The sequence below is a fragment of the Ensifer sp. VA4 genome (assembly GCF_055710065.1).
The window spans coordinates 223434-279859 of record NZ_JBVQPO010000010.1; the positions used below are offsets into that span (position 1 = coordinate 223434).

Genomic DNA, 56426 nt, shown 5'->3' on the forward strand with positions numbered 1-56426 from the left:
GGCCCCGGAACCGAGACGCTGGCGCTCGGTCCTGATTTCTCGGTGGGGTGTCTCACCTTCCACTCCGGCGTGACGGCGCGCGTCACCTGCGGCCTGGCGGCGCCACGCGACCGGTCGTTGACGATCATCGGCGACAAGGGAACGATCGTCGTTCGCGACCTCTGGGACAATCGTTCGCCCGTTCATGTGGAGGCGTTCGGCGCCAGGCGCTCGCTTGTGCATCGCGGGCTCGACTGGCTGGAATGGAAAATGGGGCGCAAATTGCCTGTCCGGCTCTATCCCGGAACGAAGGTGCGCTACGCCAAGGCGTCGTCCGGGCCCGCCCTTCCGGCCTTTCCGTCGCAGATCGATTTCGTGCGGGGGATCGCAGTCCAGGCCGACGCGATCAAGTGCGGCGAAACACCGTTTTTCTCCGGCGCGACGGCGCGGCATCTGACCGAGGTCGTGCTCGCGCTCAACAGCGGCTGGAGGGACTATCGTCCGCTCGATCTCTAGGGCGCCGTGCGTTCCGGTGAACGCACAAAGGACGCTCCGAAACTTTTCCGAAGGGCGGTCGCCGGCGTGTCGGGCAGAAGGTTCAGGCCAGGGGTGCCTTGGCGCGGATCGTCTCGATGATTTCCAGAGCTTTGATGCTGTGCGAAAGCGGCATCAGCGGATGCTCACGCCGACCCTGCAGAATGGCCGCGCTGGCGGCCTCGATCTCGAATTGCAGGCCGTTGCCGGGAAATGCATGGTCGAAGCGTTCGAGACCGGGTAGCGGGATCCGCCGAGCGACCTTGAAAAGGGTTTGCCCTGTCGATGCCAGCAGCCTGCGCGCCGGGGCGGTGGTGCCGACGAACAGGCGGTTTGCCTTCAGGAACGGCGCGTCAATGGCAAGTGTGCCGCGGTCGCCTTTGATGACGAAGCGATTGTCGCCGCTTCGATCAAATCCGCAGCGGAGTTCGGCATCGAAAGCGGTGTAATCCAGACGAACGTCTGCCGAGACATCAACGCCGGTCGGCGCGCTTCTCCAGGTACCGACAATCGACTTCGGGTGGCCGAAGAGGTTCAGGCAGAGCGCGATCGGATAGATGCCGAGATCGAGCAGCGAACCACCGCCCAGCGTCGGATCGAAGAAGCGGCTGCCGGCATCGAACGGCTTTTCATAGGCGAGTTCCGCCCGGACGCGCCTGATGGTGCCAAGCCTCTCTTCGCGAAGGAGCATGCGAAGCTCGGCGATCGCCGGCAGGAAGCAGGTCCACAGCGCTTCCATCGCGAAGGCGCCGCTGGCAGCGGCAGCTTCCGCGAGGACGCGCGCATCAGCGACGCATGTGGTCAGCGGCTTCTCGACCAGCACGGCCTTGCCGGCAGCAAGGGCCAAGGCGGCATGCTCGCGGTGCACCGCATTGGGTGAGGCGATGTAGATGGCATCGATGTCCGGTGCTTCCGCCAGGGCCTGGATATCGTGATAGCTGCGGATGCCGCCATAATGCGTGGCGAAAGCATGCGCCCTCTCGGCACTGCGGGAGCAAACGGCGGCAAGCGTGGCATTACCCGCGAACCGCAAATCCGCTGCGAAGCTGTTCGCGATTGTGCCGGTACCGGCAATGCCCCAACGGACCCTGTCACGCATACCCTAATGTCCGCTTTTCAGGCTGATCTGTCGGGCGCATGGTGCCGTGGAAGTCTCAAGGCCCGGTAAACGGCGGAGGTGAGGCAAGCCGCCCGTCACGGGCTCGTTGCGATTCCTTGGAAAAGAATAAGCCCCGCGCGATTTCTCGTGTGGGGCTGTTCGAACGGGTCCGCAGAGCGAACCGAATATCAGGCCGACTTGCGGACCATAGTCTTTTCTGCGGTGGCGTTGGGTTCGTCGCCGTAGATTTCGTTGAGCGTGCCTAGAATCCGCATCACTGCGTCGGATGAGCTCGAATAATAGATGGTCTGCGCATCGCGGCGGGTGCTGACGAGATTCTGGGCACGGAGCTTCGAGAGATGCTGGGAGAGAGCCGACTGGCTCAGCCCAACCTTGTTGGCCAATGCGCCGACCGCCATCTCTTCCTTGACGAGGGAATCGAGAATGAGAAGGCGCTTAGGGTTTGCCATGGCCGAGAGGAAACCGGCTGCTACCTCGGCTTCATCGTGTTTTTCAGGCGAAAGTGGCTGCATTGCGTGCTCCATGCGAAAATTACATCACACGTAGTTATGGTTGACGAAGCACGATAATTAGTCGTGACGCATAAAAGGGCAACCACCCACTGCAAGAAATGGGGGTAGGTCTTTTGCGATTAACCGTAAAGTTCACGCAAAATTGCCCGTAAATTGGAACTGTCTTCGATTGGCACGGAAAATTCAAGGCGCTTCAGCCGATCGCCATCGGCGAGATCGATGCCGGCAGCGTCGATCCCAACGATCTTCCAGTTGCCTTGCGGAGCGTTGCAGAGTTTGACGGCATAGTGCTGCACGGCGTCCGAATGATCCGCATTCATATGCTCGATCGCGCTTGCTTCCTTGGCGGCGAGCGAGGCTATGGCGGGCGTGTCGATCAGCAGATCTTCCGCCGTCAGGACATAGGCGCGACCGAAACCGCCGTTGAGGCTGGCGCGCAATGGTTTCAGCCGGAAGAAGCCGAAGTCGGGAAAATCCACGTAGAGCTTCGACTTCGGGTGACGGCGAACGAATCGCTCACGGATGCGGGCGTGGGTTTCGCTGTCGCGGCCGACCTGTTCGGCGGCGCACTGCACGGTGAGACGCGGATGTGCCAGTGGATCGCCTTTGCCGGGCTCGCCCGTCAGCAACGAGGCGCGGTTGTCGGCAAGCAGTGCCTGGGTGTGGGTCGAGAGCCTGGAGATCAGGATCACCGGCACGCCGTCGACATCCGTGCCGACGAGAACGCGGCTGACGAAGGGAAAGCCGCCGCTTTCCGGTTCGATCGCGGCGAGCGAACCGCTGCGGGCGCCCCGCAGAAGGGTGCGGGCGAGGGTGCGGGCCTCGTCATCGGTGTCGCGCAGTACGTTCGGCTTGTCGCTCATGTCTTCAACCTCCCTGTCATGCTATCACGGCGTCGCGCGTCGTATCAGACGCGCAGACGTCGCAGCGGCACTTTGAAGGACTGCATGTTGCTTCGGTCGGTTACGACTTAGGGAAGCATGCAGGAACAAAAAGCCCGGAGCAGAACCCCGGGCCTTTATTGGCTTGCTGAGCGGTTTCGTCAACTTTTGCTGCGGTGGCGCGTCAATCCGTGGACGATATCCTGGGCATCGATGGTGCCGACCACCGAACCGTTGTCGACGACGCCGATGCTGCCCGGCTGGCGGGACATGGCGTCGAGAATATCGACGAGTGGGGTCGTCGGCTTGGCGGTGGCGGTAACGCCGGCAACCGTTGCGCCGCGCTGTACGCCGGTCTGCATCACGTCCTTGGCGGTCAGCATGGTGATCGGGTTCATGTGCTGAACGAAATCCGCGACATACTGGTTGGCCGGATTCTTGACGATATCCTGCGGCGTGCCGCACTGGATGATGCGCCCGCCTTCCATGATGGCAATGCGGTTGCCGATGCGGAAGGCCTCGTCGAGATCGTGGCTGACGAAGATGATCGTCTTCTTCAGCCGCCGCTGGAACTCGAGCAGTTCGTCCTGCAGTCGGGTGCGGATCAAGGGGTCGAGTGCCGAGAACGGCTCGTCCATCAGAAGGATCGGCGCGCCGGTCGCAAAGGCGCGGGCAAGCCCGACGCGCTGTTGCATGCCGCCCGAAAGCTCGTTGACCTTGCGCCCCGCCCATTTCGTCAGGTTGACGAGTTCGAGCTGTTCACCGACACGCGCCTTGCGCTCGGCGTCCGGCATGCCGGCAAGCTCGAGGCCGAAGCCCACATTGTCGGCAACGGTGCGCCAGGGCAGCAATGCAAACTGCTGGAACACCATCGAGACCGTGTGCATGCGGAAGTCGCGCAACGATTTCGCATTGGTCCGGTAGGGATTGAGCGGTCCGTTCGAGGTCTTCACCTCGACGTCGCCGCGCACCACAGGGGCGAGGCCGTTGACGGCGCGCAGAAGCGTCGACTTGCCGGACCCCGAAAGTCCCATCAGCACGAGGATTTCGCCCTCGGTGATTTCGAGTGATGCGCCGGCGACACCCAGCACCAGCCCGGTTTCGGCGCCGATCTCGTCGCGGGTCTTGCCCTGATCGACCATCTGCAGCGCTGTCTGCGGGTTGTTGCCGAAGATGATATCGACATTCTTGAAAACGACGGCGTTGGTCATGCGCCTTCTCCTTCGTCGGACGAGCGGAAAAGGCGGTCGAGAATGATCGCCAGGATGACGATGCAGAGGCCGGCTTCAAAGCCCTTGGCGACGTTGACGGAGTTCAGCGCGCGGAGAACCGGAACGCCGAGACCGTTGGCGCCGACGAGTGCGGCGATAACCACCATCGACAGCGACAGCATGATCGTCTGGGTAAGGCCGGCCATGATCTGTGGCATGGCGAAAGGCAGCTCCACCTTGCGCAGCACCTGGCCGGGCGTCGCGCCGAAGGCCTGGGCTGCCTCGACGAGCGACGGCGGTGTCGAGATGATGCCGAGGCGCGTCAGGCGGATCGGCGCGGGGATCGCGAAGATCACGGTGGCGATGAGGCCCGGGACCATGCCGAGGCCGAAGAGAATCAGCGCCGGGATCAGGTAGACGAAGGTCGGGATCGTCTGCATCAGGTCGAGGATCGGCCGCATGACGGCATAGACCCAGGCCCGGCGGGCGGCGGCGATGCCGAGCGGCACGCCGACGGCCATGCTGACGAAGCTGGCTGCGAGCACCAGCGCCAGGGTTTCCGTCGTTTCCTTCCAATAGCCCTGGTTGATGATCAGCAGCAGGCCGAGGCCGGTGAACAGCGTGACGCCGAGCGAGCGGCGGAACCACCAGGCAGCCGCCGTGATGACGGCGACGATGATCAGCGGGTGCGGGGTCTGCAGCACCCAGAGCAGCACGGCAACGACGCCGGAGAGGAAGCGGGCGAGTTGGTCGAAGAAGAGTTCGAAATTGGTCGTCAGCCAGTCGACGAACGCCTTGGCCCAGCCGCCGATGGGGATGCGGTTATCGGTCAGATATTCCACGAAGGTAGATCCGTTTCGTCAGGTCAAAATGTGCGCATGACGCGGTGAAAAAAGGCGGGGTCTTTCCCCGCCTTGATGCCGATCAGAGGCCGAGCGCGGCCTTGACCGCGGCGAGCCCATCGCCGCCGTCCTTGGCGGTCACACCGGCAAGCCACGGATCGATCGCGGTCGGATTGGCCTTCAGCCATTCTTCCGCAGCCTTGTCCGGCTCCTGCCCGTCGTTCAGGATCTTGCCCATGATCTCGTTTTCCATCTGGAGCGAGAACTTCAGGTTGGTGAGCAGCTTGCCGACGTTCGGGCATTCGGTCGTGTAGCCGGCACGCACGTTGGTGAAGACTTCCGCGCCGCCGTAGTTGGCCCCGAAGATGTCGTCGCCGCCCGAGAGGTAGGTCAGCTTGAAGTTGGCGTTCATCGGATGCGGTTCCCATCCGAGGAAGACGATCGGCGAGCCGTCCTTTTCGGCACGGGCGACCTGGGCGAGCATGCCCTGTTCGGAGGATTCGACCACCTCGAAGCCCTTCAGGCCGAAGGTATCCTTGTCGACCATGTCGATGATCAGGCGGTTGCCGTCATTGCCGGGCTCGATGCCGTAGATCTTGCCATCAAGCGCGTCCTTCTTGCTGGCGATATCCTTGAAGTCCTTGATGCCGAGCTCGGCACCCTTGGCGTTGGTCGCCAGCGTGTACTTGGCGCCGACCAGGTTCGGGCCGAAGGATTCGACCGACTTGTCGTCAAGATAGGGGCGTATGTCGTTTTCCTGGGTCGGCATCCAGTTGCCGAGGAAGACGTCGATGTCCTTGTTCTTGAGCGAGGTGTAGGTGACCGGAACCGAGAGAACCTTGATGTCGGTCTCATAGCCGAGGCCCTTGAGAACCGTCGACACCGTCGCGGTGGTTGCAGTGATGTCCGTCCATCCGACATCGGAGAAACGGACGGTTGCACAGCTTTCCGGCTCGGCAGCTGCAGCCTGCCCAGCGGTAAGCGCGACGACCGAAACGGCGCACGCCAGCATCAGTTTGAGAGAGAGTCCTTTTTTCATTGTCGTTCCCCTGCCTCTATTATTGTTTTAGCCAAACACCATTGGATAGCGAATTCAAGCGCCTTGATGTCGAAGGAAGTGTATTGCGTCAATATGCTGACGGGGTGCACGATGCGACGCTGAATGTCGCAATGTCCACGAAATGATCGAGTCCGGCGAAAAACTGTGGGTGCCGCAAAGACGCTCTGGCCTTCCCGGACAAGCCTCGTCATTACCCGGGAGACGGAAACCGGACACGGTGAAGATGGCCAAACTCTATTTCAGCTATGCGACGATGAACGCCGGCAAGAGCACAATGCTTTTGCAGGCTTCCTACAATTACCAGGAGCGCGGCATGCGCGTGGTTATGCTGATCGCCGCGCATGACGACCGGGCAGGGGTGGGCCGCATCTCGTCGCGCATCGGCCTTGCCTCCGACGCCATTCCGTTCCATGGCGACGATGACCTCTATACGCTGATAGAAACGCTCCATTCCGATGGCGCCGGCGAGATCGCCTGCGTGTTCGTCGACGAGGCGCAATTCCTCAACGAGGGGCAGGTCTGGCAGCTCGCGCGCGTCGCTGACCGGATCGGCATTCCCGTCATGGCCTACGGCCTGCGCACGGATTTTCAGGGCAAGCTGTTTCCGGGCTCGATGGCGCTGCTGGCGATCGCCGACGAGCTGCGTGAAGTGCGCACCATCTGCCATTGCGGCCGGAAGGCGACCATGGTCGTGCGCCTCGATGGCCAAGGCAAGGTCGTCCGCGAGGGCGCCCAGGTCGACGTCGGCGGCAACGAAAAATATGTCTCCTATTGCCGGCGTCACTGGGACGACCTGATGCGTTGCGAATGAGTGCGGCGGCCTACGACGCCGCGTCCTATAAGACGCAGACTCCGTCGCACGTTGAATCGCCGCATTCACGGTGCCATTGTGGCCCGGTCTTCTCTCCGTGAGGTCTTCCATGTCACGCCTAGCTGCCGGCCTTCTCCTCTGTCTCTGTCTTGGAGCGCCGGCCGCCGAGGCCGGTGGCGATGCGACCGCGGGGGCGGCGGTGTTCCGCAAATGCGCGACCTGTCACACGGCGAGCGAGCCGGTCAATCGGGTGGGGCCGACCCTCATGGGGGTCGTCGGCCGGCCGGCGGCATCGGTTCCCGACTACAGCTATTCTGAGGCGATGAAGACTTTCGGCGCCGAGGGACATGTCTGGGACGAGGCGACGCTCGGCGAATATCTCCTGAGCCCCAAGGCGATGGTCGGCGGCACCAAGATGAGTTTTCCCGGCCTCAAGAAGCCTCAGGATATTGCCGACGTGATTGCCTATCTCAAGGCGCCGACGGCTGCCAAATAGGCAATGCCTTCGATATCTCAAGCACTTCGCTGCAACGCCTGATCGAAAAAAGCCGGCGAGAAAGGCTTGTTCTCTTTCCGCAAACACCCTTTATATAACTGCAATCGAAGGCTGAATAATTCGGCCGGGCTGGCGCGTTTGGCCGGGGTAGATCGAGGGGCAGGACATGGCGACTCTTCAGAATTTTGATGCGGAGATCGAGAAGACGAAAGGCGTCGTCGAACAGATGCGCGGCAAGCTCGAGCAATCCGGTGTGGTGCTGGAGCAATTCGCCAAGGCCGAGACCAAGCTCGGCGACGTCAACTTCGACATCGAGAACGCCCGCATCCAGGACGTGATCAACCAGCAGAAGGTGATGGAAGCCAACATCGCCGACCTGATCATCGGCCTCGAGGATGCGACCAACGTCTTCGGCTCCGAATTCGAGAGCATGAAGAGCTATTCGGGCTACGAGAAGTTCATCGGTATCTTCTCCAAGCAGAAGATGCAGCGCATGCGCACCGACCGCGTACGCAACATGTCGCTCGCCGGCAACCTGCAGGAGCTGCTCTCGAAGTCCGACATGATCGTCGGCATCCTCAAGGAGCAGAAGTCGATCCTCGACCAGCGCTACAAGACCTCGGAGCAGAGCCTGATCCAGGTGATCGAGCGCCGCAAGGGCACGATGGCGAACCTCGAAGCCGTGCAGAAGCGGATCGAGGAACTGAACCCGCTGCTGCTCGACATCGAGAACCGTATTGCCGCTTCTACGGAGCAGAAGGTTCGCACCGAGCTCGAAGGCGAACGTTCCGCGCTTGCGACCGAATACAACGAGAAGCAGGCTAAGGAGCAGGAACTGCTTGCCGAGAGCCAGACGCTCGAGCGCTACACTTCGATGTTCCAGACCTTCGTCGATTCGCTCAACAACCAGATCGCCGCGCAGAACACGCTGATCAACAAGCTGACGATCGATACCGAGCAGCGCATCGTGCTCTACAAGGCGCTGGAAGACTCCTTGAAGACGGCTGCCCAGCAGGACGTCGCCCACAAGATCAACACGCTCGGCAGCCAGGTCGACACGGCCGCCGAAGAAACGATGGCCGGCATTGGCGCCGCGGCGCAGCGCCATATCGGCGATCTCCTCGAAATGCACGAAAAGAACATGCTTTCGACGCAGGATATCCAGCGCCGCAAGAAGCTCGCCGACGATGCCTTTGCCCGCCGCTTCCAGGCGGTGATGGATAAACACAACACTGCCAACTACGTGAAGCAGTGATCGGCAGGCGCATGATCGGAACCGAGTTTGCCGGCTGGCACGCGCCACGGGGATTTGCATGAAGGTCGCGGCTTCATCCGCTGTCGCACAATATTTCGCGTCGATCCACGCGGCGCTCGCCGGGCTCGAACTTTTTCTCGGCGACCGCAATTCGCCGCTCTACCGCAACACGGTCGTCGGCGAGGTCATCGTTCCCTATCTCGGGCGCTTGAAGGCCTCGATCGACTGCTGGGAGAACCGGATCGGCTTCGTCGACCAGTTCCGGATATCGCGCGCCGAAAGCGGCTTTCCTGTCTTCCAGAATGTGCTGGAACTGGAGAACGACCGCCAGACGGCGGCCAAGCGCCTGGCCGACATTCCCTCGGCCGATGCGCTGCGCGACGAGATGGTCGATTTCATCCTGAGGCAGAAGGCCTTTCCGGAGGCGCTGCAGACGCGCATGGCCGAGCGGCTCTATCTCGAGCAGATCGGCAAGGGCGAAATCTTCTCGCCCTTCATCCTGCCGGAAACCATCCGCGTCGCCGTCAATTCCAAGACGATGCGGCCCTATTACGTGGTGAGCTGGGGGGCCTTTGACGGCGCCAACACCTTGCCGATGATCTATATGGCGACGATCGAAGATTCGTCCGAGAAGATCGTCGAGATGCTGGTGACCGAGGATGGCAAGCTCAACCCGCAGGTCGAGATCCCGCTGCCGGTGGGTGGCCTGCTCAATCCGGACCTCGCCAGCCGCTTCGACGATTTCGCCTCCAAGAACAGCAGCTATTCGCTGACGCCGGTGACGATTGCCACCAATCTCGACAAGGATTTCGACGAGCTGCACCCGAAGCAGCTTCGCCGCATCGTGCTCGGTCCCTTCTATTCGGCGGGGATCACCGAGAACAATGCCCGCATCAACGACATCCTCTCCAAGGTGCGCAAGACCGAGAATGCCTGGCTTTTGACCTGGACGGTGCAGGAGGTCTTCTCGAAGGCGGAACGGCCTGCCAAGCGCGGCTTCTGGTCGACGACGCCGGCGCAGGAGGAATTCCACATCGATACCGCCAATCTGGAAGCGACGCGCATGGGGGTCTCCTCCTACGAGAAACATGCGCTGGTGCCGCATGACGCCTATCAGGCGCTCTATGCCGCCGGCGAGGCTGAACAGGTGTTCGGCGACTACAAGGTCCACGTCATTTCCGGAAACCAGGTCGTGAGCGAGGTTTGACGATGACACTCAATACGGGGCTGACGACGCTGCACGAGGATGACATCGCCAAGCACCAAGCGGTGGCGCAGGGGCTGGTAACCAAGCTGATCATCCTGGAGCGCGAGGATGGATCCGCCGGCACGTCGCTTGCCGGCACCGGCCGGCGCTTCGTGTCGACGGTCTCGACCGGTGGGCAGCGGCGCACGCGCGAGGTCGAGCTGACCAAGACCATCCAGGCGGTGCGCCAGGGCGACCCGATGCTGTCGCCGGCCCAGCACGCCGTGCTTTATCGCACGCGCCGCGGCATCCAGGTGGCGCTGGCCGTCGCCGACGTCTTCGCCCGCCAAACGCACCTTGAACAGCTCCAGGCGAAGAACGCCACCGCACCGCTTGGGGGAGACGAGGCAACCCAGTTCAAGGCGCTGCTCTCAGCTTCTGCTTATGTCGCCGCTTTCACGCTTGCCGCCTATCTCGGCTCGACGCTATCGGGCGAGGGCGAGCCGGTCGACGATGCGGTCGAGCCCGACTTCCTGTTCGATACGCCGCAGGACGCGCTGAAGAGCCTCGTTTCGGCGCTCGATCGCAGCATTGCCGGGGCCCCCGATGATCTGGCGCTGACCGCCCGGGCACGTGCCTTATCGCGCGTGGCGATCGAAGGGCTGATCGCCCGCAAGGCGCGCTTCACCGGCCTGCAAAGCTTCGAGACCGTGCATATCCGGCTCGACCAGGACGATTTCACGCTGAACGGTTTCGACGTGGCACCCGGCCAGAAGCGCAAGCCCCTGGTCATGACCTTCAAGAAGCCGGAGGAGATCATCGGCAACCACATCGCCAAGTATCAGGCGCTGAAGCTTGCCAAGATGTTGATGGCCTACGACTTCGACCGGCAGATGAACCCCTTCGTCGAACTCGGCGGCTTTCTCTTCACCTTCATCGGCGACGGCATGCCGGGTACCGGCAAGACGATCCTGATCCAGATGCTCGCCGGCATGCTCAACGATTATTGCCAGGTCGCCGGCTACGCCTTCCACTACGAGAATTTCGGCGTCGACCAGATCTCCTCCTACCAGGGCAAATCCGGGCAGAACTGCAAGGAGTTCGTCAACAACGTCATGAACCCGCGGGCGATCGGCTTCGGCACGATCGACGATGTCGACCAGGTGGCGGCGAAGCGCTCCGATGATCGGGCCTCCGCCGGCCAGCACGAAGTGACGGCGGTGCTGATGGAAAGCTTTGCCGGCGCCTCGACGGTAGTGCGCGGCAATTGCACCTTCGGCATGTTCTCCAACTATCCTGAAAATGTCGACGATGCGCTGCGCCAGCGCGCCGGCGCCCGCTGGCTGGTCGACGGGCCGCAGACGGAAGACGACTATATAGACATCTTCGCGCTGCTCGTCGGCAAGAACCACAAGATCCCGCTCGGCGAGCACCAGCTGTTCGAGGGCCAGGAGCTCAAGCGCGCGGTGTCGCAATCGTATGCCGAGCATTCGCGGCCGAAGGAGGATGGTCTGGTCGCCGTCTGGGAGCGCTACGAGAAGGAGAGGGGCAAGATCGCTTCGCTCGCCGATGTCGGTGCCTACCTGCACATGATCAAGGGGGCGGAGCCCCGCTTTACCGGCCGGGCGATCAAGAACATCACCGATGCGATCAAGCTGCGCGCCATGGATGTCGAGCTTCCGGATGACTGGTTCAAGGATGCCGGCTCCTTCATGCACAAGGGCTACGACGAGAAGAAGGCGATGATCGAGGCGCTGCGCGGTCCGATCACCATCGAGATGGTGCTGCAGGAGATCAACCGCTACGCCGACAGCGAATTCCGCTACACCGACAAATCCGACGATGCCGCCGTCACCGAGATCATCCGCCGCGAGCGTCAGCGTGAAAAGGCGATCCGCGAGATCGAGGCGATGAAGCGCGAGGGCCGGTGGCAGGGGTGATTGTGTCTGACGGCAATTATGTCTGTGCCATGCCCAGTTCCGGAAGGCGGCTGCGGGGCACGACGCCGTCCCCTCTCCCCGCCTGCGGGGAGAGGGCTAGGGTGAGGGGCAGCCATTGAGAGGGGCGAACGCGAAGGAAACTGAGCGTGCCCGGCTTCTGAGGCGTTCGGACAACGAGGCGGAAGCGGCCATGTGGTCGGAATTAAGGGGCCGGCGCCTCAACGGCTACAAGTTCGTGCGGCAGTTTCCGATAGGCCGCTACTTTGCTGATTTTGCCTGCCGGGATCACCAACTCGTCGTCGAAGTCGATGGCAGTCAGCACGCGAATAGGAGTAGCGATTCAATTCGCGATATGTACATGGTGGCCAATGGATGGAGTGTTGTTCGCTTCTGGAATACGCAAGTCCTTAGGGAACGAGCGGCGGTCCTGGAGACAATTGTTGCCATTCTGGAGAAGCGGTTGACAGATGAAGTGAGGGCACCGGATTTGACGTTCATTCCGGCGGGTGGAAGACATGATTAAGCTACGGCGAGTTGCCCCTCACCCTAGCCCTCTCCCCGCAGGCGGGGAGAGGGGACGTGGCCCACGCGGCGTTTGCGGTGCGCGATGCGGCCTACGCGGCACCTACGCTAAAGGGGATGTCGCATGAAACGCCTGCTTGAAGCGGAATTGATCTATGGGCGGTTGCTCGATATTTCCGAGCCGCATCTGATCGCGCGCTACAACAAGGCGCTCGAAGGCTTCGGCCTGCGGCCGACGGCACTCACGGCCTTCAGCATCGACATGACCGGGTTTTCGCCCGAAATCGCCGAGGAACTGGGCGACCGCGATTATCTCGACCCGAACCGCGTCAACCGCCGCTTCATCATCGTGACGCCGGAACAGGCGGAGCTGCCGGTCGTTCACACCAGCTTTTCCAATACCGCAGCGCTGATGCATGAATTCTTCAACGCCAACAGCCGCGCGATCAACGCGGTGACGATCAAGGATGCGCTCTACGGCGAGATCGAGGATTCGGTTTCGATCGTCGACGACATCGATGATCTGCTGTCGATCAACGAGGTGCGCTTCCGGGTGCTGTCGGCCGAGGACATGCTCGGCAAGGCGGCCGAGTTGCGCGGGCTGGTCGACCGGCTGAAGAAGGTGCCGACAGCCTGGTCCGATGACGAGATGCTTACCCGCATGGTCGAGCTCGCCAAGCTGACCGGCGATATCCGCCAGAACGCGCTGGTGCCGGATCAGCTCGTCTTCCGCCACGAAGCCTACTGGGCCAATCATTTCGGCGGCGTCTACGTCTTCCTCGACGACAAGACGACCACCGTCATCTGCGACCCCTCGGTTCCCGGCTTCCGCCGGTCGCGGCCCTGGCAGGTGAGTTACATCGCCATCAGCGACCACGCCCGGATCTACGATTTTCTCGCTTCGACCAAGCGGCTGCAGTTGCCGCAGGCCTCCTGGGTCGAGGACTCCGGCCTCTACCAGCATCGCGCCGACATGGTCGTGCGCGGCCTGATCAATGAAAGCGACCCGACGGCCGATCTCGCCAACGCCGATCGGATCTGGCTGCAGACCTGGATGCACCGCAATGCGGCCGCCGTCGCCAGGGACGGAGCCTATCCGTTCCTGCAGGAGATGATCCGCACCGTCGCTGCCACCGGCACGATCAAGATGCAGGATGTCGCGCCGGCGAACCGCTTCCTGCTGGTGCGCGCGGCCCCGACCCATCCTGATCAATGGCTCGTCAACCGCCTGATTTCCCAGCTCGTCCCTCGCGATTTCGTCTCCCGCTTCGTCTTCGACAAGCAGGGCTTCTATGACGCCTATGAGCGTTATAGCGAAAGCTTCAAGGCCTATGTTGTGGCGACGCTGACGGGGTCATATCTCAAGGACAAGGCGGCCTTCCGCCACAAGCTTTACGGCCTCAGAGAGGAATAGGACATGTTCGACCCGATCGTTGCGTTTTTCCAGCGTGTCTTTACCGCGATCGGCCGCGGCATCGGGCTTGCCGTTGCCTGGTTGCTCTGGCCCTTCATCGCACTCGGCAACTGGTATCGGCAGCGAAGCTGGATCATCAAGGGACCGATCGGCATCATCCTGCTCGGGCTGATCCTCTTCTATGGCTATTTCATCTGGCAGACCCAGGCCTGGACGAATTTCAACGAGGACTATGTCGACCGCTACAAACTGGCCGAGCGCAAGGTTCCTGCCGGCTCGCCGATGAGCGGGCCCGGCGCGACGACTGGACAGTCGGCTGCGGGCGGCGCCAGCAATCTCGCGGGCGTTGCGGGGCAGCCGCGGGAATCGACGCCGGAAGCGCTGTCGGCCGTGCAATTGCCGGCCGGCACGGTCTGCCAGACATCGGCGATCGTCGATGTCACCGCCGACCTCATCGATTTCAATGTCAACGAGAATGCCTGGATCTCGTCGATGCTGCTCTACAAGCTCGGCTTCTTCGGGCTCGACTGGGACGACACGCCCTGGCTCGACAACAAGGCGTCATTCCAGCGCGGCGTCAATCAGGCGATCCGCCGTACTTCGGTCGAGCTGGTCGATTCGCTCGGTCGCGTGCGCGGTACGTCCGGCATCAACAACGACCTGCAGCGGGCGCGCGGCAACCTCCAGTTCGACGAGGAGACCTGGTATTTCGGCCTGAACCCGTTTGGTCCGAAGACGCCGACGCCGAGCTTCTATCGTGCGGCAATGAAGGACCTGCGCTCGTTCAACACCTCGCTCAGCAAGTGCGAAGCGATCTTCGACGGCCGTTCCGACAACCTCGTCGAGTTTCTCGATCGCGTCGCCAACGACCTCGGCAACACCTCGGCGATCCTTCGCGAGCGTTCGGAAAACCACAATGGCGGCTGGTTCGACACCCGCGCCGACGACCGCTTCTGGTTCGCCTATGGTCAGCTCTATGGCTACTACGGCATCCTATCGGCAGCCGGTGCTGATTTCGAGAACGTGGTTGCCCAGCGCGGGCTGACGCCGATCTGGACCGAGACCATCAAGCAGTTGCGCGCCGCCTTGCGCATCCAGCCGTTCATCATCTCCAATGGTGAGGAGGCCGGTTGGATCATGCCGACGCATCTGGCGACCATGGGCTTCTACATTCTGAGGGTGCGCTCGAACATCGTCGAAATGCGCGATATTCTCGCCCGCTAATGTGAAAGAGGGCGGTCGCCGACGGCCGCCCTTGCATGCGTTCATAACGCGCCCGAAATGGAGCGAACAAGAAAAGAACCAGGGAGGAGCATGGCATGACGGAGGTGAAGTCGGATATCGAAATCGCGCGCGCGGCCAGGAAGAAGCCGATCCTGGAAATCGGGGCGGCGCTCGGAATACCAGCCGAAGACCTGCTGCCCTATGGCCACGACAAGGCGAAGATCGGTGCCGATTTCATCGCGCGCCAACAGGACAAGAAGAACGGCCGGCTGATCCTGGTGACGGCGATCAATCCGACGCCGGCCGGCGAAGGCAAGACGACGACGACCGTCGGCCTCGGCGACGGGCTGAACCGCATCGGCAAGAAGGCGATCGTCTGTATCCGTGAGGCCTCGCTCGGCCCCTGTTTCGGCATCAAGGGCGGCGCCGCGGGCGGGGGGTATTCCCAGGTCGTGCCGATGGAAGACATAAACCTGCACTTCACCGGCGATTTCCATGCGATCACGTCGGCCCACAATCTGCTCGCCGCGTTGATCGACAACCATATCTACTGGAGCAATGAGCAGAATATCGACGTCCGCCGCATCGCCTGGCGGCGGGTGATGGACATGAACGACCGGGCGCTGCGTCACATCGTCGGCTCGCTCGGCGGCGTCGCCAATGGCTATCCGCGCGAGACCGGCTTCGACATTACCGTCGCCTCCGAGGTGATGGCGATCCTTTGCCTGGCGACCGATCTTAAGGATCTCGAACAACGGCTCGGCAACATCATCATCGGCTATCGGCGCGACAAGAGCCCGGTCTTTGCCCGTGACATCAAGGCCGATGGCGCGATGACGGTGTTGCTCAAGGACGCGATGCAGCCGAACCTGGTGCAGACGCTCGAAAACAATCCCGCCTTCGTGCACGGCGGTCCCTTCGCCAACATTGCCCATGGCTGCAATTCGGTGATCGCGACGACGACGGCGCTGAAGCTCGCCGACTACGTGGTGACCGAAGCCGGTTTCGGCGCCGATCTCGGCGCGGAGAAATTCTTCGACATCAAGTGCCGCAAGGCGGGGTTGAAGCCAGACGCCGCAGTGATCGTCGCGACGGTCCGGGCGATCAAGATGAACGGCGGCGTCAAGAAGGACGATCTCGGCAAGGAAAACCTGGAGGCGCTGCGCAGGGGCTGCGCCAATCTCGGGCGGCATGTGCAGAACGTCAAGAAATTCGGCGTGCCGGTCGTCGTCGCGATCAATCACTTCACCTCCGATACCGAGGCCGAGATCCAGGCGATCAAGGACTACGTCGCGACGCTTGGCGCCGAAGCGGTGCTCTGCCGGCATTGGGCCCAAGGGTCTGCGGGCATCGAGGAACTGGCGCGCAGGGTTGCAGAACTCGCCGAAGCCGGCCATTCGCAGTTCTCGCCGCTTTATCCCGACGACATGCCGCTCTTCCACAAGATCGAGACGATCGCCAAGGACATCTACCACGCGAGCGAAGTGATTGCCGACAAGACGGTGCGCGACCAGTTGCGCACCTGGGAGGAGCAGGGCTATGGCCGCCTGCCGATCTGCATGGCGAAGACGCAATATTCCTTCTCCACCGATCCGAACCTGCGCGGCGCGCCGACGGGCCATACGGTGCCGATCCGGGAGGTGCGGCTTGCGGCAGGTGCCGGCTTCATCGTCGTCATCACCGGCGAGATCATGACCATGCCCGGCCTTCCCAAGGTGCCGTCGTCGGAGAAGATCTTCCTGAACGAGCAGGGCTACATCGAGGGCCTGTTCTAGGCGCGCTTGCTTGCCGCCAGCTGACGAAAACAACGCCGCGCATCCACCGGATGCGCGGCGTTGTCATGCCCGCATTTCTATTCGCTTCCGCAGTAGGAACTACGCCCTGAGGCTGAGATAATCCGCCTTGCCGATCGGGACGCCCTTGTGGCGCAGGATGTCGTAGGCCGTCGTCAGGTGGAAATAGAAGTTCGGCAGCACGAACCGCAACAGATACTCTTCACCCGTGAGCGTCACTTTCAGCGTCGGGAAATTGAGGACGACCTCGCGGCTGGCACTGTCCTCCAGATCGACCGGACGGACCGTTTCGAGGAAGGCAACGGTGTTGGCGATGCGCTGGCGCAGTTCGTCCACCGTCTTTTCTTCGTCCGGGAAGCGGGGCACCTCGATCGAGGTCAGGCGGCCGACGAGGCCCTTGCTCGTATCGCTGACGCGCTGCACCTGGCCGGCCAGCGTCAACATGTCCGGCGCCAGCCGGGCATTGACGAGGTCGTCGGAGGAGATGCCGTTGTCGCGCGCGAAAGCCTCGGCCTTGTCGAGCAGTTTGGTGAGGACACCGAGCCCGCGGATGAGAGCGGGAATGGAGAGCTGATACATCGTCAATGCCATGACAATTATCCTTGAAACTGGGCGCAAAACGGGTGGATTTCCTCGCACCTGTATTTGGTAGCCCGGGCCCGTTCCTGCAAGGCGGGCGATCCGGTATCTTTGCGGGCCATGGAGCGCTGGCAAGAGGCGATAGGACGCAGGCCTGCTGCTCTGGCCAGGGCATAGGGTCTCGTGCATTGATCGAAAGCGAACGCCGCGCGTCTCATAAGACCCGCGGCGCTGCAGAAAAGACCATGGACACCGCGATGACACCACAGGATTTGCAGACCTATCTTCACGCCCATATCCCGCTTTCGGCGGCGATGCAGGTTCATGTGGACGACATAACCGACGACCATGTGCGGCTCTCTGCTCCCTTGGCGCCAAACATCAACCACCGTGAAACGGTGTTCGGCGGCAGCGCCTCGGCGCTCGCGATCCTTTCGGCCTGGTCGCTCCTGCATGTGCGGTTGCGCAACAGCGGCATGGCGGCCCGCCTGGTGATCCAGAGCAACCGGATGGACTATTTGAAACCCGTCGCCGGTGCCTTTGCGGCCCGCTCGTCGCTGGCAGACGCCGCGCAATGGCCGAGCTTTCTGCGATTGCTCGAACGGCGGGGCAGGGCGCGCGCCATGGTCGTTGCCGATCTCCTTGACGGCGACGCCGTGGCCGGCCGCTTCGAGGGTGAATTCGTCGCCCTCGGATATGGCAAGGACTGAGCGGCGACGACCCTCGCAATGGTCCTCGCCTAACGGCAGTAGCGATAGTCGTTTCGACGGTCGATGACGTCGAGATGCAGGTGCGTTTCGTGGGCGACATCGCTGCCGGGATCGAGCACGGTCTTGAAATACAGACAGGCGGAGGCGGTGACCGCGCGCTGGAACGCGCCTTCCATCGTGCCGTCCTCATCGCGCGGCTGGATGGCGATCGTCGTCCCGTCGCTCAAGCTGAAGGACGCGATGTCGACGGCATTGCCGTGGGCATGTTCGGAGATCTTGCCTGTCATCGCATTGTTGCGCAGACGACAGATATAGGTCGATGCCTGGTTCAGCGCCTTGATCTTGATGGTCTTGGCGAAGGCGACTTCGGCAGCCGGCTGGGCGGTTTCCTTCGTCCAGCGTGCCAGCGCCAGCGCCGTTTCGCACCGCATCAGTCCCTTGGGCGCGAGCGTGACGTCAGGCAGAATGCTGGTGACCTCCAACGGCTTGTCGATGCCGCAGCCCTTGCCGTCGTCGATGCGCTTGGCTTCAACGAATGTCGCCCCGACCGCCCTCAAGTCGGTCAGGCATTTCGCATATTCGGCTGCATTCTCCGTTTCGACCGGTGGATAGACGATTGGCGCCGGCGCCGGCACGGCATCCTTCTTCTCGTCGGCGCGCTGGTCCTTTTCGTCCGCCACCGGCTTCTCGTCCTTTGCCGGTTGCTCGTCTCCAGCCGTCGGCTTCGGCTGTGGGACGGGTCGCTCGCCGTTGCCTGCCGGCGGCTCTCGCGTCGTTGCGCTCTTGGCATCGTCCGCCGGCTTCTTGTCGGGCGTTGGAACAGACTGCTCGGTCCCCGCATCTGTTGGCGGCCTTTTTGCAGGGATGGGGCCGTATTTCGGCAGGCTGGCGCCCGTCAGGATCAGGAATGACAGCAGGATCAAGGGGAAAGAGCGACGCATCCAGTTCCTTTCTTGCTGCCCGCACAGCGGGCTTCGAGCGGAGGGAACGCGCGGAACCGGATCTGGTTTCATGGGATCACGATGATTTGGGTGGGTCGACCGAAATCATAAACGTCACCGATTCCAACGAATTAGAGCCGGACGCGGGCGGAAAGCCGCAGCATTTTTCCTCGTCCGCTCCGGCTTCTCCCGGCAAAAGCGTTGCAGTTCGGCAACGCCTCGAATTGCCGCAACCCCACAAATTGTGGGGAGGATCTTTGTATGTTGACAAACATACTCATGTTTTTTATGCGGCATAAATGAGGCGACGACATGTCGCAACGCCCAGAACGCGCCCAGCCAGCCCCTTGAGTTTGCCGCTCAACAGCAAGCCCGGCCTCGAACCTCAAAGGATTGGTCCATGCTCACCCGGCATCGTCGCCAGGCCCTCTTGGCTTGCACGACAACTCTTGCAATTTCAGTCGCCACCGTCGCCTTCGCCCAGAGCGCGACTACCCAGGCAAAGCCGGAAGAGAAGAAGGCCGAGGAGACCAAGAAGGGCGAAACCTACCTGTCGCCGATCGTTGCCAAGGGCTCGCGCACCGCTGACCCCTATGCCAAGGCCGGCCCGGTCAGCGTCGTCACGTCCGACCAGATCGACCTGCAATCCGGTCTCGAGACCGACGACCTGCTGCGTGGCGTTCCCGGCACTTCGACCGCAAACAACCCGCAAAACCCGGGCGTCGCCGTGAACATCCGCGGCTTCGAAGGTTCCGGCCGTGTCAACATGATGATCGACGGTGTCCGCCAGAACTTCCGTTTCACCGGCCATGAAGCCCAGGGCTTTGCCTATTTCGATCCGGCATTCCTGTCCGAGATCGACGTGACCCGCGGCGCCGTCACCGGTGTCGGCGGTGGCGCGCTTGCCGGTGCGGTCAATTTCAAGACCTATGACGTCGAAGACCTGATCCAGGACGGCAAGAACTACGGTGGCATCGCTTCGGCCACCTACGGCAGCAACGAGGCCGGCTGGTCGGAGTCGCTGATCGGCGCCTACCGTTTCAACGACGTCTTCTCGGTGCTCGGCGGCATCAGCAAGGCCGACCCCGGCAACTACGACAACGGCAATGGCGTAAAGGTGCCCTCCGAGGAAGACCTGCTGTCGGGTCTGTTGAAATTCGAGGTGACTCCGGACAAGGACCACACGTTCAAGCTCACCGGCATCACCTATGACAACGACTTCTTTGCGAACTCCTACTTCCAGAACGTGAAGAATGAGACCGTTTCGGCGAGCTATTCCTACACGCCGGACAACGAGCTCATCGACTTCAAGGCCAATGCCTATTGGAACCGGCTGAGGATGAAGTACGACGCGAATATTACCGGCGGCGGCTCGGCTGCCGGCCGTCGCATCACCGACACCGGCAAGGGTTTCGATATCTCGAACACCTCGCTGTTCGATCTCGGCGATGTCTCGGTCAAGGCAAACTACGGCGTCGAATACTTCCGCGATGACTACGACGTCATCAACAGCGCGGCACGCCCGGCCGGCGGCGTCAACGGCAGCGGCACCAATGCCACGACCGGTGTCTTCAGCAACACCACCTTCACCTACGGCATCGTCGACCTGACGGCCGGCCTGCGTTGGGATCACTTCAGCCTGGATGGCTCCGGTGCCGTCTCGGCCGGGAACCCGATCGGCCTGCCGGCGGGTCCGTACACGGTCGACAAGTCCGATGGGCGTCTCAACCCAAGTGTCACGGTTGCCCTCAACCCGACCGACTGGTTCCAGCCCTATGTAACCTATGCCGAGACTTCGCGTTCGCCGACGGTCAACGAAACCTTTGCCGGCGGCTCCCACCCGGGCGGCTTTCAGATGTTCTTCCCCAACCCGTTCCTCGAGCCTGAACTCTCGAAGGGCTGGGAAATCGGTGCCAACTTCACTTTCGACGGTTTGCTGGATCCCAGTGACAGCCTGCGCCTGAAGGCCAATTATTTCCACAACCGCATCGACAATTACATTACCGCTGCTCTTCGCAATGGGGGTAGCCAGGTCTTCTTCGTCAACAATCCGGGCAAGTCGACCGTCCAGGGCTTCGAGCTTCAAGCGGCCTATGATGCCGGCTATGTCTTCAGTGATCTCGCCTATACCTACACCGAGAGCGATCTGCCTTCCCAGGTCAACGGTTTCGGCGTGCAGAGCTACCTGCCTGACAACATCATCAGCGCAACGCTCGGTGCGCGCTTCCTCGAAGACCAGCGCCTGACGGTCGGCACGCGGCTCTATGCCGTATCGAACGCCTTCGTCGGCGAGATCAACCGCACGCCGCCGAACGTTCCGGGCTACGGCCTCGTCGACCTCTTCGCGAACTACAAGTTCGAGAACGGTTTCGAGGTGACGGCGACGGTGACGAACCTCTTCGACAAGACCTACACGCCGTCGTCGAGCACGATTGCCGGCAGCACGATCGATACGGGCCGCGGCCGCACCTTCCTGGTGACGGCGAAGGCGAAGTTCTGATAGTATCGGATCAACTCCAGTCGGGCGGCTCGCAAGGGTCGCCTCTTTTTTGCCGCAACCGCCGCAATTGCCGTCGCTTTCCCGCTTGCGCGTGGCATAAACCCACGCTAACACTTTCGCCCATGGAAAACGCACGCAACATTTCGATCTGGTGGTGGGCTCGCTGAAGCGGCCTTGACCAGTCATGCGTGATTGAGAGATGAAGCCGCCCGGAGATTTCGAGGCGGCTTTTTTCATGTTTGGGCCGCTCAAGGACCGGGCTTTTACGGAGCGAGGCGAATGGCAACGGTAATTCTCGAAGACGGAGCGGAGAGCTACACCACCAAAGGCGGCATCGTGGTGACGCGCAGGCGGCGCGAAGCTTCCTATGGCCAGGCGATTGCGAGCTATGTGGACAAGCTCGATGAACGCCGCGGCGCGGTGTTTTCCTCCAACTATGAATATCCCGGCCGCTACACCCGCTGGGACACGGCCGTCGTCGATCCGCCGCTCGGCATCTCCTCCTTCGGCCGTTCGCTCTGGATCGAGGCCTATAACGGCCGCGGCGAAGTGCTGCTGTCGATCATCGCCGAGCATCTGAAGACCGTTTCCGACGTCACGCTCGGCGCTTCGACCAGCCGTCGCCTGGATCTGACGATCAACGAACCGGATCGTGTCTTCACCGAGGAAGAGCGCTCGAAGATACCGACGGTGTTCAGCGTGCTTCGCGCCGTCACCAATCTCTTCCATTCGGCCGAGGATGCGAGCCTCGGCCTCTATGGTGCCTTCGGCTACGATCTCGCCTTCCAGTTCGATGCGATCGAGCTGAAGCTCAAGCGCCCGGACGACCAGCGCGACATGGTGCTGTTCCTGCCAGACGAAATTCTGGTCGTCGACCACTATGCCGCCAAGGCCTGGATCGACCGCTATGACTTCGCCAAGGATGGCCGCACCACCGAAGGCAAGGCGGACGAGATTGCGCCGGAACCGTTCCAGACGGTCGACACTATCCCGCCGCATGGCGACCATCGTCCCGGCGAATATGCCGAGCTCGTCGTCAAGGCGAAGGAGAGCTTCCGCCGCGGCGACCTCTTCGAAGTGGTGCCCGGCCAGAAATTCTATGAGCGCTGCGAGAGCAAGCCTTCGGAGATCTCCAACCGGCTGAAGGCGATCAATCCGTCGCCCTATTCCTTCTTCATCAACCTCGGAAACCAGGAATATCTCGTCGGCGCCTCGCCGGAAATGTTCGTGCGCGTTTCCGGTCGCCGCATCGAAACCTGCCCGATCTCCGGCACGATCAAGCGCGGTGACGACCCGATCGCCGACAGCGAACAGATCCTGAAGCTCTTGAACTCGAAGAAGGACGAATCCGAACTCACCATGTGCTCGGACGTCGACCGCAACGACAAGAGCCGTGTCTGCGTGCCGGGCTCCGTCAAGGTCATCGGCCGCCGCCAGATCGAGATGTATTCGCGCCTGATCCACACGGTCGATCATATCGAAGGACGCCTGCGCGACGACATGGACGCCTTCGACGGCTTCTTGAGCCATGCCTGGGCGGTGACGGTCACCGGTGCGCCGAAGCTCTGGGCGATGCGCTTCATCGAAAGCCATGAGAAGAGCCCGCGCGCATGGTATGGTGGCGCCATCGGCATGGTCGGCTTCAACGGCGACATGAACACGGGCCTGACGCTGCGTACGATCCGCATCAAGGACGGCATTGCCGAGGTGAGGGCAGGGGCGACGCTGCTCTACGATTCAAACCCGGAAGAAGAAGAAGCCGAAACCGAACTGAAGGCCTCCGCCATGATCGCTGCCATTCGTGACGCGAAATCCGCCAACAGCGCCAAGGCAAGCCGCGACGTTGCGGCGGTTGGCGCCGGCGTCAACATCCTGCTCGTCGATCACGAAGACAGCTTCGTTCACACGTTGGCGAATTATTTCCGCCAGACGGGTGCGACGGTCACGACGGTGCGCACGCCGGTGGCCGAAGAGATCTTCGATCGCGTCAAGCCGGACCTCGTGGTGCTTTCGCCTGGACCGGGCAATCCGAAAGACTTCGATTGCAAGGCGACGATCAAGAAGGCGCGGGCGCGCGACCTGCCGATCTTCGGCGTCTGCCTCGGCCTGCAGGCGCTGGCCGAAGCCTATGGCGGGGACCTGCGCCAGCTCGCGATCCCGATGCACGGCAAGCCGTCGCGCATCCGCGTGCTGGAACCCGGCATCGTCTTCTCCGGCCTCGGCAAGGAAGTGACCGTCGGCCGTTACCACTCGATCTTCGCCGATCCGTCGAGCCTGCCGCGTGATTTCATGATCACCGCCGAAAGCGAAGACGGCACGATCATGGGCATCGAGCACACGAAGGAACCGGTGGCCGCGGTGCAGTTCCATCCGGAATCGATCATGACGCTCGGTGGCGACGCCGGCATGCGGATGATCGAGAACGTCGTGGCGCACCTTGCCAAGCGCGCCAAGATCAAGGCCGCGTGACCGCGGGGCTTTCCGCTTTCAGGTGGAAGAAGGCGGAGACGATACCCAGCAAACCATCGGGGGCGCTGCCTCTGCGATAGAGGCGGCGCCTTTTCCTTGCGCCTACCGCGCCGCCTCCATCGCCGGCACGCTCTCGCAGCGATCGGCGAAGAGCCGCTCGCTCAGGAAGTCGACGAAGACGCGAACCTTCGGGGAAAGGTGGCGGTTCGACGGCCAGAGGATATGGAACTGGCCGGGGGCATCGAGATAGGCGTCGAGCACGGTGCGAAGCCTGCCTTCGCTGAGGGGACTGCGCGCCAGGAAATCCGGCATGCAGCCAATGCCGAGTCCACTGAGGACGGCGCCACGCAGAGCTTCCATGTTGTTGCAGTTGAGCACCGTCTTGATGTGCGGTTCGGGTCCGCCTGATGGCAGTTCGATCGGCCATTCCTGCAGCTTCCGGCTGTTGGGAAAGCGAAACCGGACCGCATGGTGTCCGTCGAGATCGCGCGGGCATTCGGGCGTACCATGCTCATCGAGATAGGCGGGGGCGGCGCAGAGCAGCAGCTGGAACGGTCGCAGCGCCCGGGTCATCAGCCGCGAATCCGGCAGGACGCCACTGCGGATGGCGACATCGATTTCCTCGTCGATCAGATCGACGATCCGATCGTTGAAATCGAGGTCGAGCTCGACTTCGGGGTAGCGCCGCACGAATTCCGGCAGCACCGGCAGCAGCAGATGGTAGCTGACGATCGGAACGCTGACGCGCAATCTTCCGCGCGGCATGGCCACGGCCTGAGCCAACGAGGCCTCGGCGTCGTCGAGATCATCGAGGATGCGGCGGCAGCGCTCGTGAAAGAGGCGTCCTTCCTCGGTCAGCCTGATGCTGCGCGTCGAGCGCTGCAGCAGGCGGACGCCGAGTTCTTTTTCGAGATTGGTCACGGCCTTGCCGACCGCGGAGGCGGACAATCCGAGCACGCGCCCGGCGGCGACGAAGCTGCCGAGATCGGCGGCGCGCACGAAGGCGGTCAATCCGCTCAAGCGATCCATGGTCTCTCCATTCGAGCGTTTTCTTCCTGTCTGACCGGCGTGGTCGCCCGGTTTTTATCAGATTATGTCGAAACTATCCTGCGTCGGTCAACGATACTCATGCGATAGCGACCTTCAGCCGGAGGCTTCCACGAAGCCTGCATGGGTATCTTCCTTGCTTGAACGGATGGATGGCATGAGAGAAGAAATCCGAGATGCGCACGAACGCCGCTTCGTGCTTTTGGCCGTTTGCTGTGCGGCCGCGGCGATGCCGCTCACCTTCACCGGACCGGCCGTGGCGCTGCCGGCGATCAGCCGTAGCCTGGGTGCCGACCCGATTGCGCTCAACTGGGTCACCAATGCCTTCATGCTGACATTCGGCAGTTCGCTGATGGCGGCGGGGGCAATGGCCGACAGCTTCGGCCGCAAGCGCGTGTTCCTTGGCGGCCTCGCCGCTTTCCTGCTGTTTTCGATCAGCCTGGCCTTCGCGGGTGATATCGTCTGGTTCGATGCTCTGCGGGCGCTTCAGGGCATCGGGGCGGCTGCGGCGTTTTCCGGCGGCATGGCCTCGCTCGCCCAGCAGTTCGACGAAGGCGAGCGGGTCAGGGCCTTCAGCCTCGTCGGCGCCAGCTTCGGCGTCGGCCTTGCCTTCGGCCCGATCGCCTCCGGCCTCATGGTCGAGGTCTTCGGCTGGCCGGCGATCTTCGTGCTCGTCGTCGCACTGGCCGGCGTCTCGCTGGCGTTCGGCGCGGTGTTCCTGCGCGAAACGCGCGATCCGGACGCTGCCGGTCTCGACTGGAGGGGTGCCGCGAGCTTCACGGCCGCGCTGACGTGCCTCACCTTCGGGATCCTTCAGGGGCCGGAAAGCGGCTGGAGCCATCCCTTCGTGATCGCGATGCTCGCCGCAGCGGTGCTCTTCTTCTTGGCGTTCTGGCAGATCGAGCAGAGGGTAGCGCGGCCGATGCTGGATCTGACGCTCTTCCGTTACCCGCGCTTCGTTGGCGTGCAACTGCTCGCGGCGGCTCCGGCTTATGGCTTCGTCGTTTTGCTCATCCTGCTGCCAGTGCGCTTCATCGGGATCGAGGGCATGAGCGCGGTTGCCGGCGGGCGGATGATGATCGCCATGTCCGCACCCCTCTTGATCCTGCCGATCGTTGCCGGCCTCTTGACGCGCTGGTTCGCGCCGGCCGCGATCTGCGGGGCAGGATTGCTGCTCTCGGCGGCTGGCCTGTTCTGGCTGAGCCGGTTTCCGGTGGGTTCCGAGCCGGTCACGCTGCTCGCGCCTCTGCTGTTGATCGGCCTTGGCATCAGTCTGCCCTGGGGCCTGATGGACGGGCTTGCCGTCAGCGTCGTGCCGAAGGAGCGTGCCGGCATGGCGACCGGGATCTTCAGCACCACGCGCGTTGCCGGTGAGGGTGTGGCGCTGGCGGTGGTCACCGCGGTGCTTTCGGCCCTCACGGCCTCCAACCTGGGCGCAGAGGCCGGCAAAAATACCGCCTCGATGGCGCAGCGCATGGTAACAGGCAATGTGGCGGAGGCGGCGCTGCTCTCGCCTGAGACGTCGCATGCGGCCCTGCTGCAAGCCTATGGCGATGCTTTCAGCACCTTGCTCTGGTTGCTGACCGGAGTGACCATGCTGACGGCTGTCGTCGTGTTCCTATTCGTCGGCCGCGGCGGAGAGGCTGTAAGCGGCGACGAAGGCGACGCCAATGCGATGCCCTTCGATACCGTGCCGCTCGGCGAAATCGGGTCGAGCCGAACCAATCTTTGACAAGCGGCGTTTAATCCACCATATGGTCTCCAGCAACCGCCTGCGCGAAATTCGCGCGGGCGGTTTTGCGTTTGAATGGGCTTGCGTTTGCAACTCGTTTGCATCTGCATGAGGAATGAGAATGACGACTGGAACCGAAAACCGTACCGTGCTCCGACTGGCCTTCTGGGGCATAGCACTCTCGCTCGCCGTGCTCGGCCTGAAGTTGCTCGCCTGGTGGCTGACCGGTTCGGTCGCGCTTCTGTCCGATGGGCTGGAGTCGACGGTCAACGTGATCGCGGCGGTGATCGCCTATGCGATGATCGGCTATGCGGCAAAGCCCGCCGATGCGGGGCATCCCTTCGGTCACCACAAGGCGGAGTATTTTTCGGCCGTCATCGAAGGCGTGCTGATCGTCGTCGCGGCACTGCTCATCGTCTGGGAGGCGGTGCCGGCGATCCTGTCGCCGGTGCTGCTCGAGGCGCCGGCGCTCGGGCTTGCGATCAACTTCGTTGCCGGCGTCATCAACGCCTTCTGGGCCTATGTGCTGATCCGCGCCGGCGCGCGCCATCGCTCTCCTGCGCTCAGCGCCGACGGCCACCATATCCTTTCCGATGTGGTGACCTCGGCCGGCGTGCTCGTCGGCCTTGTTCTCGCCATCGCCACCGGCTACGCGATCCTCGACCCGCTGCTGGCGGTGGTCGTTGCCTGCAACATCCTGTTCCAGGGCTGGAAGGTCATCTCCCGTTCGATCGACGGCTTGATGGACCGGGCGGTTTCGGGTGAAGAGGAAGAGGCGATCAAGCAGGCGATCGCGGCCAATGCCAAGGGATCGCTCGGCGTGCATGACCTCAAGACCCGGCAGGCTGGCCCTGCGATCTTCGTGGATTTCCACATGGTCGTGCCGGAGGCTATGCCGGTCGGCGAGGCGCATGATATCTGCGACAGGATCGAGGATGCGATCCGCGCGGTGCATCCGGGCGCCAGGATCGCGATCCATGTGGAGCCGGAAGGTGAAAAGGCGCACGGCGTGCGCGTCAAGACGACGTCGGCGCGCCACTGAAAACACAAACGGCCATATTTCTCTTGAACTGCAAGAAGGTTTCCTTCTTAAGGCAGTTCTGATTTAAGGGCCGCAAACGAGACGGGTCGGCGCGGTGCGAGCCAGAACCGATCACGCTGATGCGCAAATGTTCTCACGGAGCAACAAGCAAATGAGCAAGACCGACGTATCCGGCCTTTCGCAACTGGGCGCGAAGGTCGATCTACCGCAAAGCCCGGAAGAGGCGGTGCTGGAACGGGTGCCGAGCGGCAACCAGGGCAAGGATTATCTGGTGCGCTTCACCGCACCGGAATTCACCTCGCTCTGCCCGATGACCGGCCAGCCGGATTTCGCCCATATCGTCATCGACTATGTGCCGGACGAGTGGTTGGTGGAATCGAAGTCGCTGAAACTGTTCCTGCATTCCTTCCGCAACCACGGCGCTTTTCACGAGGATTGCACGATCGAGATCGCCAACCGGCTGGTTTCGCTGCTTTCGCCGCGCTGGCTTCGCATCGGCGCCTATTGGTATCCGCGCGGCGGCATCCCGATCGACGTCTTCTGGCAGACCGGCAAGCCGCCGGAAGGCTTGTGGCTGCCCGACCAGGGCGTGCCGACCTATCGTGGTCGCGGCTGAATCGAAAATGGCGGGCCTACAGCGCCGCGCGTCTTATCAGACGCGCAAGGGTGGCTGTAGGACTTTGATTGCTGCATGTCTCCTTAAATCGAGGTCGATTTAAGGAGACATGCAGTGGCCCGCCATTTGCCCTTCTCCGGGTGATCCAGATCAGGCGAAGATCAGGGCGGCGCCGGCAAGGGCCGTGAGGCCGCCGAGGATGCGGGCCAGCAGGCCGTTGCCGGAAAGGTGCCGAAGCGCGACCCCGAGGCCGATGCCCGCCGCGTGAAGAGCCGCAGTGGCGGCGATGAAGCCGGCCGAGAAGGCAAGCGCGCCGGCGCTGCCGAGTTCGCCGCCATGGGCGTGGCCATGGAAGAGGGCGAAGACGCCGACGATTGCTGCCGATGCAGCCGTGTCGAGGCGCGCGGCCATGGCGACGAGCAGGCCGAGCGCCACCGCGGAAGCGAGAATTGCCGGCTCGACGAAGGGGAGTGTGACGCCGGCCACGGCCAGCGCAAAGCCCGCCGTCATCATGACGACGAAGGCGGTCGGCACGACCCACAAGGCGCGGCCGCCGATCTGGGCGGCCCAGAGACCAACGGCGACCATGACCAGGATGTGGTCGACACCGAAGAGTGGATGGGAGAAGCCGGCGGCAAGCGAGCCGTGTTCGGCCGGATTGAGATGGGCGAAGGCGGGTGCGGCCGAAGCCGCCAGCGCCGCCGCAGCGATCAGGATGCGTCTGTTCATGCGTGTTCCCCGTGGATCGGCGGAGCCTGGGAGGACGGCCCCGTCCTGCGATTGTTTGACGCGGTTGATCCTATTCGTCTTTATGGACCTGTCTATACGGCATTTGGCGATAGCAGTTTTTACCATAAGCATAGTCCGCCCTGCCGCTATGTTGCCCCTTCCGTTTGTTGCATTGTTTTCGGGGCCGAGTCGCATTATCTGATTTTGACTGTGAATTCATGAGACGCCGGAGAAATACGGATGAACGACAACGACGACGAGGACGACAAGAAGATTGAATTGCCGCTCGGCAAGGAAACGGAGGCGAACCTTTTCAAGTCGCGTTCGATTTTCATCTACGGCACGATCAACCAGGAACTGGCGCAGAAGGTCTGCTCGCAGCTCGTGGCGCTTGCCGCGGCCAGCGACGAAGACATCCGCATCTTCGTCAATTCGCCGGGCGGCCATGTCGAGTCGGGTGACAGCATCCACGACATGATCAAGTTCGTGAAGCCGAAGGTCTGGACCATCGGCACCGGGTGGGTCGCTTCCGCCGGCGCACTGATCTATGTCGGCGCCGCGAAGGAACGCCGCATCTGCATGCCGAACACGCGCTTCCTGCTGCATCAACCGTCCGGCGGCACCCGCGGCATGGCTTCGGACATCGAGATCCAGGCCCGCGAAATCATCAAGATGAACGAGCGCCTGAACAAGATCTTCTCCGAAGCGACCGGCCAGCCGGTCGAGAAGATCGCCAAGGACACCGACCGCGACTACTGGCTCTCGGCTGAAGAAGCCAAGGCCTATGGTCTCGTGTCGCGCATCATCACGTCGGCTGCGGACATCTGAGTTCGCCTCAGTCGAATGGATATCGAGGGCACCGGCATCGCGCGGTGCCCTTTTTGTTTTGCTGCGGCCTTCGCGCATTGCGACGCTTGCTCCCGTCCGGCAAGCCGTGTATAGGCTTTGACCATGACCAAGGCAGACGCATATCGGATCGCCTCGATCCCCGCCGGACACGATGACAATCGTGCGCCGTTGCGCGCCTTCGCATCGCTTCTTCTTCTCGGCCTTACTCGCGGTTGCCGGGTTCGCTGAGGAGCGCCCGGCGGCCGAAAAGCCGCGCCGGCAGATGCTCCTCGAATCCATCAAGAGTTTTAGGAAAAAGGCGCGTTCGACGCGATGCTGTAACGCTTTAGGTCTGCTGCATGATTTTGTCCTTAAATCGCTTTCAGATTTAGGGAATTGTGCAGCAGCCATCGCAATCCGATCTCCGATCGGTTATGGCAAGGCGGCCAGGACGCTCAGTGATGAAGAGAAGCTGCAATGATCCAGAAATCGCACCCCGTTAAGATTGGCATGCCGGAAGCGGCGGTGAAGTATCAACCCTATCCGCAGATCGCGCTTGCCGACCGCACATGGCCGTCGAAGACGATCACCAAGGCGCCGATCTGGTGCTCGGTCGACCTGCGCGACGGCAACCAGTCGCTGATCGACCCGATGGGCCACGATCGCAAGGCCCGCATGTTCCAGCTGCTGCTGGACATGGGCTTCAAGGAAATCGAGATCGGCTTCCCCTCGGCGTCGCAGACCGACTTCGACTTCGCCCGCTGGTGCATCGAAGAGGGCAACGTTGCCGAGGACGTGTCGTTGCAGGTGCTGGTGCAGTGCCGACCCGAGCTGATCACCCGTACATTCGAAGCATTGGAAGGCGCCCACAAGCCGATCGTGCACTTCTACAATTCGACCAGCGAACTGCAGCGCCGTGTGGTCTTCGGCAAGGACGTCGCCGGCGTCAAGCAGATCGCCACCGATGCCGCCAAGATGATCACCGACATGGCGGCCAAGGCCGGCGGCGGCTACCGCTTCGAATATTCGCCGGAGAGCTTCACCGGTACCGAGCTCGAAGTGGCGCTGGAGATCTGCAACGCGGTCACCGAAATCGTCAAGCCGACACCCGACAACAAGCTGATCCTGAACCTGCCGTCGACCGTCGAGATGGCGACGCCGAACATCTATGCCGACCAGATCGAGTGGATGTGCCGCAACCTCGACAACCGCGAAAGCCTGATCATCTCGCTGCACCCGCATAACGACCGCGGTACCGGCATCGCAGCCACCGAGCTGGGTCTGATGGCCGGCGCGGACCGCGTCGAAGGCACGCTGTTCGGCAATGGCGAGCGGACCGGCAACGTCGATGTCGTCACGCTGGCGCTGAACATGTTCACGCAAGGCGTCGACCCGCAGCTCGACTGCTCCGATATCGAGCGCATCAAGGAAGTCTACGAGTACTCCAACCAGATGGTCATTCCGGAGCGTCATCCTTATGTCGGCGAACTGGTCTATACGGCCTTCTCCGGCTCGCATCAGGACGCGATCAACAAGGGCATGAAGGCGATCAAGACCGCCAACAAGCCGCTCTGGGAAGTGCCCTACCTGCCGATCGACCCGCGCGACGTCGGCCGGTCCTACGAGGCGATCATCCGCATCAACTCGCAGTCGGGCAAGGGCGGCATCGCCTACATCCTGCAGGAGGATTACGGCATCAACCTGCCACGCAACCTCCAGGTCGAGTTCCGCGAGGACATTCAGCGCATCACCGACGAGGAAGGCAAGGAGCTGCCCTCCAAGCGCATCTACGAACGCTTCATCGAGCGTTATGTCGAGCAGCCGGGCGCGCGCATCAAGTTCGTCGATCACCACACCTACCCGGTGGGCGAACACAAGGGCCTGCGCGTGGTCGCGGCCGAGATCACCGACAATGGCGAGGTCAAGCGCATCGAAGGCAAGGGCACCGGCCCGATCGACGGCTTCATCAATGCGCTGTCGATCTATCTCGGCATCGACCTCTCGGTCGCCGACTATTCCGAGCACTCGCTGCAGCACGGCTCCAACGCGGCGGCAATCGCCTATGTCGAGATGGAGCATCCGGGCGGAAAGCTGTTCGGTGCCGGCATCAACACCAACATCGTCGCCGCCTCGCTCGAAGCGATCGTATCGGCGGCAAACCGGGTCCTGGACATGAAGCGCGGCTGATCGGCGCGTCAGGCGAGCAAGCAATAGGCCGTACCGGCAAGCCGGTACGGCCTTTTCGTGCCATGAATTCGATTGTGACTTACGCCTTGAAAGGACGCCGCTTTTTCCAGAAACGGCTTCAGATCGTCGCAGCGGCCGCCTCGGCGATGTCCTGCATTCCCACATGGGCGGAAGGCCCGACGAGCACGAAGGAGGCGCCGCCCCTCTGCCAGGAGACCATGCCGAGATCGTCGCGGATGCTCTCGTCGAAATTGTCCGACTGCGGGCCGGTGGTGTTCTTGAGGAAGCAGATCGCGAAAATCTCGCCCTCGGCGCTGCGGTAGACGAGCTGTGCCACGGGTTTGCCGTTGGCCACCAGCAGGCGAGCGCCTTCGAAGGTCAGGCCCTTGCCGCCGAGCTGCGGAATCTTGAAGGGAACGCCGACGCTGGACGCAAGCCAGGTCTCGATCTTGGGGGCCTCGGAGGCGGGAACCTCGACGAGATGTTCCTTCTGGCGCGAATAAACGCGGTGATAGTCGGCGATATCATCCAGCCAGCCGCGCGCGGCGGCCACTTGGGCCGGTTCGCCCACATTGTTCGCCGCGCCGATGATGAAGCCGGCCGAACCGCCGAGCAGTACCAGCGCCACCGACGCAGCAAGCACGCGCGGCCAGATACGCACATTTCGGACGCTGGCGGCCGTCGCCGTCACGCGTTCGGTCTTGGGGCTGACACCGGGACCCTGCTTGATTTGTCGTACCAGGGCCAGCGGCACCGGATCGTGCAGAAAATCCTCAAAAGCCGTATCGCCGAACCTGCTGCCGGCCTTCAGCTTTTCGAACAAGGCCTTGGCGTCCTCGTCACGGGCGAGAAGCGCTTCGAGTTCAGTTCGTTCCGCTTCGCCGACCTCGCCGTCGATATAGGCGGACAGGCGAACTTCGAGTGCGTGACCCTTTGTCTGTTGCAACGGTCAGGCCCTCCTTTCGGTATTCTCGGAGATCAGGGCGGCAAGCCTGAGACGCGCGGTCGACAGCCTGCTCATGACGGTGCCGATGGGAATGCCAAGGATGTCGGCCGTCTCGCGATAGCTGTGGCCTTCGACGTTGACCAGCAGGAACACGCTCGCAAGCCCCTCGGGCATCGACAGGATCATTTTCTGCAACTGGTTGGCGTAGACGGCATTTTCGGCCGACGGCGCGATGCTGAGCTCGTCCTGGCCAAGCGCATCGACCGTGCCGCTGCCGGCGCGGACCTTGCGCTTGCGAATCTCGTCGACCCAGAGGTTGCGCGTCATCGCATAGATCCAGCTCTCCAGACGGCCTTCTCCGTTCCAGAGGTGGCTGCGCGTAATCGCGCGCTCGCAGGCTTCCTGAACGAGGTCGTCGGCATCGTTGGCATTGCGCGTCAGCGTCATCGCGAACCGACGCAATTTGGGCAGGAGGCTGACCAAGTCGCGTCTGAAGTCCTTCGTTTCTGCCGCTGGACGCATTGCTCTTCCAAGTGAAACGTGCCGGATCGTGCGTTTATTCGCGGTGCGGGGCACGAGCCGAATTGTATGAAACATTTGCCCCTTAGTCTGCAAGGGAAGTGCCGGAACGGAAAGCAAATTCTGCTGTTTCTTGGCCTCTTTTCCCAAAAAGCTTTTGCTTGCCGGCGGCCGTTAACCAAGGTCCTCGTTACCGTAAACTGCAGCGGCGCCCGGAGATCGCGTCAAAGTTCGGCCCGAATCTGGCCGGACCTCATGGCACAACTGCAGGTCGATGTCGGGGACACGCCAATGAACGCACAGCATCGGAACAGGATGTATTTTGCCAGGTTTGCCGGGAGGCGTCGTGGCGGAGGCTGCCTCCGGGGAGCCGCTGCGGTCATCTGCACGGTTGCCCTGGCTCCGTTGCTTGCGGGGCTCGCTGCCTGCCAGAGCGCTGAAGTCATCGAAACCGGATCGCTATCGTCCTACAAGGATTTCGTCGCCAGCAACGGGATGGTGACCAAGACGAAATATCGGGTCGATGCCGCCGCGACCAAGAACGTAAAGACGGTGCACGTGATCCCGACGACCTTCGCGGCCGATGCCGATCTCGACAAGCTTGGAGATCCCCAGAGGAAGCTGGTGGCGACGGCGATTGACCGCTCGCTCTGCGAAGCATTGAGTGCGCAATTCGACGTCGTGCCGATATCGAAGCCGGCGGATATGGCCGTGCGGTCGGTGATCAGCAAGGTCAAATCGACAAATGCCGTCGTCGCGGGCGTGTCGACCGTCACCTCGGCGGTCGCGCCCGTTCCCGTTCCGCGCATTCCGATCGGTCTCGGAAGCCTCGCGGTCGAGGCGGAGGCTTTCGATACGAGGGGCAAGCAGATCGCCGGGCTGACCTGGGCGCGCGGTGCCAACATCCTCACCAATGGCTCGCGCGCATCGACGGCAGCCGACGCCTTTGAACTCGCCGGAGATTTTTCAGGCGATTTCAGTGCGCTGCTGGAAAAATCGGGCGACCCGATGAAAACCGATTTCGAACTGCCTTCGATGAAGAAGGTCAAGAACAGCGTCGCCTATGCGGTGACCGGCAAGCCGTCCGATCCGGATTGCGCCGTTTTCGGAAAAGGATCCGGTCTCGGCGGCATCGCCGGTGGCGCACTCGGCCTGCCGCCGGAATGGTCGGAGAAGAAGAACGGGAGCGCGCCCATTGCAAGCGGTGGCGGCGGAGGCGCAAAGAAGAGCTAGAAACCAATGCGGGGCGCCTCTCGTGCCCTCGGCTGAACGCAAGGCGGGTCCGTCGCTTGGCAATCGAGGTGGCGCCCAGCGCCACCCCATGCTGCCGTTGGTCAGTATTGGCGAATGCCGCCCAGCGACTGCAGCAGGGCGCGGTATGCCCAGGTGTTTTCGCCGCCGCGATCGCGGATCTCGACGAGTTGCACGCGGGCTTCCTCGACGTGTCCCTGTTCGATCAGCGCCTGGCCCATGTAGGAGCGGGCGAGGATGTAGTTCTCGTCGGCCTGGAGCGCACGTTTGTAGAACTGCATGCCGAGTTCCATGCGGCCGGCCTTGCGGTTGGCATAGCCGAGATAGTTGAGCACGCGGGCGCTCTTCTGGTCCTTGACCGCGCCGAGCACCTTGATGGAATTCTCATACTGGCCGGCATAGGCGAGCTCGCGGGCGGCCTGGAACAGGATATCGTCGCTGAGGTCGCTTTTCTTGGCGTTGACGCAGGCATTCTTCTTTGCGTCCCACACCTTGCCATCCGTGCATTCGCTGGTCGTCTTGGTCTTCTTGGGCGGTTCGCTGGTGTCTTCGCCGGCGGCCATCACGGCCTGCGCCATGAAGCTGGTTGCGCCGGCCACAATCATGGCACCAAGCAGGCTCTTCCGGTACATCATGCCATCTCCCGTTCCTCGCGCATGCCCTCGAAAGTCAGCGCATCGTTTCAAATTGATCGGATGTCCTTGACGCCCCGAAAGGAGGTGAACCACCGTCGGCCGATCCACCCACGAAGATGCCAGAACACAGGGCACGCCACCGGTAAACGGTGCGCGACCGGCGTATGACGCATGAATACGGGAATTTATTCGCCGGGTCATGATATTCTGCGAAGCGGATCCGCCTGACGCCTTCAGAAACGCGTCGTTTCGGCGAGCGTCAGCGTGGTTGCGTCGCTGTTCAGCGCGTAGCGCTCGCGCGTGAGGTGCCAGTTTCCAGGTTCGCCCACGACGGTGAACAGGTTGTAGGCCGCCGGCGGCTTGTGGCCGTCTGGCCCCTGCGAAGCGGAGGCGATGCCGACGACCGGGACGGGAGCCTCTGGCCCTTTGAGCCAATAGACGGTGTTGAGGTGAGTGTGGCCGTGAATGACCAGTTCCGCGCCACCCGACGAAATCGTCGCGGCAAAGCGGCGAATGCCGATCATGCGCTTGTGCATCGAGGTCGCGCCGCGGATCGGCGGGTGATGGATCATGACGATGCGAAAGAGGCCGGCCTCGCCGGCGGTCCTGAGCATGTTGACGGTCGCGCGTGCCTGCCGCTGGCCGAAATAACCGCTTGCAGCAAAAGGGGGCGTCGCGACGGCGGTCGAGCAGCCGATCAGTGCGACGGGCCCTCGCACCCGCATATAGGGAAAGCAATGGTACCGGTCATGCCAATGGGCGGGCGCATCGTCGCCCCGCATATAGGGGTACCAGGCACGGGTGGTCTTCTCGTAAGCACCCGGCACATAGGCGTCGTGGTTGCCGGGCACCACGGAAATGTTCTCCGGCTTGCCTGCATCCTCCAGCCATTCGGTCACGGCCTTGATCTCCAGCGAAGACGCCAGGTTCACGAGGTCCCCGGTGATCGCCAGGTGGTCGGGATCCTTCTTCTCGATATCGGCCAGCAGGGTGTCGAGCGTGCCGGTGAAGAGATGCCGGCTGCGGTTGCGGTGCCAGTTGACGAAACCGGTGATGCGCTTCGACGCGAGTTCCCGCAGCGACAATTCGGGCAGGGGGCCGAGATGGACATCGGATATATGGGCAAGTTTGAACATCGCCCCGTCTAGCGCATATTCCGGTCGAGGGGAATCAGGTCGCCCGATGAATCGCGTGCGGCCGAAAACTGAGAAGGACGAGACGACTGAACGACGAACGGCCACCGGAGATGCGGCGCTGGTATCTCCGGCTCCTGATGCGGCTCGCGCATGGCTATTACGCATTTGCGCGCGGCATGACCATGGGCGTGCGCGCTGCCTGTTTCGATGACGAGGGCCGGGTCTTTCTGGTTCGCCATTCCTATCTGCCGGGCTGGCACCTGCCGGGCGGCGGACTCGATCGCGACGAAGCTTCGATCGACGGGCTGCTGCGGGAGTTGCGCGAAGAGGGGAACCTGGAGGTAACGACGCCGCCGGTTCTGGTCCAGGTCTATTACAACAGGCGCACGAGCCGCCGTGACCATGTCGTCTTCTATCGTTGCAACGGCGTCAGGCAGACTGCGCCGAAGGCGCCGGACCTGGAGATTGCCGCGAGCGGCTTCTTCGCGCTCGACGCGCTGCCGGAAGAGACGACGCCGGCGACACGCCGCCGGCTTGCGGAACTCGCCGGCAGCGCTGCTATCGACCTTTACTGGTAGGCGATCGATCTACGGCCGCTCGCGTCCGTGCGGGGAAGCGAGGTCGAGCACCGGCCCCACCGGCACGACGCCGGTCGGGTTGATGGTCGTGTGGCTGCGGTAGTAGTGCTCCTTGATGTGGCGCATGTCGACCGTCTCGGCCACGCCCGGCACCTGGTAGAGTTCCCGAAGGTAACCCTGAAGGTTCGGATAGTCGGCGATCCGGCGAATGTTGCACTTGAAGTGGCCGACATAGACCGGGTCGAAGCGCACCAGCGTCGTGAACAGGCGCCAGTCGGCCTCGGTGAGGCGGTTGCCGATCAGGTAGCGGTGCGATGCAAGGCGTTCTTCCAGCTTGTCGAGCCGGGCGAAGAGCGCGGTGACGCTCTCTTCATAGGCGGCCTGCGTGGTGGCGAAACCCGCCTTGTAGACGCCGTTGTTGACGTCGTTGTAGACGTCCGTATTCATCGCATCGATCTCGTCGCGCAGTTCTTCCGGGTAGAAGTCGAGGGTCGAGCCGGTGAGTCCATCGAAGGCGGAATTGAACATCCGGATGATTTCGGAGGATTCATTCGAGACGATGGTGTTTTGCTGCTTGTCCCAGAGAACCGGCACGGTCACGCGGCCGGAGTAGTGGGCATCGGCGCGGGTATAGATCTGCCACAGCGCCTTCGATCCGAAGAGATGGTCGCTCGTGCCGATCCCGCCTTCCCTGAACTCCCAGCCCTGGGCGAGCATCAGCGGATCGACGACCGAAACGGAGATGAGGTCCTCGAGCTTCTTCAGCTTGCGGAAGATCAGCGTGCGGTGCGCCCAGGGACAGGCGAGCGAAACATAGAGATGATAGCGACCGGCCTCCGCCTTGAAGCCGGCGTCACCGCTCGGGCCCGCCGATCCGTCTGCCGTCACCCAGTTGCGGAACTGCGAAGCGCTGCGCTTGAAATGGCCGTTCGTTGCCACGGTATCGTACCAGACGTCCTGCCAAACGCCGTCCACCAACCTGCCCATCTTGAAATCTCCTTCGTGATCCTTGCCATCATAGATAGCGCTTCCAGCGGCGTCCGATAGATAGCGAATTGGGAACAGTGCGTTTTAGGCTTTGACAGAGGGCATTTTTCTGATATCGGCGATCTCACGACTTTTTTCGTGTTGGAAGATACCGCACTGATGATGTTCTCGGGAAACCTGCGACGACGCTGATGCTGCCAACGCCCTATTTCGGGCGAAGCCATCCCTATGTCTGTCCGCATGCTGGTTCCCGTTCCCATGAAAAAGCACGATCTCGTCTACCTGACCGAAGACGCGTCTCATGACGCAGCCATCGAAATCATCAACGAAGAAGCCTTCGGCCCCGGCCGGTTCGCCCGGGCGGCCGCACGGATTCGCGAGCAGGGACCGCATGATCGGGCGCTGTCCTTCATCTGCGCCGACAACGGCGAGACGATCGCCTCGGTCAGGATGACGCCGGTCATGGCCGGTTCGGTCAAAGGTCATCTGCTCGGGCCGCTCGCGGTGCGGCCATCGCACAAGAACCAGGGCATCGGCCGGGAACTGGTGCGCATCGCCGTCGAAGCGGCACGGCGGAAGGGGTCGCAGGCGGTGATCCTCGTCGGTGATCCGCCGTATTACCAGCCGCTCGGCTTCGAAAAGGTCCGTTATGGCGCGCTCGAGTTTCCGGGACCGGTCGATCCCGCGCGGGTGCTCGTCGTGCCGATGGCAGACGACGTGCATGCCGGCCTTGCTGGCGTCATCGGCTGGCGGGACGATGCGGTTGTGCCGGCCGTGGCGCTCGATCTGCCGCTTGCGGTCTGACGCTGACGCTATCCGGCGGCGAGCGATTTCTTCAGGAAAACCCGGGTGCGGCCGATGGGGAAGTCAGGCAGTTCACCGAAGGCGTGGTAACCTTGGCGTTCGTAAGCGCGCCGGGCTTGCGGATTGAAGGTATCGATCCAGGCACTGTGGCAGCCGCGGCTTCGAGCCTCGTCCTCCGCGGCCTGGAGCAGCTTGCCGGCGAGGCCTTGGCCGCGCAGATCCTCCGGCAGCCACAGCCACTGCACGAAGAGCCAACCCCAGCCGGTGTAACCGCTCAAGCCACCGCGTTGCCCTTTCGCATCGGGACCGCCGATCAGAACGGCGAGCGGTCGCCGCTCCGACGGGCCGACATCGGCGGCATTGAAGGCCGTCAGGCCATTGCCGATCGTTTCCAGCGCCTCGGGCGAGGGCGCTTCCGTTACCTCGAACATCGCAGACCTCTTATGTGCGGTGCATGCTGAAGACGTCGAGGCGATCCGCGCCTACGTCCTTCTCATCGAGTCGCCAACCGAGGCGCTCGTAGAAGGCCCGCTTGCCGGGAAGGGCGCAGAGATGAACGGCGCCGGCCCCGGTATCGAGCGCCGCACAGGCGGCTTTCAGCACGATATCGCCGCCGATGCCGAGCCCACGGAACGGCGGGTCGACCCAGACGGCCGCCACCCAAGGGGTGAGGTTCGGCCGCTCCTCAAGGTCCGAGGCAATCACCGAGGCGGTGCCGACGAAGCGATCTCCGGCGTGCGCCACCAGGCAAAGGGATTCTGCGCCATCGGCGAGGCTCTCCTCGAGCAGGCCGGTGATATGGCTCAGCGGGAAGCCCCGAGGCTCCCACCAGGAGCGCCAGATACGGTCGGCCACCGTACCGAAGAAATGCGGTGCGTCGCGAAGGTCGCTGACGACAATGGTCCGATCGGTCATCGTCCCTCGCGATACCAGGTGGCGGAGATCAGGAAGAGCAGGGCCGCAAGCCCGAGAAGCCCGGTGAACAGCGGCAGCGAATTGATGCCCTTCAATACGGTTTCGTCGGTCATGCGGATGGAGAGGCGCTGATCGTCTGCCGACCTTATCGAGCCCCTGACCGGCAGCACCGTCGGCAGGTCAAGCGGGCCATCGGCGCTTGCGAGACGCCGCACCAGCCCCTTGGTCTTCTCCGCCCAGGGGCGCAGCTTGTCCTCGGTCGAAATCGCCGCCTTGAACTCCGGCGCATTGGGATCGCCGACATGGGCAAGGGCCGTGAGTTCGCCATTGGTCATCTCGAACAGGCCGGTCTCGGTCGTGGCGAGTTCTGCCGAATAGAGGCCCGGCTGACGCTCGGTCAGCTTCACGTCCTGCTTTTTGCCCGACGGGGAAACGAGAGAAACGGGACCGGGATCGCCATCGATCGTCTGGCGGGTGATTTCCAGCGTCCGGCCCCGGGCGCGTGCCGTCAAGGCTTCTTCCTCGAGCGACGGCTCCTGCATCAGCCAATGGGCGGTGCGGCGATAGAGCGAGACGTGCGGGCCGCCGCCTTCGAAGCCGCGGGCCCAGAGCCAGCCCTGGTCGGAGAGCAGCATGGCGACGCGGCCCTTGCCGACGCGGTTGAGCACGAGCAGCGGCTTGCCGTCGGCCGCTTCCATTACCGTATTGCCCTGCGGCCTGTTGACATCGACCGTGCGGAACCAGCGGCCCCAGTGCGGCGGCTCGCTGTCGGAGCCTTCGAGGCCGCGGGTGACCGGATGTTTCTTCCCTTCCTCCGACAGGCGGGGGAAGAAGGCCTTGTCGTTCATGACGCCCGTGGGCGCGGCCGGAAGCACGGCCGAGAGCGGTGTTGCGGCGATCGAATCGTCGCCGGCATGTTCAGGTCCGGCGGCAATCAGAAGCGCGCCGCCGTTCTCCACATATTGCGCGATGTTGTCGTAGTAGAGGATCGGCAGCAGGCCGCGATGCTGATAGCGGTCGAGGATGATCAGGTCGAACTCGTTGATCTTGTCGACGAACAGCTCGCGCGTCGGGAAGGCGATCAGCGACAGCTCGTTGATTGGCGTGCCGTCCTGCTTTTCCTGCGGACGCAGAATGGTGAAGTGCACCAGATCGACCGCCGCGTCGGATTTCAGCAGGTTGCGCCAGGCGCGCTCACCGGCATGCGGTTCGCCGGAAACAAGCAGCACGCGAAGGTTTTCGCGAATGCCATCGAGCACGTGCACCGCGCGGTTGTTGGCCGTGGTCACTTCGCCGGGAACCGCGTCCACCGCAAATTCAAGCACGTTGTTGCCGCCGCGCGGCACTTTGAAGCTGAAGGGAACGTCGGTGCCCGGCTCGGCCCTTTCCCGGGCGATTTCATTGCCGTTGAGGCGGATACTCACTTCCGCCGTCCCGCCGGGTGCGGCGCCGTCGTCGACGACCCGGAACGAAAGCTTCTGCTCTTCGCCGACGATGCCGAAGCGCGGCGGGTTGATGAGCTCGACGCGCCGGTCGAATTCATCAGGCTTGCCGGTGATCAGGCCGTGAATCGGGGCGTCGAAACCCAGCTTGCGGCCGACGTCGGGCACGTCGTGGATCTGGCCGTCGGTCACGAAGATGGCGCCGCCGATGCGCGCCGGCGGAACGTCGGCGAGCGCGGTCGCAAGGGAGGAGAAGAGATTGGTCGCCGGCGAGACGCTCGCCGGATCGGACTTGGCCTCGACGATGCGGGGCTCGATCAGCGGTATCGCCGCCAGCCGCGCCTTCAGGCCTTCGACCGCGCGATCGGTCTGCGCGGTGCGGTCGCCATTTTGCTGGCTCTGGCTGCGGTCGACGACAACAGCGACGATCGTCGATAGCGGATCACGCAGCTCGACGAAGATGGAAGGGTTGGCGATCGCCAGGGCGAGCGCGGCCAAGGCGAGGGCGCGCAGCCAGACGCCGCGTATCTTTCGCCACAGGCCATAGCCGATGAACAGGGCCGCGACGACCAGAAGCGGCACGAAGAACATCAGCGGAAGCAACGGAGCAAAACCATAGGTCATCGATCGGCCCTCACTGCCCAAGCCTCTGGAGGAGGTCCGGCACATGAACCTGATCGGACTTGTAGTTGCCGGTCAGCATATACATCATGATGTTGACGCCTGCCCGATAGGCATATTCGCGCTGCATTTCGTCCGGCGGAACCGTCGGCAGAAGCGGCGCGCCGTTGGCGTCCACGGCCCAGGCGCCGGCGAAATCGTTGCCGGTGATCATGATCGGCGTGACGCCGTCACCGCCGCGCACCGGTCGGTTGCTCTGTTCCTCGGCGCCGTTGGGCGCGGATTCCACCCACAACTGGCTCTCGGTGTAGCGGCCGGGAAAATTCGAAAGCAGGTAGAAGGCCTTCGTCAGGACGTGGTCGGTGGGCACCGGTTCCAGCGGCGGAATGTCGAGACCGTTCAGCATCTCCTGCAGGCGCTGCACATTGGGGCTGTCGCCCGCCGCCGACGGCGTGAGCGAGGAGAACTGGTCGCGCGTGTCGAAGAGAACGGTCCCGCCGTTGCGCATATAGGCGTCGATCCGGCTCATCACTCGGCTGCTCGGCATCGGCGCCGTGGCGGATACCGGCCAGTAGATGATCGGGTAGAAGGCCAGCTCGTCCTGTTCGAGGTCGACGCCGACAGGCGCGCCCGGTTCGAGAGCCGTGCGATAGGTCAGGTAGTTGCTCAGGCCGACGAGGCCCTGTTCCGACAGTCGGTCGACCTCGGCCTCGCCGGTGATGACATAGGCGAGGTGGGTCGTGTCGAGGCGCTGCAATGTCTGCTCGTCGCTCGGCTGGTTATCCTGCGCCTGCGCGATGGTGGGCGCCAGCCCCGCAAAGCCAAGCGTTGCGAGTCCGAGCGTGGCGAGCACCGCTGCGGTGGCGGCGCCACGGCTTCCGCGGCCGCGCAATCCCGCAAGGCCGCCGGCCATGTAAAGCACGATCAGCGTGTCGATGAGGAAGAGCATCAGCGCCAGCCCGAAGAGATACGGGCGGATAGAGAAGGGGCGCGCGCCTTCCAGCCCCTCCGCGCGTTCGCTGACGAGGTTGCCTCTGATCGGAGCGAGGCTGCCGCCGTCGGGAAGAAGATTGTTGGCAACGAAGCCCTCTTCCGAGCCGTAGAGGCCGGGCGGTGTGTCTGCGGAAACGGTCGGGGCAATGCCGGGGGCGATCTCCAGCGGCCGGGCACTGCCGGTCTCGGCGGTCAGTTCGCCCCGGGCGTTTACCAGGCGATAGGGCGGCAGGGTCTCGGCCTTGCTCGTCTGGTCGCCGGCGATGCCGCCGGCACGGGAAAGCTGGATGGACCGCCGCAGCATGTCGACGAAGGAGCCTGAAATCGGCAGGTTCGACCAGCCCGGGTCTGCGCTCACGTGGAAGAGCACGATGCGGCCGCGTCCGCGTTCGGCTGTCGTGACCAGCGGCGTGCCATCGGCGAGGTTGGCCCAGGTCCGTTCGGCGAGGTCTGGTGTCGGCTGTGCCAGCACCTGGCGTTTGACAAGCACATCGCGCGGATGCTCGAGACCGGCAAAGGGGCTGGAAGACGGGTAGTCGGCAAGCGGCTGCGGCTCTGACCAGGAGAGCGCGCCATCGAGGGAGCGTTCGCCTTGCCTCAGCACGACGGGGACCAGCGGGTCATCGGCAGGCGCACCGGCCAGTCTCGGGCCGGCAAAGCGAACGAGCATGCCGCCGTTCTCCAGCCAGCGCGTCACCAGCGGATAGCTTTCGTCCGGTAGCCGGCCGACGTCGGCCACGACAAGGATCGAGGGATTTTGAGCGAGAAGTTCGGCAATCGCCTTGCCGATCGCTTCCTCTCGCGGCTCGACCAGGTCGGCATGCGGTTCGAGCGCCCGCTTGATGTAGTAGAGCGGCGAGAGCAGCGGCTGCGACTGGTGAACCTCGCCGCTCAGCAACGCCACGCGACGGCGGCGATTGCCGTCGTCGAGCAGGTGGATGCCGCCCGCCGTCGCCTGGCCCTCGATCGTCAGGCGTGCGAAGTCGTTGCGCAGCTCGAAGGGCGCCCTCAGAAGAGCGTTCGCCGTCGTGGCGCCTGCACCGAAGCGGAGTTCGCCTTCGGCAATGGCGGTGCCGCGCGCGTCACGGGCAAAGACGTAATAGGCCCGTGGCTCGCCAAGCGGCAGCCGCGATGCCGTGACCCGCATGCCTTCGTTTTCGTTGGTCGTGGACGTCAGCGCGATGGCGCTTTCCGCATTGCCCTCGATCCGGCGAACGTTGGCCGCGCCGATCTCCGCCACTTGCCGCATCGTCTGGCCGTCCCCGGTCTCGATCCCGTCACTGAGGAAGGCAAGCGTGCCAGGCGGCGAGCTCGAAAGGGCGGCTTTCATGACAGCGAGCGCGGGGTCGCGCATGGCCGGCAGCGGTTGCGGCTGCGCCGCGGCGAGACGATCGCGCGCAGTGGTGGCCGAGGCCGGAGTCGCGTCGTGCTGCCGGTCGGTCGTGAAGACGATCGAAACCGGCAGATCCTTCGCTTCCGCATCGTCGATGAGCGCATTGGCGGTCTCGACCCGCCGATCCCAATCGGAGACCGTCGCCCAGCTGTTGTCGATGACGAGCGCGAGCGGGCCAGCGGAGGAAAGCGTGTTCTGTCGCGGGTTGAACACCGGGTCGGCGATCGCCAGGATCACCGCGGCGGCCATCAGCATGCGCAGCAGCGTCAGCCACCAGGGGCTTTGCGCCGGGGTTTCCTCGCGCTTCATCACGGAGGCCAGGATGCGCAGCGGCGGGAAGACTTCGGCCGCGGGCCTTGGCGGCGTCATGCGCAGCAGCCACCATATGACGGGTAGGGCGACCAGGGCGGCGAGGATGGCGGGGTTGGTGAACAGGAAGGGCAAGCCGCTCATAGCTGGCCCCCATGTGTCGCGCGTCCCGGCATGCCGGAGAGGTAGGTGTGCACGGCGACGAGCGCCTCCGATGCGGGCCGGTCGGTTCTGTGCGGGATGAAGGTCCAGCCGAGATGGCGGAGCGTCGCGCCCAGGCCGTCGCGGCGGCTGACATAGGCGCGCTGATAATCCTCGCGTAGCGCTTCGGCACGGCCAGCCGTCAGTTTCTCGCCGGTCTCCGGGTCGGTGAATTCGGTGCGGCCGCTATAGGGGAATACCTCTTCGGCCGGGTCGGCGATCTCGACCACATGGCCGCGCAGCCCGCGCCGTGCCAGCGGGCCGAGGCGATCCATGATCTTTTCCGCCGGATCGAGAAAATCGCCGATCAGCACGAGATCGCTGGCATTGCGGATCATCCCGGTATCGGGGAGGCCTTCGGCCAGCGGGCTCAGCATGATCGCGGTCGCCAGCCGTTCGGCGGCGTTGCGCGCCGAGATCGGTTCCATGATGCCGGGGCAACCGATGCGTTCGCCGGAGCGCGCGAGGATTTCCGCGAGCGCCAGCATCAGCACGAGCGCGCGGCTTTCCTTGGAGACGGCGCCGAGATTCGACTTGTACATCATCGACGGGGAAAGATCCGCCCACAGCCATATGGTATGCGCGGCTTCCCATTCGCGGTCGCGGACATAGGTGTGGTCGTCGCGGGCCGAGCGGCGCCAGTCGATACGCGCCATGCTCTCGCCGTCGCTATAAGGCCGGAACTGCCAGAAGTTCTCGCCGATGCCGCGCTTGCGCCGGCCATGCCAGCCGGAAATCACCGTATTGGCGATCCGCCGCGCTTCGACCAGGCAATCGGGAACGAGCATGGCGCGCTGTTGGGCGCGCGAAAGCACTTCACCAGCGGGAGTACGCGAGACTATATGCCCGACGGTGGCCATGCCTCAGCCCCTGGCCTGTTTCACCAGGTCGGCGATGACGGCGCGCACGGTCATGCCTTCGGCGCGGGCGGCGAAGGTCAGCGCCATGCGGTGCTGAAGCACGGGTTCGGCGAGCGCCAGGATGTCGTCGATCGACGGCGCCAGGCGGCCGTCATAGAGCGCGCGAGCGCGGGCGCACAGCATCAGCGCCTGGCCGGCGCGCGGGCCGGGGCCCCAGGCGACGTTCTTGTCGGTCGCGGCGTTGCCGTTGCCCGGACGGGCAGAGCGCACCAGCGACAGGATCGCATCGACCACCTTTTCGCCGACCGGCATCTGGCGGATGAGGCCCTGGATCTGCTGAAGCCGCGCGGCGTCGATGACCGGGTGGGCGGCCGCTTCGCCGACGCCGGTGGTCTCGAGCAGGATCTGCCGCTCGGCGGAAAGCTCCGGATAGCCGACGTCCACCTGCATCAGGAAGCGGTCGAGCTGCGCCTCGGGCAGGGGATAGGTACCTTCCTGCTCCAGGGGGTTCTGGGTGGCGAGCACGTGGAAGGGCTGGGGCAGGTCCTTGCGCGCGCCTGCAACGGTGATGTGGTACTCCTGCATTGCCTGCAGCAGTGCCGATTGCGTCCGCGGCGAGGCGCGGTTGATCTCGTCGGCCATCAGCAACTGCGTGAAGATCGGGCCGGGAATGAAGCGGAACGAGCGATGGCCGGCCGCATCCTGGTCCATCACTTCGGAGCCGAGGATGTCGGAAGGCATCAGGTCGGGCGTGAACTGCACGCGGCTGGAATCAAGGCCGAGCACCGTGCCGAGCGTGGCGACGAGCTTCGTCTTGGCAAGACCGGGAACGCCGACGAGCAGGGCATGGCCGCCGGAGAGAACGGCGAGCAGGGTCTGCTCGACGACGCTTTCCTGGCCGAAGATGACCTTGCCGACTTCCGCACGCACCCGGGCGATTTCTCCGAGTGCGCTTTCGGCTGCGGCGACAATCGCCTTCTCGTCGATCGCGTCGGCCGCGCCTTTCATCACAGTCATGGTCGTACTCCCCGGTCGCCCGTTGTTAAACCGAATCGCCTACAGCGCCGCGCGTCTTTATAAGACGCGCAAAGGTCGCTGTAACATTTTGAGCTGCTGCATAATTTTGTCCTTAAATCGATTCCGATTTACGGAATTATGCAGCAGCCGGGATTTCAGTTGCCAAATTCCAATTTAGACCCTGCCGGACGGCTGACAAGTCGGCGCCGACGCACTATCTCGTGAGATATCAAAGGTCTCGATGCAAAAATCGGGGTCAAACGGGACGGAACAATGGCAGAAGCCGAAATTCAGCAAACCGGCGATGCCGCCGGACTGGCGGCACTGATTGCGCGTGCCGCCGGGCAGACCGGCGAAAAGGCGCGCGGCCTGCCGCCGGTGGATCGTTGGAATCCGCCGTTCTGCGGCGACATCGACATGGAGATTCGCGCCGACGGCACCTGGTTCTATCTGGGCACGCCGATCGGCCGGCAGCCCCTGGTCAGACTGTTCTCCACCGTTCTGCGCAAGGACGAGGACGGGCGCACCTATCTCGTGACACCTGTGGAAAAGGTCGGCATCCGCATCGTCGATGCCCCCTTCGTCGCTGTCGAGATGAGCGTCACGCATGGAGAGGCGGGCCAAGTTCTGACCTTCCGCACCAATGTCGGCGACGTGGTCGAAGCCGGGCCGGAGCATCCGCTGCGCTTCGTCATCCACGGCGAGAACCGGGAGTTGAAGCCATATCTGCATGTGCGCGGGCGCCTGGAGGCGCTGGTCTCCCGGCCGGTGATGTATGACATCGTCGAACTCGGCGAGACGCTTGAAGTCGACGGCGCCGAGATGTTCTGCGTGCGCTCCGCCGGCGCCGTCTTCCCGATCATGCCGGCGGCCGAGCTGGAAGCGCTTTCCCGATGAACCGGCGTCTCTTCTCCGCTGACGAGTTCCGTCGACGCGCGCTGACCCAGATGGGCGGGCCGGTGGAAACCGCCTGGCGCGACCATGGCGACTTCCTGCTCAATCCCGGCATGGTGCCTTATCTGGAGACGCTGCATCTGAAGGACGCCGCCGTCCTCGTGCCGGTTGTCGACGATGGCGACGATGCGAGCGTCATCCTGACCCAGCGTACCACCAGCCTTCGCAAGCATTCCGGCCAGGTGGCTTTCCCCGGCGGCGCTGTCGATCCCGAGGACCGGTCCGTCGAGGTGGCGGCGCTGCGCGAAGCGCAGGAGGAGATCGGTCTCGATCCGCGCTTCGTCGAAACCATCGGCCGGCTGCCGCATTACATGGCCATGTCCGGCTTTCGCATTACCCCGGTGTTGGCGGTGGTGAAACCCGGCTTCGAACTGACAGCCAATCCGGACGAAGTCGAAAGCGTCTTCGAGGTGCCGCTGTCCTTCCTGATGAACCCGAGCAATCACGCCCGCGGGCGCGGGCATTGGCAGGGCGAGGAACGGCATTTCTATCGAATGCCCTATGGCGACTACAACATCTGGGGTATTACCGCCGGCATTCTCCGCATGCTCTATGAAAGGCTTTACGCATGACTTCCGTTGCCGGCGAAGGCTGGTTCTCATCGCCCTCTCTCCGCCGCGTCTTCGAGGTCCTGAACGTCGAGGGCGGCGAGGTCCGGGTCGTCGGCGGCGCCGTGCGCAACAGTCTGATGGGCCTGCCGGCCGGCGACATCGATATGGCGACCACCTGGAGTCCGGAAGACGTGTCCGAGCGGGCGAAGGCGGCAGGCATAAAGGTGGTGCCGACCGGCATCGATCATGGCACGGTGACGCTCGTCATCGATGGAACGCCCTTTGAAGTCACGACGCTCCGCCGCGACGTTGCGACCGATGGGCGCCGCGCGGAAGTCGCCTTCGGCACCGACTGGAAGGCGGACGCAGAGCGGCGGGATTTCACCATCAACGCACTCTATGCGAACGATCGCGGCGAGGTGTTCGATGACGTCGGTGGGCTGGCGGATATCAAGACGGGCACGGTACGTTTCATCGGCGATGCTTCCGAGCGGGTCGCCGAGGATTATCTGCGCATCCTGCGATTCTTCCGGTTCTTCGCCCATTACGGCAGCGGCCGGCCGGATGCCGATGGCTTGCGCGCCTGCGCGAGGGCGCATTCGAAGCTTGCAACGCTTTCGGCCGAACGGGTCTGGGCCGAAACGAAGAAATTGCTTTCCGCCGCCGATCCCGGCCGCGCGCTGCTCTGGATGCGCCAGGCCGGCGTGCTGACCGAGATTCTGCCGGAAACGGAGAAATGGGGCATCGACGCGATCCCGGACATCGTTGCCGCCGAGCGGGCCTTTGGCTGGACACCGAGCCCGCTCCTGCGCCTGGCCGCAATCGTGCCGCCGGACGAGGAGCGGCTGGAGGCGATGGCGGAGCGTCTGCGTCTGTCGAAGATCGAGGCCGCCTATTTCGGCCGCTGGGCCAAGGCGCCGGCGGTCCCGGCGACGACCTCCGATACGGCCCTCGACCGGCTGCTCTATCGTCATGGCGCCGAGGGGATTGTCGTAAGACTGCGGCTGGCGTTGGCAACCGCGCGGCGCAAGTCGGAAGGCGACCCGGCGCTGTTGTCCGAAACCGCGGCGCTGCGCCGGCTGCTGGCGCGTGCCGAAGCCTGGAAGCGGCCGAGCTTTCCTTTGAATGGCGGTGACGTGCTGAAGGCCGGCGTGCCGGCCGGCCCAAAAGTGGGGGAAATCCTCGGCGAACTCGAAAACCTCTGGATCGAGCGCAACTTCACTCTCGACCGGGCAAACCTCGTCGCCCGGCTCGAAGCCATGGTGCGGCTAGACTGATCTGACTGGCTTACGCCGCCTTGAGGACGGTTTGCCCCGCCTAGAGGACGGCTAGGTCCAATCGACATTCAGGATTCCCAAATCAGTTGATCGCTGATTCATAGGAGACCGTGTTGAACGAGGGTCTTTTGCATGGCGGCGAAGCGGTATGAACTGAGCGATGCTCAGTGGGTCAGGATTGCATCTTTGTTGCCTGGTAAGGCTGGTGATCCCGGGCGCACCGGCTCGGACAACCGCTTGTTTATCAATGGCTGTCTTTGGGTGCTGCGTTCCGGCGCCCATTGGCGCGATCTGCCGGAGCGTTATGGCAAATGGAAGACGGTGCATAAGCGCTTTAGCCGCTGGTGTCATGCCGGCATATGGGAGCGGGTGTTCGAGACGCTGACGGCTGACCGTGACAACCAGTATCTAATGATCGACAGCACCATCGTTCGTGCCCATCAGCAGGCGGCATCCGGAAAAGGGGGGGCAAGGATCAGGCGCTGGGGCGTTCCCGAGGCGGACTGACCACCAAGATCCACATGTTGGCCGACACGCTTGGTCGGCCGCTACGTTTCATTGTGACGGCTGGCCAAGTTGGCGACATCACGCAAGCGCCGGCTCTTCTGGATGGCCAGAGCGGCGATGCCGTTCTGGCTGACAAAGCCTATGACAGCCATGCCTTGCGTGAGACGATCGCCGACATGGGAGCCGTGGCGGTAATCCCGTCAAACCGCTCGCGCAAGGTCATCATCCCCCACGACGAACTCGTCTACAAACATCGCAACCGCATCGAGCGATGCTTCAATCGGATGAAGCACTTTCGTCGCTTCGCCACGCGCTACGACCGTAGAACCATTCACTTCCAAGGCTTCCTCTATCTCGTCGCCGCAATGAGTTGGCTCCAGTGAATGTCGATTCGCCCTAGCCCGATCGGTTCATGTCGAACGGATTTTCCCTCAAAACGGAGTCGTTTGGGGCTAAATGTGAGCAAAGGATACAAGAAATTGGCGGCAGGCCCCCGCATCTTTTCCCTGACATGGACGGCAATCGCGAGATGATCCCCTGTGCGTTCGCCATCGGGTCGATCAAGCATTGGGGCCGGTTCCACGCGAGGAATGAACTCCATCGCCAGGAGGCGAGGGTGGACGGCAGGTTATGACAGATCCGAATGGCATTGGAGCGCATTTCGGCGAGCCGAAGGCGCGGTCGCTCATGGTTCGGCCCGTCCGCGACGCTCGGTTTTCGGTCACGCGTCTCAAGTGCCGGCTCAATGGAGCATTGAGCCGTGTCGTCTCCCTTCCCGCGGACGACGCCTATTTCCTGATGTTCTATTTCAAGGACGTCATGCATTGCGACGTGGTTGCGGGCGCAAGCGACAGTGAAATTCGCCGTTACCGGCAAGGATCGATCTGTCTCGTCGATCTCGTTCAGGGCGCCAGCATCCGACTTGTCAGCGATCTCGATTCAGTCGCCTTTCATCTGCCGCGGGCCTTGTTGCGCGAAGTCTCGGAGTTCTCGCACGCTCCCGCCGCCACTGGTCTGCGGTGCCGCCGCGGCGAGATCGACGACGTCATGCACAATCTTGCCTTGGCCCTGCTGCCGCTGCTTGCGGAGAGTGAGAACGAACCTGGTCCGGTGCTGCGGCATATTGCCGTCGCCATTTGCGCACATCTCCTGCACTCCTATCCGGATCGCGCCACTCTATCCGGCGGCCCGGATCTGTCCGTATGGCAGGAGAAGGCGGCCAAGGATTTCATGATCGACCATTGGGCCAAGGACTTTTCGATGGCGGCGGCGGCGGCGGCCGCGAACCTGTCGCAGGGCGACTTTGCCGCAGCCTTCGTGGCCGTGACCGGACAAACGCCGGAAGAGTGGTTGATACGCTACAGGATCGGTCGAGCGAAACGCTACCTGATCGAGGAGGGCTGGTCGTGCGCCAAAGTCGCTGCCAGTTGCGGCTATGCCGACGAGACGCGTTTCATCGAAGCCTTTCGCGAGGTGACAGGGGTTACGCCCGCTGCCTGGCGTGCGCGCTGGCTGCAGTGAGGGGACACGACGTTGACCCATGAAGCTCTGAGAAGCGCCGCGGGAATTGCCGCTGTCATGTGGTGGCCAACCGGTGTAGCATCTGCCCGGCCGCTGAAGCGGACGGCCGAGCTGGAAATCGGGAGAGCGTGACCGATGGCCTTGCATGAGGGATTGAGCGCCGGCGATCGCACGTCGCGCCCCACTGTCAAAAAGATCAGCGCGGGCGAGATCACCGTGACGAGAACCTTCTCGGATCGTTTCGATCTGGAGCTCGGGCCGATGATCCCCGTCGCCGACGCCTTCAACGTCATCGTCCAGATGCGCGATTTCGAGGCGCATCGGCTGTGGCGCCGTGGCGAGCTCGTCTACGAAGGCGGGCACTCAAAGGCATCGCTCGCGATCACCGACCTTCGGGATCAATGGCAGTGCCATCACCTGTCTCCCTTCGACAATGTCCGCTTCCACATCCCCTTTTCCTGCATGCGGACCTTCACCGAAAGGGCGGGGCGCGGCGAGTATGTGTCGCTCTCGCCGGTGCAGGGACGGGTCGATCCGGTGATGTTCGGCCTTGCCCAGGCACTGCTGCCTTCGCTCGACGAGCCGGACCGGGCCAATCTGCTTTTCGTCGAACAGATCAACCTCGCGGCACTGGCTCATCTCAGCCAGACCTATGGCGGCTTGCATTTCCCTGTCGACAAGAAAGGCACGCTGGCGCCCTGGCAGGAGAGGCAGGCAACGGAGTTTCTGGTCGCACACTTCAACAAGGCGTTTTCAATCGGCGATCTCGCGGCTCAGTGCGAGCTCTCGCGCAGCTATTTCAACAAGGCTTTCAAGGAGAGCTTCGGGCGCACGCCTTCCAGGTGGCTGACCGAGTACCGGATTGCACGGGTCAAGGAGTGTCTGCTTCAGGACATCCCTCTTGCCGAAATCGCGATCCACTGCGGTTTTGCCGACCAGAGCCACATGACCCGGGTTTTCACCAGCCAGACGGGAGAAACACCGGCGCGTTTCAGGAAAAAGAACCGGGCCGTCAGCGTGGCGGTCGATCGATCTCAGCTATAGCGCGGAAAGAGGGCGCGCCCTCATACGGATCATTCAAAATACATGAAAAGCGTGCAAGAATGCCGCCGCGGTCGGGGCAATCATACGCCGCTCCTGCAGACGATCTGGTGAATATGAGAATGAATTGCGTGCACGCGTTTCAAGCGCGCCGCGATCCGCGCGTCAGTATGGTTCCGCGCTTTTCGTTTTCATCAGCGCTGCAGGAGGTTTTGGCAGGTGGTCGCGACAAACAGGAGCGAAGACGATGACGAATGCCTCCGCTGCCTCGGCCGGAACGCGGCCGCGCGACAGCCTCGGATGCTCGCTGGACCAACTCGACGACGACAGGACGATCGAAGGCCGCGACATGGTCTTTTATCGCAAGCGATCGCTTGCAGGGCCGCCGGGCCGGGTCACGACGCCCGGCAATGGACGGGGATATCTGATTGGCCTGTCGCTTTCAGGCGGCCATAGCCGTCGGGTCTTCGGGGAGCATCATTCGGCGATCCAGGAATTCGGCCAGAACTCGATTTACGTCAGGAACTTCGCCGACGATTACAAGGCGGATCTGAAAGGGTCCTTTGACTTTACCCTGCTTGAAATCGGCTACGGTGCGCTGCAGCGCATTGCGGATGCGGCAGATCTTACCGGTGTCAGCGAGCTCAGATCCATTTCCGGCTCTCCCGATCCCGTTCTCGGCGGCATGCTCGGCGCCTTGTTTGCATCGGTGGACGGCCACACGGATCGAAGCGCCCTGTTCGTCGACCAGCTCTCGGTCGCAATCGGCGTGCATATGGTGCGACAGTACGGCAACGGCCGCGGCGATAGCTTGGCGGGGGGGCGTAGGCTCTCGCAGCGCTGCCAGGCAAAGATCCGCGAACTCGTGCAGGCCCGTCTTGACGGCGGGCTCACCGTGGAGGAGTTGGCCTCGACCTGCAATCTGTCGCAGGCCGCTTTTCTTCGCGCCTTTCGGGAGACCATGGGAAGCACGCCGTATCGCTGGCTGCTGCAGCAAAGGATCGAAAAGGCCAAGGACCTGCTGCAGTTCTCCTCCACACCGCTGAGCGAGATCGCGTCCACCTGCGGCTTTTCGGATCAGAGCCATTTTACCCGTGCCTTCGTGCAGGCGGTCGGGACGACACCGCGTCTGTGGCGCCGCAGCCAGTAATCTTTCGGGCTACCAAAAGTATAGTTGTGCGGTGAAGCGGCTCGGACCAGATTGTCGGCCGCTGGCATGGCGAGCGAAACTTTCAAAAATCCATCTTTGGCGACAAGAACGGGACCGCCGTCGACGGCATAATTGAGCCTCTCCGATCGGAGTGAGTTTCAACAGAAAGAGGCCACGACCATGTCCGCGACAGCGACCCCCGGCAAACTCCTCGTCTCGCCCAGGGATCACACCCTGATCATGATCGACTTCCAGTCGCAGATGTCCTTTGCGACCAAGTCGATCGACGCGGTTCTCCTGCGCAACAATGCGGCGCTGGTCGCCCATGCGGCCGCGGGATTCGGCGTTTCGACCATTCTCACCACCGTTGCCGAGAAGACCTTCTCCGGTCCGATGTTCTCCGAGATCACCGATGCCTTCCCGGGCCAGAAGCTCTTGGACCGCACTTCGATGAACACCTGGGAAGACGCGGCCGTGATCGAAGAGGTCAACCGCATCGGCAAGAAGCGCCTCGTCATGTGCGGGCTCTGGACGTCCGTCTGCATCGTCGGTCCGACGCTGTCGGCGCTCGACCAGGGTTTTGAGGTTTATGTCATTGCCGACGCCTGCGGCGACGTCTCCGACGAGGCGCATGAGCGCGCGATGGACCGCATGGTGCAGGCCGGCGTGCGGCCGATGACTTCGCTGCAATACATGCTCGAGCTTCAGCGCGACTGGGCACGCATCGAGACCTACGACATGACCACCGGCATCGCCAAGAAGTTCGGCGGCGCCTATGGCCTCGGCATCATCTACGCCAAGTCGATGTTCGGCGCTTCCGAAGGGCACTGACGGGACGCTCTGATCAAAGTGGGCGCCGCGCGTTTCTCTGAACGCGCGGCGCCCTGGGTGAACGCTCTGGCCGCGCTTGCGGTCGCCGGGGCGGCAATGTCATTCGTGAAGGAGTTGGCGATGAAGATGTATCTTCTCTCGCTCGCAGCCGGGGTGCTGGTCGGCGTCATCTATTCCCTCTTGAACGTCCGCTCGCCGGCGCCGCCCGTTGTCGCGCTGGTCGGACTGCTCGGCATCCTCGTCGGGGAGCAATCCGTCCCGCTGGTCAAGCGCGTCCTGTCGGGTGAACCGGTCAATCTCAGCTGGTTCAATCTGCAGTGCATGCCGCACATGTTCGGCCACCTCCCTGGCGGCGCCCAGGCCACCGCCGGCAAGGCGAAGGATGCGGCGCTCAACGATGAAAGGGTCGGATGATGCCGACGCGACGCTCCTTCCTCGGCGCGGCATCGTCGCTTGCCCTGCCTGCCCTTTTTTCGTCGGTCCGTAGCGCCGGCGCCCAACAGACCGGAGACCCCTCGATGACGCCCGACCTGATCCTTCACAACGGCCTTGTCACGACGCTCGACCGCGCCAACCCGGCTGCGACCGCGATTGCGATTAAGGACGGCCTCATTCTTGCCGTCGGCGACGACCGGACGGTGATGGCACTGGCCGGGTCAGCCACGAAAAAGATCGACCTCAAGGGCAAGCGCGTCCTGCCTGGCCTCAACGACAACCACACCCACGTCGTGCGCGGCGGTCTGAACTTCAACATGGAACTGCGCTGGGACGGGGTGCGCTCGCTCGCCGATGCAATGGCGATGCTGAAGCGGCAGGTGGCGATCACGCCGGCGCCGCAATGGGTGCGCGTCGTCGGCGGCTTCACGGAGCACCAGTTCGCGGAGAAGCGGCTGCCGACCATCGACGAGATCAACGCGGTGGCGCCGGATACGCCGGTGTTTCTGCTGCATCTCTATGACCGGGCACTGCTCAATGCCGCAGCCCTTCGGGCGGTCGGCTACACCAAGGACACGCCGAACCCGCCGGGCGGGGAGATCAGCCGGGACGCCAACGGCAACCCGACCGGTCTGCTGCTTGCAAAGCCCAATGCCGGCATCCTCTATTCGACGCTCGCCAAGGGGCCGAAACTGCCCTTCGACTATCAGCTCAACTCGACCCGCCATTTCATGCGCGAGCTCAACCGGCTGGGGGTGACCAGCGTCATCGATGCCGGCGGCGGCTTCCAGAACTACCCGGACGACTACGCCGTCATCCAGAAGCTGTCGGATGAGGGCCAGATGACCGTGCGCCTCGCCTACAACCTCTTTACCCAGAAGCCGAAGCAGGAGAAGGAAGACTTCCTGAAGTGGACCTCCTCGGTCAAATACAAGCAGGGCAACGACTACTTCCGTCACAACGGCGCCGGCGAGATGCTGGTCTTCTCGGCCGCCGATTTCGAGGACTTCCGCGAGCCGCGTCCGGACATGCCGCCGGAAATGGAGGGGGAACTCGAAGAGGTCGTCCGGATCCTGGCAGAGAACCGTTGGCCCTGGCGGCTGCATGCGACCTATGACGAGACGATCACCCGCGCGCTCGACGTTTTCGAGAAGGTCAACCAGGATATCCCGCTTTCCGGCATCAACTGGTTCTTCGACCATGCCGAGACGATATCCGACCGGTCGATCGACCGGATCGCCGCACTCGGCGGCGGCATCGCCGTCCAGCATCGCATGGCCTATCAGGGCGAGTATTTCGTCGAGCGTTATGGCCATGGGGCGGCGGAAGCGACACCGCCGGTGGCGAAGATGCTCGAAAAGGGCGTCAAGGTTTCCGCCGGTACCGACGCGA

The 56426-nt window shown here is 63.1% G+C and carries 53 protein-coding genes and 1 pseudogene (2 of these 54 cut by a window edge); 33 read left to right on the forward strand and 21 right to left on the reverse strand.

The window, feature by feature from the left end:
• Positions 1-495, forward strand: the 3' end of a protein-coding gene (locus tag AC0C6X_RS19145; RefSeq protein ID WP_210266579.1) for a Gfo/Idh/MocA family protein. It extends 594 nt beyond the left edge of the window; 495 of the gene's 1089 nt are visible here — the last part of the coding sequence; its start codon lies beyond the left edge, outside the window; its stop codon occupies positions 493-495.
• 82 nt (positions 496-577) lie between these two features.
• On the opposite strand, the gene AC0C6X_RS19150 is transcribed toward AC0C6X_RS19145, so the two are convergent.
• From AC0C6X_RS19150 to AC0C6X_RS19175, 6 genes are all read right to left on the reverse strand, one after another.
• Positions 578-1612 (reverse strand): Gfo/Idh/MocA family protein, encoded by a 1035-nt coding sequence (locus AC0C6X_RS19150; RefSeq protein ID WP_472954639.1) that lies wholly within the window; start codon positions 1610-1612, stop codon positions 578-580.
• A 188-nt stretch (positions 1613-1800) separates the two neighbouring features.
• Positions 1801-2145 (reverse strand): ArsR/SmtB family transcription factor, encoded by a 345-nt coding sequence (locus AC0C6X_RS19155; RefSeq protein WP_173517447.1) that lies wholly within the window; start codon positions 2143-2145, stop codon positions 1801-1803.
• A 119-nt stretch (positions 2146-2264) separates the two neighbouring features.
• Positions 2265-3008 (reverse strand): HugZ family pyridoxamine 5'-phosphate oxidase, encoded by a 744-nt coding sequence (locus AC0C6X_RS19160; RefSeq protein WP_173517446.1) that lies wholly within the window; start codon positions 3006-3008, stop codon positions 2265-2267.
• Positions 3009-3187: 179 nt separating this feature from the next.
• Positions 3188-4237 (reverse strand): choline ABC transporter ATP-binding protein, encoded by a 1050-nt coding sequence (choV, locus tag AC0C6X_RS19165; RefSeq protein ID WP_247958545.1) that lies wholly within the window; start codon positions 4235-4237, stop codon positions 3188-3190.
• Positions 4234-5079, reverse strand: coding sequence for a choline ABC transporter permease subunit (gene choW / locus AC0C6X_RS19170; protein ID WP_173517444.1), 846 nt, complete (start codon positions 5077-5079; stop codon positions 4234-4236). The genes choV and choW overlap by 4 nt, the downstream gene beginning before the upstream one ends.
• 82 nt (positions 5080-5161) lie before the next feature.
• On the reverse strand, positions 5162-6118 hold the full coding sequence (locus tag AC0C6X_RS19175; protein WP_173517443.1) for a choline ABC transporter substrate-binding protein: 957 nt from the start codon (positions 6116-6118) through the stop codon (positions 5162-5164).
• Between the two features lie 244 nt (positions 6119-6362).
• Between AC0C6X_RS19175 and AC0C6X_RS19180 the strand changes: the two genes are divergently transcribed.
• The 9 genes from AC0C6X_RS19180 (at position 6363) to AC0C6X_RS19220 (ending at position 16762) form a co-directional block, all read left to right on the forward strand.
• Positions 6363-6950: a thymidine kinase gene (locus tag AC0C6X_RS19180; RefSeq protein ID WP_173517442.1), complete on the forward strand. Its 588-nt coding sequence runs from the start codon at positions 6363-6365 to the stop codon at positions 6948-6950.
• Positions 6951-7059: 109 nt separating this feature from the next.
• The gene (locus AC0C6X_RS19185; RefSeq protein WP_472954640.1) at positions 7060-7446 is read left to right on the forward strand and encodes a c-type cytochrome; all 387 of its coding nucleotides are present in this window, start codon (positions 7060-7062) and stop codon (positions 7444-7446) included.
• Positions 7447-7612: 166 nt separating this feature from the next.
• Entirely contained in the window at positions 7613-8701 is a 1089-nt protein-coding gene (locus AC0C6X_RS19190; protein ID WP_173517440.1) for a coiled-coil domain-containing protein, read from the forward strand.
• 58 nt (positions 8702-8759) lie between these two features.
• Positions 8760-9908 carry a hypothetical protein gene (locus AC0C6X_RS19195; RefSeq protein WP_472954643.1) on the forward strand — a complete coding sequence of 383 codons (1149 nt, stop codon included), beginning with the start codon at positions 8760-8762 and terminating at the stop codon, positions 9906-9908.
• A gap of 2 nt (positions 9909-9910) precedes the next feature.
• The gene (locus tag AC0C6X_RS19200) at positions 9911-11827 is read left to right on the forward strand and encodes an AAA family ATPase (protein ID WP_173517438.1); all 1917 of its coding nucleotides are present in this window, start codon (positions 9911-9913) and stop codon (positions 11825-11827) included.
• Positions 11828-11942: 115 nt separating this feature from the next.
• Complete coding sequence (locus AC0C6X_RS19205; protein WP_173517437.1) at positions 11943-12350, forward strand: endonuclease domain-containing protein; 408 nt, start codon at positions 11943-11945, stop codon at positions 12348-12350.
• A 123-nt stretch (positions 12351-12473) separates the two neighbouring features.
• Positions 12474-13763 carry a DUF6638 family protein gene (locus AC0C6X_RS19210; protein WP_173517436.1) on the forward strand — a complete coding sequence of 430 codons (1290 nt, stop codon included), beginning with the start codon at positions 12474-12476 and terminating at the stop codon, positions 13761-13763.
• A gap of 3 nt (positions 13764-13766) precedes the next feature.
• Entirely contained in the window at positions 13767-14987 is a 1221-nt protein-coding gene (locus AC0C6X_RS19215) for a DUF2333 family protein (RefSeq protein ID WP_173517435.1), read from the forward strand.
• Between the two features lie 95 nt (positions 14988-15082).
• Complete coding sequence (locus AC0C6X_RS19220; RefSeq protein WP_472954646.1) at positions 15083-16762, forward strand: formate--tetrahydrofolate ligase; 1680 nt, start codon at positions 15083-15085, stop codon at positions 16760-16762.
• A 99-nt stretch (positions 16763-16861) separates the two neighbouring features.
• Here AC0C6X_RS19220 and AC0C6X_RS19225 read toward each other — a convergent pair whose 3' ends face one another.
• Positions 16862-17371, reverse strand: a complete 510-nt coding sequence (locus tag AC0C6X_RS19225; protein ID WP_173517433.1) for a DUF1993 domain-containing protein — start codon at positions 17369-17371, stop codon at positions 16862-16864.
• 245 nt (positions 17372-17616) lie between these two features.
• Between AC0C6X_RS19225 and AC0C6X_RS19230 the strand changes: the two genes are divergently transcribed.
• Positions 17617-18069: a thioesterase domain-containing protein gene (locus AC0C6X_RS19230; protein WP_472954649.1), complete on the forward strand. Its 453-nt coding sequence runs from the start codon at positions 17617-17619 to the stop codon at positions 18067-18069.
• 29 nt (positions 18070-18098) lie between these two features.
• On the opposite strand, the gene AC0C6X_RS19235 is transcribed toward AC0C6X_RS19230, so the two are convergent.
• On the reverse strand, positions 18099-19010 hold the full coding sequence (locus tag AC0C6X_RS19235) for an extensin family protein (protein ID WP_173517431.1): 912 nt from the start codon (positions 19008-19010) through the stop codon (positions 18099-18101).
• Between the two features lie 400 nt (positions 19011-19410).
• Here AC0C6X_RS19235 and AC0C6X_RS19240 point away from each other — a divergent pair, with 400 nt between their 5' ends.
• The 3 genes from AC0C6X_RS19240 (at position 19411) to AC0C6X_RS19250 (ending at position 23979) form a co-directional block, all read left to right on the forward strand.
• On the forward strand, positions 19411-21510 hold the full coding sequence (locus AC0C6X_RS19240; RefSeq protein WP_247958537.1) for a TonB-dependent receptor domain-containing protein: 2100 nt from the start codon (positions 19411-19413) through the stop codon (positions 21508-21510).
• A gap of 122 nt (positions 21511-21632) precedes the next feature.
• Complete coding sequence (gene trpLE / locus AC0C6X_RS19245; protein WP_178385070.1) at positions 21633-21677, forward strand: trpE operon leader peptide TrpLE; 45 nt, start codon at positions 21633-21635, stop codon at positions 21675-21677.
• Positions 21678-21789: 112 nt separating this feature from the next.
• Positions 21790-23979, forward strand: coding sequence for an anthranilate synthase (locus tag AC0C6X_RS19250; RefSeq protein ID WP_173517429.1), 2190 nt, complete (start codon positions 21790-21792; stop codon positions 23977-23979).
• A 102-nt stretch (positions 23980-24081) separates the two neighbouring features.
• Here AC0C6X_RS19250 and AC0C6X_RS19255 read toward each other — a convergent pair whose 3' ends face one another.
• On the reverse strand, positions 24082-25008 hold the full coding sequence (locus AC0C6X_RS19255; RefSeq protein ID WP_247958536.1) for a LysR family transcriptional regulator: 927 nt from the start codon (positions 25006-25008) through the stop codon (positions 24082-24084).
• 175 nt (positions 25009-25183) lie between these two features.
• Here AC0C6X_RS19255 and AC0C6X_RS19260 point away from each other — a divergent pair, with 175 nt between their 5' ends.
• The 3 genes from AC0C6X_RS19260 (at position 25184) to queF (ending at position 28416) form a co-directional block, all read left to right on the forward strand.
• On the forward strand, positions 25184-26758 hold the full coding sequence (locus AC0C6X_RS19260; protein WP_472954653.1) for an MFS transporter: 1575 nt from the start codon (positions 25184-25186) through the stop codon (positions 26756-26758).
• A 115-nt stretch (positions 26759-26873) separates the two neighbouring features.
• Entirely contained in the window at positions 26874-27800 is a 927-nt protein-coding gene (locus tag AC0C6X_RS19265) for a cation diffusion facilitator family transporter (protein WP_173517426.1), read from the forward strand.
• A gap of 151 nt (positions 27801-27951) precedes the next feature.
• On the forward strand, positions 27952-28416 hold the full coding sequence (queF, locus tag AC0C6X_RS19270) for a preQ(1) synthase (protein ID WP_173517425.1): 465 nt from the start codon (positions 27952-27954) through the stop codon (positions 28414-28416).
• A 150-nt stretch (positions 28417-28566) separates the two neighbouring features.
• Here queF and AC0C6X_RS19275 read toward each other — a convergent pair whose 3' ends face one another.
• Positions 28567-29145: a HupE/UreJ family protein gene (locus tag AC0C6X_RS19275; protein ID WP_472954656.1), complete on the reverse strand. Its 579-nt coding sequence runs from the start codon at positions 29143-29145 to the stop codon at positions 28567-28569.
• A 240-nt stretch (positions 29146-29385) separates the two neighbouring features.
• On the opposite strand from AC0C6X_RS19275, the gene AC0C6X_RS19280 reads away from it, so the two are divergent.
• The 3 genes from AC0C6X_RS19280 to leuA all read left to right on the forward strand — a co-directional run bounded on the left by AC0C6X_RS19280 (position 29386) and on the right by leuA (position 32160).
• The gene (locus AC0C6X_RS19280; protein WP_173517423.1) at positions 29386-29973 is read left to right on the forward strand and encodes an ATP-dependent Clp protease proteolytic subunit; all 588 of its coding nucleotides are present in this window, start codon (positions 29386-29388) and stop codon (positions 29971-29973) included.
• Between the two features lie 172 nt (positions 29974-30145).
• Entirely contained in the window at positions 30146-30454 is a 309-nt protein-coding gene (locus AC0C6X_RS19285; protein ID WP_173514884.1) for a hypothetical protein, read from the forward strand.
• Positions 30451-32160 carry a 2-isopropylmalate synthase gene (gene leuA / locus AC0C6X_RS19290; protein ID WP_173517422.1) on the forward strand — a complete coding sequence of 570 codons (1710 nt, stop codon included), beginning with the start codon at positions 30451-30453 and terminating at the stop codon, positions 32158-32160. Before AC0C6X_RS19285 ends, leuA begins: the two co-directional genes overlap by 4 nt.
• 118 nt (positions 32161-32278) lie before the next feature.
• Here leuA and AC0C6X_RS19295 read toward each other — a convergent pair whose 3' ends face one another.
• Both AC0C6X_RS19295 and AC0C6X_RS19300 read right to left on the reverse strand, forming a co-directional pair.
• The gene (locus AC0C6X_RS19295) at positions 32279-33106 is read right to left on the reverse strand and encodes an anti-sigma factor family protein (RefSeq protein ID WP_173517421.1); all 828 of its coding nucleotides are present in this window, start codon (positions 33104-33106) and stop codon (positions 32279-32281) included.
• Positions 33107-33109: 3 nt separating this feature from the next.
• Complete coding sequence (locus AC0C6X_RS19300) at positions 33110-33628, reverse strand: RNA polymerase sigma factor (RefSeq protein ID WP_472954661.1); 519 nt, start codon at positions 33626-33628, stop codon at positions 33110-33112.
• 288 nt (positions 33629-33916) lie between these two features.
• Here AC0C6X_RS19300 and AC0C6X_RS19305 point away from each other — a divergent pair, with 288 nt between their 5' ends.
• Positions 33917-34858, forward strand: coding sequence for a DUF3313 domain-containing protein (locus AC0C6X_RS19305; protein WP_173517419.1), 942 nt, complete (start codon positions 33917-33919; stop codon positions 34856-34858).
• A gap of 101 nt (positions 34859-34959) precedes the next feature.
• On the opposite strand, the gene AC0C6X_RS19310 is transcribed toward AC0C6X_RS19305, so the two are convergent.
• Positions 34960-35508 (reverse strand): tetratricopeptide repeat protein, encoded by a 549-nt coding sequence (locus AC0C6X_RS19310; protein ID WP_376741661.1) that lies wholly within the window; start codon positions 35506-35508, stop codon positions 34960-34962.
• Positions 35509-35744: 236 nt separating this feature from the next.
• A complete protein-coding gene (locus AC0C6X_RS19315; protein WP_472954663.1) occupies positions 35745-36647 on the reverse strand; it encodes a metallophosphoesterase family protein in 903 nt (300 codons plus the stop codon).
• A gap of 110 nt (positions 36648-36757) precedes the next feature.
• On the opposite strand from AC0C6X_RS19315, the gene AC0C6X_RS19320 reads away from it, so the two are divergent.
• A complete protein-coding gene (locus AC0C6X_RS19320; RefSeq protein ID WP_472954665.1) occupies positions 36758-37225 on the forward strand; it encodes an NUDIX domain-containing protein in 468 nt (155 codons plus the stop codon).
• Between the two features lie 9 nt (positions 37226-37234).
• On the opposite strand, the gene AC0C6X_RS19325 is transcribed toward AC0C6X_RS19320, so the two are convergent.
• Positions 37235-38212, reverse strand: coding sequence for a glutathione S-transferase family protein (locus tag AC0C6X_RS19325; RefSeq protein ID WP_173517415.1), 978 nt, complete (start codon positions 38210-38212; stop codon positions 37235-37237).
• A gap of 258 nt (positions 38213-38470) precedes the next feature.
• Here AC0C6X_RS19325 and AC0C6X_RS19330 point away from each other — a divergent pair, with 258 nt between their 5' ends.
• Entirely contained in the window at positions 38471-39016 is a 546-nt protein-coding gene (locus AC0C6X_RS19330; RefSeq protein WP_247958530.1) for a GNAT family N-acetyltransferase, read from the forward strand.
• 8 nt (positions 39017-39024) lie between these two features.
• On the opposite strand, the gene AC0C6X_RS19335 is transcribed toward AC0C6X_RS19330, so the two are convergent.
• The 6 genes from AC0C6X_RS19335 to AC0C6X_RS19360 are packed head-to-tail and all read right to left on the reverse strand — an operon-like array spanning position 39025 to position 46767.
• Positions 39025-39447, reverse strand: a complete 423-nt coding sequence (locus AC0C6X_RS19335) for a GNAT family N-acetyltransferase (protein ID WP_472954668.1) — start codon at positions 39445-39447, stop codon at positions 39025-39027.
• Between the two features lie 10 nt (positions 39448-39457).
• The gene (locus AC0C6X_RS19340) at positions 39458-39931 is read right to left on the reverse strand and encodes a GNAT family N-acetyltransferase (RefSeq protein WP_472954671.1); all 474 of its coding nucleotides are present in this window, start codon (positions 39929-39931) and stop codon (positions 39458-39460) included.
• Entirely contained in the window at positions 39928-41997 is a 2070-nt protein-coding gene (locus tag AC0C6X_RS19345) for a hypothetical protein (RefSeq protein ID WP_472954673.1), read from the reverse strand. Before AC0C6X_RS19345 ends, AC0C6X_RS19340 begins: the two co-directional genes overlap by 4 nt.
• A gap of 10 nt (positions 41998-42007) precedes the next feature.
• A complete protein-coding gene (locus AC0C6X_RS19350; RefSeq protein ID WP_472954676.1) occupies positions 42008-44833 on the reverse strand; it encodes a DUF4159 domain-containing protein in 2826 nt (941 codons plus the stop codon).
• On the reverse strand, positions 44830-45750 hold the full coding sequence (locus AC0C6X_RS19355; protein WP_472954678.1) for a DUF58 domain-containing protein: 921 nt from the start codon (positions 45748-45750) through the stop codon (positions 44830-44832). Before AC0C6X_RS19355 ends, AC0C6X_RS19350 begins: the two co-directional genes overlap by 4 nt.
• A gap of 3 nt (positions 45751-45753) precedes the next feature.
• Positions 45754-46767, reverse strand: a complete 1014-nt coding sequence (locus AC0C6X_RS19360; protein WP_472954680.1) for an AAA family ATPase — start codon at positions 46765-46767, stop codon at positions 45754-45756.
• A 273-nt stretch (positions 46768-47040) separates the two neighbouring features.
• On the opposite strand from AC0C6X_RS19360, the gene AC0C6X_RS19365 reads away from it, so the two are divergent.
• From AC0C6X_RS19365 to AC0C6X_RS19410, 10 genes and pseudogenes are all read left to right on the forward strand, one after another.
• Positions 47041-47664: a DUF1285 domain-containing protein gene (locus AC0C6X_RS19365; RefSeq protein ID WP_173517407.1), complete on the forward strand. Its 624-nt coding sequence runs from the start codon at positions 47041-47043 to the stop codon at positions 47662-47664.
• On the forward strand, positions 47661-48293 hold the full coding sequence (locus AC0C6X_RS19370) for a CoA pyrophosphatase (RefSeq protein WP_173517406.1): 633 nt from the start codon (positions 47661-47663) through the stop codon (positions 48291-48293). Before AC0C6X_RS19365 ends, AC0C6X_RS19370 begins: the two co-directional genes overlap by 4 nt.
• Positions 48290-49549 (forward strand): CCA tRNA nucleotidyltransferase, encoded by a 1260-nt coding sequence (locus AC0C6X_RS19375; RefSeq protein ID WP_472954683.1) that lies wholly within the window; start codon positions 48290-48292, stop codon positions 49547-49549. The genes AC0C6X_RS19370 and AC0C6X_RS19375 overlap by 4 nt, the downstream gene beginning before the upstream one ends.
• A gap of 132 nt (positions 49550-49681) precedes the next feature.
• A pseudogene (locus tag AC0C6X_RS19380) lies at positions 49682-50439 on the forward strand (IS5 family transposase).
• A gap of 247 nt (positions 50440-50686) precedes the next feature.
• Positions 50687-51577 carry a helix-turn-helix domain-containing protein gene (locus AC0C6X_RS19385; protein ID WP_173518869.1) on the forward strand — a complete coding sequence of 297 codons (891 nt, stop codon included), beginning with the start codon at positions 50687-50689 and terminating at the stop codon, positions 51575-51577.
• A 135-nt stretch (positions 51578-51712) separates the two neighbouring features.
• Positions 51713-52621 (forward strand): helix-turn-helix domain-containing protein, encoded by a 909-nt coding sequence (locus AC0C6X_RS19390; protein ID WP_173518868.1) that lies wholly within the window; start codon positions 51713-51715, stop codon positions 52619-52621.
• Positions 52622-52865: 244 nt separating this feature from the next.
• Positions 52866-53768: a helix-turn-helix domain-containing protein gene (locus AC0C6X_RS19395; RefSeq protein ID WP_173518867.1), complete on the forward strand. Its 903-nt coding sequence runs from the start codon at positions 52866-52868 to the stop codon at positions 53766-53768.
• A gap of 180 nt (positions 53769-53948) precedes the next feature.
• On the forward strand, positions 53949-54599 hold the full coding sequence (locus AC0C6X_RS19400) for a hydrolase (RefSeq protein WP_173518866.1): 651 nt from the start codon (positions 53949-53951) through the stop codon (positions 54597-54599).
• Between the two features lie 120 nt (positions 54600-54719).
• Positions 54720-55013, forward strand: a complete 294-nt coding sequence (locus AC0C6X_RS19405) for a XapX domain-containing protein (protein ID WP_173518865.1) — start codon at positions 54720-54722, stop codon at positions 55011-55013.
• Positions 55013-56426 carry the 5' portion of an amidohydrolase gene (locus tag AC0C6X_RS19410; protein ID WP_173520131.1) on the forward strand. The gene runs 569 nt beyond the window's last position, so 1414 of the gene's 1983 nt are visible here — the first part of the coding sequence; its start codon is at positions 55013-55015; its stop codon lies off the right edge, out of view. Before AC0C6X_RS19405 ends, AC0C6X_RS19410 begins: the two co-directional genes overlap by 1 nt.

Coding starts and splice junctions, on each gene's coding strand:
- AC0C6X_RS19150 (WP_472954639.1), bottom strand. CDS start 1,612: ATGCGTGACAGGGTCCGTTGGGGCATTGCCGGTACCGGCACAATCGCG.
- AC0C6X_RS19155 (WP_173517447.1), bottom strand. CDS start 2,145: ATGCAGCCACTTTCGCCTGAAAAACACGATGAAGCCGAGGTAGCAGCC.
- AC0C6X_RS19160 (WP_173517446.1), bottom strand. CDS start 3,008: ATGAGCGACAAGCCGAACGTACTGCGCGACACCGATGACGAGGCCCGC.
- choV (WP_247958545.1), bottom strand. CDS start 4,237: ATGACCAACGCCGTCGTTTTCAAGAATGTCGATATCATCTTCGGCAAC.
- AC0C6X_RS19175 (WP_173517443.1), bottom strand. CDS start 6,118: ATGAAAAAAGGACTCTCTCTCAAACTGATGCTGGCGTGCGCCGTTTCG.
- AC0C6X_RS19180 (WP_173517442.1), top strand. CDS start 6,363: ATGGCCAAACTCTATTTCAGCTATGCGACGATGAACGCCGGCAAGAGC.
- AC0C6X_RS19185 (WP_472954640.1), top strand. CDS start 7,060: ATGTCACGCCTAGCTGCCGGCCTTCTCCTCTGTCTCTGTCTTGGAGCG.
- AC0C6X_RS19190 (WP_173517440.1), top strand. CDS start 7,613: ATGGCGACTCTTCAGAATTTTGATGCGGAGATCGAGAAGACGAAAGGC.
- AC0C6X_RS19195 (WP_472954643.1), top strand. CDS start 8,760: ATGAAGGTCGCGGCTTCATCCGCTGTCGCACAATATTTCGCGTCGATC.
- AC0C6X_RS19200 (WP_173517438.1), top strand. CDS start 9,911: ATGACACTCAATACGGGGCTGACGACGCTGCACGAGGATGACATCGCC.
- AC0C6X_RS19210 (WP_173517436.1), top strand. CDS start 12,474: ATGAAACGCCTGCTTGAAGCGGAATTGATCTATGGGCGGTTGCTCGAT.
- AC0C6X_RS19215 (WP_173517435.1), top strand. CDS start 13,767: ATGTTCGACCCGATCGTTGCGTTTTTCCAGCGTGTCTTTACCGCGATC.
- AC0C6X_RS19220 (WP_472954646.1), top strand. CDS start 15,083: ATGACGGAGGTGAAGTCGGATATCGAAATCGCGCGCGCGGCCAGGAAG.
- AC0C6X_RS19225 (WP_173517433.1), bottom strand. CDS start 17,371: ATGGCATTGACGATGTATCAGCTCTCCATTCCCGCTCTCATCCGCGGG.
- AC0C6X_RS19230 (WP_472954649.1), top strand. CDS start 17,617: ATGACACCACAGGATTTGCAGACCTATCTTCACGCCCATATCCCGCTT.
- AC0C6X_RS19235 (WP_173517431.1), bottom strand. CDS start 19,010: ATGCGTCGCTCTTTCCCCTTGATCCTGCTGTCATTCCTGATCCTGACG.
- AC0C6X_RS19240 (WP_247958537.1), top strand. CDS start 19,411: ATGCTCACCCGGCATCGTCGCCAGGCCCTCTTGGCTTGCACGACAACT.
- AC0C6X_RS19250 (WP_173517429.1), top strand. CDS start 21,790: ATGGCAACGGTAATTCTCGAAGACGGAGCGGAGAGCTACACCACCAAA.
- AC0C6X_RS19255 (WP_247958536.1), bottom strand. CDS start 25,008: ATGGATCGCTTGAGCGGATTGACCGCCTTCGTGCGCGCCGCCGATCTC.
- AC0C6X_RS19260 (WP_472954653.1), top strand. CDS start 25,184: ATGAGAGAAGAAATCCGAGATGCGCACGAACGCCGCTTCGTGCTTTTG.
- AC0C6X_RS19265 (WP_173517426.1), top strand. CDS start 26,874: ATGAGAATGACGACTGGAACCGAAAACCGTACCGTGCTCCGACTGGCC.
- queF (WP_173517425.1), top strand. CDS start 27,952: ATGAGCAAGACCGACGTATCCGGCCTTTCGCAACTGGGCGCGAAGGTC.
- AC0C6X_RS19275 (WP_472954656.1), bottom strand. CDS start 29,145: ATGAACAGACGCATCCTGATCGCTGCGGCGGCGCTGGCGGCTTCGGCC.
- AC0C6X_RS19280 (WP_173517423.1), top strand. CDS start 29,386: ATGAACGACAACGACGACGAGGACGACAAGAAGATTGAATTGCCGCTC.
- AC0C6X_RS19285 (WP_173514884.1), top strand. CDS start 30,146: ATGACAATCGTGCGCCGTTGCGCGCCTTCGCATCGCTTCTTCTTCTCG.
- leuA (WP_173517422.1), top strand. CDS start 30,451: ATGATCCAGAAATCGCACCCCGTTAAGATTGGCATGCCGGAAGCGGCG.
- AC0C6X_RS19300 (WP_472954661.1), bottom strand. CDS start 33,628: ATGCGTCCAGCGGCAGAAACGAAGGACTTCAGACGCGACTTGGTCAGC.
- AC0C6X_RS19305 (WP_173517419.1), top strand. CDS start 33,917: ATGAACGCACAGCATCGGAACAGGATGTATTTTGCCAGGTTTGCCGGG.
- AC0C6X_RS19310 (WP_376741661.1), bottom strand. CDS start 35,508: ATGTACCGGAAGAGCCTGCTTGGTGCCATGATTGTGGCCGGCGCAACC.
- AC0C6X_RS19315 (WP_472954663.1), bottom strand. CDS start 36,647: ATGTTCAAACTTGCCCATATATCCGATGTCCATCTCGGCCCCCTGCCC.
- AC0C6X_RS19320 (WP_472954665.1), top strand. CDS start 36,758: ATGCGGCGCTGGTATCTCCGGCTCCTGATGCGGCTCGCGCATGGCTAT.
- AC0C6X_RS19325 (WP_173517415.1), bottom strand. CDS start 38,212: ATGGGCAGGTTGGTGGACGGCGTTTGGCAGGACGTCTGGTACGATACC.
- AC0C6X_RS19330 (WP_247958530.1), top strand. CDS start 38,471: ATGAAAAAGCACGATCTCGTCTACCTGACCGAAGACGCGTCTCATGAC.
- AC0C6X_RS19335 (WP_472954668.1), bottom strand. CDS start 39,447: ATGTTCGAGGTAACGGAAGCGCCCTCGCCCGAGGCGCTGGAAACGATC.
- AC0C6X_RS19340 (WP_472954671.1), bottom strand. CDS start 39,931: ATGACCGATCGGACCATTGTCGTCAGCGACCTTCGCGACGCACCGCAT.
- AC0C6X_RS19345 (WP_472954673.1), bottom strand. CDS start 41,997: ATGACCTATGGTTTTGCTCCGTTGCTTCCGCTGATGTTCTTCGTGCCG.
- AC0C6X_RS19350 (WP_472954676.1), bottom strand. CDS start 44,833: ATGAGCGGCTTGCCCTTCCTGTTCACCAACCCCGCCATCCTCGCCGCC.
- AC0C6X_RS19355 (WP_472954678.1), bottom strand. CDS start 45,750: ATGGCCACCGTCGGGCATATAGTCTCGCGTACTCCCGCTGGTGAAGTG.
- AC0C6X_RS19360 (WP_472954680.1), bottom strand. CDS start 46,767: ATGACTGTGATGAAAGGCGCGGCCGACGCGATCGACGAGAAGGCGATT.
- AC0C6X_RS19365 (WP_173517407.1), top strand. CDS start 47,041: ATGGCAGAAGCCGAAATTCAGCAAACCGGCGATGCCGCCGGACTGGCG.
- AC0C6X_RS19370 (WP_173517406.1), top strand. CDS start 47,661: ATGAACCGGCGTCTCTTCTCCGCTGACGAGTTCCGTCGACGCGCGCTG.
- AC0C6X_RS19375 (WP_472954683.1), top strand. CDS start 48,290: ATGACTTCCGTTGCCGGCGAAGGCTGGTTCTCATCGCCCTCTCTCCGC.
- AC0C6X_RS19385 (WP_173518869.1), top strand. CDS start 50,687: ATGACAGATCCGAATGGCATTGGAGCGCATTTCGGCGAGCCGAAGGCG.
- AC0C6X_RS19390 (WP_173518868.1), top strand. CDS start 51,713: ATGGCCTTGCATGAGGGATTGAGCGCCGGCGATCGCACGTCGCGCCCC.
- AC0C6X_RS19395 (WP_173518867.1), top strand. CDS start 52,866: ATGACGAATGCCTCCGCTGCCTCGGCCGGAACGCGGCCGCGCGACAGC.
- AC0C6X_RS19400 (WP_173518866.1), top strand. CDS start 53,949: ATGTCCGCGACAGCGACCCCCGGCAAACTCCTCGTCTCGCCCAGGGAT.
- AC0C6X_RS19405 (WP_173518865.1), top strand. CDS start 54,720: ATGAAGATGTATCTTCTCTCGCTCGCAGCCGGGGTGCTGGTCGGCGTC.